This is a genomic window from Glutamicibacter soli (genome assembly GCF_003309065.1).
GTDB classification, from domain to species: domain Bacteria; phylum Actinomycetota; class Actinomycetes; order Actinomycetales; family Micrococcaceae; genus Glutamicibacter; species Glutamicibacter soli.
The window spans coordinates 57,672-113,690 of record NZ_POAF01000008.1 but is presented as its reverse complement, the minus strand read 5'-3'; the positions used below and the strand labels follow the sequence as shown (position 1 = coordinate 113,690).

Sequence of the window (56,019 nt, the reverse complement as noted above, 5' to 3'; positions counted from 1 at the left end):
ATGAGGCCGCCGGACTCGTCGCGCGCTTCCTCGGCCTGGGCCCAGGAGGCGGGGTTGCCGATGCGGATGGCGGTGGCGATGGTGTCCGGCTCGGTCACCGGGTGGCCCAGCACGATCGGTGCGGCGCCGGCGGCCTGGAAGCCCCACATGATCGGGGTCCTGGTGGATACCGGGGCGAGCACGGCGCCGGCCTGGTTGGTGAACTCGGAGGCGTACTCCTTGTAGCCCTTCCAGTAGGCGGTAATGTTGCCCGCGTTGCCCACCGGCAGCACGTGGTAGTCGGGGGCGTCGCCCAGGAAGTCGACGACCTCGAAGGCGCCGGTCTTCTGGCCCTGGATGCGGGCCGGGTTCACGGAGTTGACCAGGAACACCGGATAGTTCTCGCTCAGCTTGCGGGCGACCTCAAGGCAGTTGTCGAAGTTGCCGTCGATCTGGATGATGTCGGCGCCGTGCGCGATCGCCTGGGAGAGCTTGCCCATGGAGATCTTGCCGTCCGGCACCAGCACCGCGCACTTCAGCCCGGCCTGGGTGGCGTAGGCTGCGGCGGAGGCGGAGGTGTTGCCGGTGGAGGCGCACACCACTGCCTTGGCGCCGGCGGCGACCGCGGCGGTCATCGCCATGGTCATGCCGCGGTCCTTGAAGGAGCCGGTCGGGTTCATGCCCTCGACCTTCAGGTACACCTCGCTGCCGGTCAGCTGGGACAGGGCGGGGGCGAAGACGAGCGGGGTGCCGCCTTCGCCGAGCGTGATGACCTTGGTGTTCTCGTCTACTGGCAGACGGTCGGCATATTCGCGGATGACTCCGCGCCACTGGTGGGCCACGTTAGTTTCCTTCAACTCGCATAACGGATGTAACAGAGTGCACCGCGTCCAGCGCCGCGACGGCGTCGACGGTGGTGCGCAGGGCCGCTTCGGCGCCCCGGTGGGTCAGGATGCGCAGCGCGGAGCCCTCGCCGTCGGCATCGCTGTGCTGGCTCATGGACTCGATCGAGACGCCGTGCTCGCCGAAGACCGCGGCGATGCTCGCGAGCACGCCCGGCTGGTCCTTGACCGACAGCCCGATCCAGTAGCTGGTGGTGATCTGCTCGAAGTCCAGCAGGTTCACCGGCTGGTCGGCCGAGCCGTTAGGCAGCCCGGCCCCGGCGGCCAGCTGGCGGGCCACGGCAACCACGTCGCCCATGACTGCCGAGGCGGTCGGGTTGCCGCCCGCGCCGGCGCCGTAGAACATCAGGTCCCCGGCGTTTTCCGCCTCGACGAATACGGCGTTGAACGCGCCGCGGACACTGGCCAGCGGGTGGCTGCGCTTGATCAGCGAAGGGTAGACGCGCACCGAGACTCCGGCTTCGGCGTGCTCCGCGATCGCCAGCAGCTTGATGACGTAGCCGGCCTCGGCGGCGGCGGCCACGTCCTGCGCGCTCACCTCGGTGATGCCTTCGGTGTGCACCTGGTCCGAGGAGACGGTGGTGTGGAACGCCAGCGAGGCGAGGATCGCGGCCTTCGCGGCGGCGTCGTGCCCGCCCACGTCGGCGGTCGGATCGGCTTCCGCGTAGCCCAGCGCCTGGGCCTGGGCGAGCACGTCGTCGAACGCGGCGCCGGTGGAGTCCATGGCGTCCAGGATGAAGTTCGTGGTGCCGTTGACGATGCCCATCACCTTGGTGATGTGATCGCCTGCCAGCGAATCGGCGATCGGGCGCAGGATCGGGATGGCCCCGGCCACGGCCGCCTCGTAGCGCAGCTGGGCGCCGTGCTCGGCGGCCAGCTGGTTCAGCTGCGCGCCCTGGGCGGCGATCAGCGCCTTGTTGCCGGTGATGACGCTCGCCCCGCGCTTCAGCGCCCGGGCGATGTAGTCACCGGCCGGGTGCAGCCCGCCGAGCAGCTCGATGACCACGTCGGCCTGGTCGATCAGCGAATTCGCGTCGGTGGTGAACAGCTCCGCGGGCAGCTGCACGTCGCGCTCGGAGGCGGTGTTGCGCACGGCGATGCCGGTCAGCTCCAGCGCCGCGCCGCTGCGGTCGGCCAGCGCCGCCGCGTCCTCAAGCAGGATACGCGCGACCTGCGCGCCGACCGTGCCGCAGCCCAGCAGGGCGACCTTCAGGCTCTTTTCAGCGGTCAATTAAACTCCCATGTCGCGGGCCAACAAATCAGCTTCCGTTTCCCTGCGCACGATCAGACGGGCTTGGCCGTCGCGTACGGCTACCACCGCGGGGCGGGTGAGGTAGTTGTAGTTGCTCGACAGGGCCCAGCAGTAGGCTCCGGTGGCCGGCACGGCCAGCAGATCGCCGGCGGCAACATCCTCGGGCAGGTAAACGTCCTTCACGACTATGTCACCTGACTCGCAGTGTTTCCCAACTACGCGAGAAATAATTACGTCGCTGCGCGTCACACGGCTGGCCAGCACCGCGGTGTACTGGGCGTCGTAGAGCACCGGGCGCGGGTTGTCGCTCATGCCGCCGTCCACCGACAGGTAGCGGCGCGGATGCAGCGCGCCGGAGGCGTCCTCGACCTGGACGTCCTTGCGCACGCCCGCCTCGTAGAGGGTGAAGGTCGACGGGCCGGCGATGGCGCGGCCCGGCTCGATGGAGATGCGCGGGCAGGCCAAGTCCAGCTCGGCGCACGTCGCGGAGACGACCTGCGCCATCTGCGCGGCCAGCTTCACCGGGGTGGAGGGATGGTCCTGCAAAGTGTAGGCGATGCCGTAGCCGCCGCCGAGGTCCAGTTCGCCCAGTTCGACGCCGTGGAGCTGGCGGATCTGCGCCAGGATGCCGAGCATGGTGCGTGCGGCCATGGCGAAGCCCTCGGCCTCGAAGATCTGCGAGCCGATGTGCGCGTGCAGTCCCAGCAGGTTCACGTTGTCCGCATCCAGGGCGCGGGCCACGGCGTCCAGCGCCGGGGAGGTGCCCGAGTCGTTGGCCAGGATGGACAGGCCGAACTTCTGGTCCTCGTGGGCGGTGGCAATGGCCTCGTGGGTGGAGGCGTGCACGCCGGGGGTGATGCGCAGCATCACGTTCGCGCGCTGGCCCAGCGCATCGGCGATGCGGATGACGCGTTCCAACTCGTCCAGCGAGTCCACCACGATGCGGCCCACGCCGGTTTCGATGGCGCGGGTGATTTCCGCGGCCGACTTGTTGTTGCCGTGCAGCGAGAGGTTCTCCCCCGGTACGCCGGCCGCGGCGGCCACTGCCAGCTCGCCGCCGGAGCAGGTGTCAAGACGCAGCCCCTCGGCGGTGACCCAGCGGGCGACCTCGGTGCACAAGAACGCCTTGCCGGCGTAGTAGACGTCCACCCCGCCACACAGGTCCTTGAAGGCCGCGTCGAACGCGGACTTGAAGCTGGCGGCGCGGGCGCGGAAGTCGTTCTCGTCGAGCACGAACAGCGGGGTGCCGAATTCCTGCGCCAGCTGCGCGACGGGGATGCCCTGCACGGCCAGCTGGCCATCGGCGCCGCGGGCCACACCGGTGGCCCATTCGATCTCGCGCAGCGTGTTTACGTCGTTCGGGAAGTTCAGCCAAGCTGGAGCCAGCGGCGATGCGGCCATAGGGTATTACATCCTCTCCGGGGCGGAAACGCCCAGCAGTTCCAGGCCGTTGGCCAGGACGGTGGTGGTTGCGTCGTTCAGCCACAGGCGCGCGGAATGCACCGGCAGCACGTTGGTGTCCTCGCCGATCGGGGTGATGCGGGTGGCGGCGTACCACGAGTGGTAGGCGCCGGCGACCTGCTCCAGATAGCGGGCGATGCGGTGCGGTTCGCGGAACTCGGCGGCGCCGGCAACCACTGACGGGAACTGGCCGAGCACTGCCAGCAGCTCGTTCTCGGTGGGGTCGGTCAGCTCGCTGGCGTCGAAGGACTCGCGGGTCACGTTCTTCTCCGCGGCGTTGCGGGCCGCGGCGGCGGAGCGCGCGTGGGCGTACTGCACGTAGAACACCGGGTTGTCGTTGGTGTTCTTCTTCAGCTGCTCAGGGTCCAGCGCGATCGGCGAATCGGCAGGGAAACGGCCCAGCGAGTAGCGCAGCGCGTCGGCGCCCAGCCAGTCGATCAAGTCGCGCAGCTCGATGATGTTGCCCGCGCGCTTGGACAGCTTCGCGCCGTTGACGCTGATCAGCTGCCCGATCAGCACCTCGATGTTCTTTTCCTTGTCGTCGCCCGCGCAGGCGGCGATGGCCTTCAGGCGGTTGACGTAGCCGTGGTGGTCGGCGCCGAGCAGGTAGATCTTCTCGGTGAAGCCGCGGTCCTTCTTGGACAGGTAGTAGGCGGCGTCGGCCGCGAAGTAGGTCGGCTCGCCGTTCGCGCGGATCAGCACGCGGTTCTTGTCGTCGCCGAAGTCGGTGGTGCGCAGCCAGACGGCGCCCTCCTGATCGAAGATGTGGCCCTGTTCGCGCAGGCGCGCCACGGCGTCGGCCACGGCCCCGCCCTCGTGCAAGGAGGTCTCGGAGAAGAACACGTCGAAGCTGACGCCGAAGTCCGCCAGGGTCTTCTTGATGTCTGCCATCTGCGCCTTGTAGGCCAGCTCGCGGATCTGCGGCAGCGCGGTCTCCTCGTCCAGGCCCTTCAGCTCGGGGGCTTCGGCCTCGACGATGTCTGCCAGTTCCTTGATGTACTCGCCCGGGTAGCCGCCCTCGGGCACCGGCAGGCCGTGCATGCGGTTGTAGACCGAACGGGCGAACACGTTCATCTGGTTGCCGGCGTCGTTGATGTAGTACTCGCTGGTGACATCCGCGCCGGAGGCGCGCAGCACGCGGGCGATCGCATCGCCCAGCGCGGCCCAGCGGGTGTGGCCGATGTGCAGCGGGCCGGTCGGGTTCGCGGAGACGAACTCCATGTTGACCACATGGCCGGCCAGGGAGTCGTTGGTGCCGTAGGCCTTGCCGGCCTCGACGATGGTGCGGGCCAGCTCGCCGGCGGCGGCGGCGTCCAGGGTGATGTTCAGGAAGCCGGGGCCTGCGATGTCCACGGCGCCGACTCCCGGTACCTCGGCCAGGCGGTTGGCCAGCAGCTGCGCGAAGTCGCGCGGGGCCATGCCGGCCTTCTTGCCCAGCTGGAGCGCGATGTTGGTCGCCCAATCGCCGTGTTCACGGCTCTTGGGTCGCTCCACGCGCACGACGTCGGGGATGTCGACGGAGATTTCGCCGGCTGCTACGGCCTGGGTGAGGCATGCGGATATTGCTGCGGAGAGTTCTTCAAGAGTCACCCATCAAGACTACCGGTTTTTCGCGCTCCCCACGGGCATTCATGACGCCGCAGGCTGTGATCATGTAGGCATTCGCCGCGCAAACCGCCGTTGGCGCGGATTCCACGTTTGGCCTTGCGACCTGATAGTATTTTTTCGTTGCCCGGCAACACGCCTCTGTAGCTCAGTGGATAGAGCGTCTGCCTCCGGAGCAGAAGGCCGAAGGTTCGATTCCTTTCAGGGGCACCACCTCACCGCAGGTCCTGGTTTACGCCGGGACCTGCGGTTTTTCTGCGCCCACCCGGACGCCGCCCGGTGGCGGGGACGGCGACGGCCCCGCCGGCGAGGAGTATTCCCATCCGGCGGGGCCGTTGCCAGTTCAGCGACGCGGGCTGCTACTGCAGCATGGTGCGGTCATCGAGCTGGGCGCCCTTGATCTTCTCGAACTCGCCCAGCAGGTCCTTGACGGTCATCTGCTGCTTCTGCTCGGAATCCAGGTCCAGGATGATCTGCCCGTCGTGCATCATGATCAGTCGCGTGCCCAGTTGCAGCGCCTGCTCCATGTTGTGCGTGACCATCAACGTGGTCAGCTGGTGGCGTTCGACGATCTGGTTGGTCAGGCGCGACACCAGCGCGGCGCGCTGCGGGTCCAGCGCGGCGGTGTGCTCGTCGAGCAGCAGGATCTTGGGCTCGGAGAACGTGGCCATGAGCAGGCTCAGCGCCTGGCGCTGGCCGCCGGAGAGCAGGCCGACCTTGGTCTTCAGGCGGTTCTCGAGCCCGAGCTCCAGGGACTTCAGCTCTTCGACGAACAGCTCGCGGCGCTTGGCCCCGACCCCGGCGCCCAGTCCGCGGAAGCGTCCTCGGGCGTAGGCCAGGGCCATGTTCTCCTCGATCGACATGGTCGGCGCGGTGCCGGCCATCGGATCCTGGAACACGCGGCCGATGTATTTGGCGCGGCGGAAGTCGGCCAACTTGGTGACGTTCTTCCCGTCGATCGTCACCGTTCCGGCGTCCGGCTGCAGCTTGCCGGCCACCATGTTCAGCACCGTGGACTTGCCGGCGCCGTTGGAGCCGATCACGGTGACGAATTCGCCGTTCCCCAGAGTCAGGTTGATGTTGCGCAGCGCCTTGCGTTCATTCACCGTGCCGGGGAAGAACGTGCGAGACAGGTTCTTGATCTCAAGCATTGGTGCGAACCTCTTCCTTGGAGTCGGTGACGGGCGCCGGGGTGCGCTTGAAGGACTTCACGATCTTCTGGAAGCCCTTCCACTTCGGCAGCAGCAGGGCGATGACGACCAGCACGGCGGAAATCAGCTTCATGTCGTTGACCTCCAGGCCGGCGACCAGGGCCAGCTGGATGACCAGGCGGTAGAGCACCGCGCCGATGACGACGGCCAGGGCCGCCAGCCAGATGTAGCGCTGGGTGAGGATCGCCTGGCCGACGATGACCGAGGCCAGGCCGATCAGGATCACGCCGATGCCCATGCCGACGTCGGCGAAGCCCTGGTACTGGGCCACCACCGCGCCGGAGGCGCCGACCAGGCCGTTGGACAGCGCCAGGCCCAGGATCTTCTGGTTGTCGGTGCTCACGCCGAAGGAGCGGATCATTTCCTGGTTGTCGCCGGTGGCGCGCATGGCCATGCCCATCTCCGTGTGCAGGAACCAGACCACGGCCGCGACCAGCACGAGGCTGACCAGGAAGAAGATGCCGATGGAGGTCCAGGAGCCGAGGATGCCGGCGGCGCGCATCGGGCTGATGAGCGTTTCCTCGCCCAGCAGCGGCGTATTCGCCTTGCCCATGATGCGCAGGTTGATCGAGTACAGCGCGATCATCGTGAGAATACCGGCCAGCAGGCCGTCGATCTTGCCCTTGGTATGCAGCAGGCCGGTGACGGCGCCTGCGGCCATGCCGGCGAGGAATGCCAGCAGGGTGGCCAGCCAGGGATTGACCCCGTTGACGATGCTGACAGCCGCCACGGCGGCGCCGGTGGTGAAGCTGCCGTCGACGGTGAGGTCGGGAAAGTCCAGAATGCGGAAGGTCAGGTACACCCCGAGCGCCATGATGGCGTAAATCAGCCCGAGTTCAACTGCGGTGATCATGTTCGGATCCTTGAGTTGTCAAAATTTGTGGGTAGTCGCGACGAAGGCGGGGCGGCATGGTGCGCGCCCCGCCTTCGTGCCGCAGGTTTGGTCCGGCGAGCCTTAGTAGGTCTGCACGGCCTTCGACTTCATGTCGTCGGAGAACTCGATGCCGACCTTCTTGGCAGCTTCCTCGTTCAGGTACAGCTCGACCTGGGAGATGGTCTCAACCGGCATCTCGGCCGGCTTGGCCTCGCCCTTGAGGATCTTCACGGCCATGGCGGCGGTCTGCTCGCCCAGCTTCTCGTAGTTGATGCCGTAGGTGGCGGTCGCGCCGCGCTTGACGGACTCGCCGTCGGCGGAGATGACCGGAACCTTCTTGGACTGGGCGGTCTGCAGCAGGCCTTCCAGGGCGGAAACCACTGCATTGTCGGTCGGCACGTAGAACGCGTCGACGTCCAGCGAGCTGGCCGCCTGCTGGACCTCGCTCGGAGCGGAGATCGCGGATTCCTTGATGGTCAGGCCCAGCTCAGCGGCGGCGTCCTTGGCCCACTGGACCTGGACTGCAGAGTTCGCTTCGCCCGAGGAGTAGACGATGCCGACGTTCTTGGCTTCAGGCGCCAGTTCCTTGAGCAGCTCCAGCTGCTCCTTGACCGGGTTCTTGTCCGAGGTGCCGGTGACGTTGGCGCCCGGCGCCTCGTTGGAGGCGACCAGCTTGGCGTCCACCGGATCGGTGACGGCGGAGAAGACCACCGGGACGCTGGTGATCGCCTGGGCGGCGGCCTGGGCGGTCGGGGTGGCGATGGCCAGGACCAGGTCGATGTCGCTGTCCGAGGCGAGCTTGCCGACCATGGAGGTGTTGGTGGCCTGGTCGCCCTGCGCGTTGTTTTCGTCGTAGGAGATCTTGTCGCCGGTGTAGCCGGCGTTCTCCATGCCCTTCTTGAAGCCACTGGCCACGGCGTCCAGCGACGGGTGGGACACGTACTGGGCGATGCCGATCTTGACCGGCTCGTCGGTCTTGGCTGCGTCGTTGCTGCCGGAATCGTTGCTGCCGCAGGCGGTCAGGGCCAGGGCGCCGGTGGCGGCGATGGCCGCGAATTTCAAAGCCGTAAAGCGCTTCATGAAGGTTCCTTTCAAAGTTCCCTATGCGAGTGATAACCACCGAGACTTCACTGGTTCCGGAGAGCCGCCAGGCTCGCTGTCGGCTCGGGAACGATCCGGACCAGGTGACGGTGATTACCCCCGATCTTACATGTGAACGACCTCACCTTGACTACAATCAACGCCGTATTGAAGACATTTGCGTGTTGATCGGGCGCAAACGCCGCACAAAATCGAGCGCAAAACCGCGCAATGGACATCTTTTGTATTCCACAGCCTCAAGCTGGCGACGATTGTTTGGACGAAATGCGAACTTGACTTGCGTCGAACGCGATCCGGGTCACGTCGGTTCGCGAAGCGAAAAGCCGCTCCGGGGCGCGGCGGGCGACGCGGCGCGAACGCGCATAGAATGGGGGCATCATGGCGCTAACCATTTCCTATCCCGAAGCTCTGCCCGTCTCCGGTCGCCGCGAGGACATCCTCGACGCGGTATCCAAGAACCAGGTGGTCGTGATCGCCGGCGAAACCGGTTCCGGCAAGACCACCCAGCTGCCCAAGATGCTCATCGAGCTCGGGCTGGCCGAGAAGGGCATGATCGGCCACACCCAGCCGCGGCGCCTTGCGGCGCGCACCGTGGCCGAGCGCATCGCCGAGGAAATGGGCACGAGCATCGGCGAGGAAGTCGGCTTCCACGTGCGCTTCACCGGCGAGGTTTCCAAGCGCACCAAGCTGAAGGTGATGACCGACGGCATCCTGCTGGCGGAGATCCAGCGCGACAAGCTCCTGAAGAAGTACTCGGCGATCATCATCGACGAGGCGCACGAGCGCAGCCTGAACATCGATTTCCTGCTGGGCTACCTCAAGCAGATCATGCCCAGGCGCCCGGACTTGAAGATCATCATCACCTCCGCGACCATCGACCCCGAACGCTTCGCCGCGCACTTCGGCACGCTGGACGCGGAGGGCGAGCTGGTCCCGGCGCCGATCCTCGAGGTCTCCGGGCGCACCTTCCCCGTGGAGCTGCGCTACCGCCCGCTGGCCGCCGAGGTCGACCTGGACGAGGACGCGGACGCCGAGTCGCTGGAGGACGACCGCGACCCGCTGGATGCGGTGACCGACGCGGTCCGCGAGCTGGCCGGCGAGGCCCCGGGCGACATCCTCATCTTCTTCTCCGGCGAGCGCGAGATCCGCGACGCCGCCGATGCGCTGCGCGCGCTGGTCGCCTCCAACAAGCGCCTGCCGCGCTACGAGGTGCTGCCGCTGTTCGCCAGGCTCTCGCTGGCCGAGCAGCACCGGGTCTTCCACCCGGGCGCCGCCCCGCGCATCATCCTGGCCACCAACGTGGCGGAAACCTCCCTGACCGTGCCGGGCATCAAGTACGTGATCGACACCGGCACCGCGCGCATCTCGCGCTACTCGCACCGCACCAAGGTGCAGCGCCTGCCGATCGAGCGCGTCTCCCAGGCCAGCGCGAACCAGCGCTCTGGCCGCTGCGGCCGCGTGTCCGAGGGCATCGCGATCCGCCTCTACTCCGAGGACGACTACCAGAGCCGACCGGAGTTCACCGACCCGGAGATCCTGCGCACCAACCTGGCCAGCGTGATCCTGCAGATGATCTCCATGGGCGTGGTGGCCTCGGCCGCGGAGGTCTCCGAATTCCCGTTTGTGCAGCCGCCGGAATCGCGGGCGATCTCCGACGGCGTGAACCTGCTGCGCGAGCTGGGGGCGCTGGATGGCCAGAAGCGCGCGGGCATCACCCCGGTGGGCCGCCAGCTGGCGCAGCTGCCGCTGGATGTGCGGCTGGGCCGCATGATCGTGGAGGCCGCCGGGCGCGGCGTGGCCAAGGAGCTGATGGTGCTGGCCGCGGCGCTGAGCATCCAGGATCCGCGCGAACGCCCCTCCGAGGACACCGGCCAGCGCGAGCGCGCCGCCGAGCTGCACAAGCGCTTCGCCGACGACAAGTCGGACTTCACCGCGCTGCTGAACCTGTGGGCGTACGTGCGCGAGCAGCAGAACGAGCTGTCCTCCTCCGCGTTCCGCCGGCTGTGCAAGGCCGAGCACATCAACTACCTGCGGGTTCGCGAATGGCAGGACTTGTTCACGCAGCTGCGCCAGCTGGCCAAGCCCCTGGGCATCACCGTGGCCGCCGCGCCGATCGAGCCGGCCGCCAACGAGGACGCCGTGCACAAGTCGCTGCTCTCCGGGCTGCTGGGGCACATCGGGCTCTACGACGAGCGCAAGCGCGACTACGTCGGAGCGCGCGGCACCCGCTTCGCGATCTTCCCCGGCTCCGGGCTGTTCAAGAAGTCGCCGACCTGGGTGATGGCCGCCGAGCTGGTGGAGACCTCCCGGCTGTGGGCGCGCACCAATGCGGTGATCGATCCGGCCTGGGTGGAGGAGCTGGCCCCGCACCTGCTCAAGCGCACCTATTCGGAGCCGCACTGGTCCAAGCGCAACGGTTCGGTGATGGGCTACGAGAAGCTCACGCTCTTCGGGCTGCCGATCGTGCCGCGCCGCCAGTTCCACTACTGGCGCGTGGACAAGGCGCTGGCCCGCGAGCTGTTCATCCGCCACGCGCTGGTGGAGGGTGACTGGCGCACGCACCACAAGTTCTTCGCGAAGAACCGCGCGCTGCTGGAGGAAGTCGAGGAGCTGGAAACCCGCATGCGCCGGCACGATTTGCGCATCAGCGATGAGGACCTGTTCGCGTTCTACGATGCCCGGCTGCCGCAGGACATCCTCTCCGAGCGGCACTTCGACCGCTGGTGGAAAAAGGCGCGCGCCGCGGATCCGGCGCTGCTTGACTTCGATCCCGAGGCGCTGCTGGCCGCCGACGCGCAGGCGCTGGACGAGACCGCCTTCCCGAAAACCTGGGCGCTGGGCAGCATCCACCTGCCGCTGAGCTACGAGTACAACCCGGCCGCCGCCAGCGGCGAGGGCGACGGCGTTTCCCTGACCGTGCCGGTGGTGTTCCTGAACCAGCTGGATCCGGCGCGGTTCGCCTGGCTGATCCCGGGCCTGCGCCACGAGCTGCTCACCGCGCTGATCCGTTCCATGCCCAAGGCGATCCGCAAGAACTTCGTGCCCGCCCCGGACGTGGCGGGCAAGGCGCTGGCGATGCTGGAGGCCGATTTCGATCCCGCCACCGACGACCTGGCCCAGTCGCTGGCGCTGGTGCTGCGGCGGCTGCGCGGCATCGTCGTGGACCCGGCCGTTTTCGACTTCTCCACGCTGCCCGCGCACCTGCGTTTCGGCTTCACCGTCACCGACGCCTCCGGCAAGGTGCTGGGCCAGGGCGACGACCTGGGCAAGCTGCAGTACAAGCTGGCCGCGGCCAACCGCGCCGCGCTGGCCAGCGGGGTCAACTCCCCCGGCGCAGCTCTTCCGGGCAAACCAGGCAAGCCGGGGACCCCTGCCGCAGCCGCCAAGGGCGGGCAGGGCAAAACGGCCACGGGCCGGCAGGGCAACAAGGCCGGAAAGGGCACCCGGGGCGCGAAGAACGCCGCGGGGGCCTGGGACCAGCAAAAGCTCGATGCCTGGCCGCAGCTTGACGCCGCCGGGGACACGCTGGGCGACAGGCTGCCGGACAAGGTCACGACCACGGTGATGGGCCAGCAGATCACCGCGTACCCGGGCCTGATCGCCCAGGGCGAGCGCGTGGACCTGACGGTGTTCCGCTCGGCCGTGGAGCGCGACGCGGCGCACCGCACCGGCGTGATCCGGCTGCTGATGCTGCGCCTGCCGCCGGCGGCGAAGTTCGTGATCTCGCACCTGGACAACACCGAGAAGCTGGCGTTCACGCAGAACCCGCACGGCTCGATCGAGCACCTGATCAGCGACTGCACCATGGCGGCGGTGGACAAGCTGGTGCCCGAGCAGCTGCCGATGGACCGCGCGGCGTTCGAGGCGCTGTTCGAGGTGGTGCGCGCGGAGCAGATCGACACGGTCTTCTCCATCACCGCGGTGGTGGCCAAGGTCTTCGCCGCGGCCACGCGGATCTCCAAGGAGCTGAAGGCCACCCGCTCGCTGGCCATGTACGCCGCGATCACCGACATCCGCTCGCAGCTGGAGCAGCTGATCTACCCCGGGTTCATCGCCGCCACCGGTGCGGCGCACCTGCTGCGCCTGCCGCGCTATCTGGCGGGCATCGAGAAGCGGCTGGAGAAGCTCGCCGGCGGCGCGGTCACCCGCGACTCGCAGGCGCTGGTCGTGATCCAGAAGCTGGAGGACGAGTACGACGCCGCCCTGGACAAGGTCCCGGAGGGCGCGCGCCTGCCGGCGGGGCTGCGCGAGGTGAAGTGGATGCTGGAGGAGATGCGCATTTCGCTGTTCGCCCAGGAGCTGGGCACCGCGTATTCGGTCAGCGAGAAGCGCATCCGCAAGGCCATCAAGGACGGCCTGTCGGCGCTGTAGCCGACGGCCTGGAGCCGACGACGCTCCAGCCGCCGGCGCCCCGGCCCGCGCCGGGGCCGGAAAATGCCCGCCGGAGCCGACCTGCATGGCCGGTTCCGGCGGGCATTCGGCGTTCTTGAGCCGGGGGCCGGCGGCGCTAGTCGGCCGGGACGAATTCCGAGTGGCCGTCGGCGCGCAGCCCGTCGCGCAGCGTCTGCGCGTTCGCGTCCATCTGCGCCGGGTCCGGGTTGACCGCGGCATTGGCCAGATCGAAGTCGGCCAGCGAGTTGGTCGGCCAGACGTGCACATGCAGGTGCGGGACCTCGAAGCCGGCGATCATCAGCCCGGCGCGGGCGGAGTTGAACACGCGCTTCTGGGTGCGGCCGATCTTCGTGGCGACCAGGGTCAGGTGAGAGACCAGCTCGTCGGGCGCGTCGGTGAACTCGTTGATCTCCGCGCGCGGCACCACCAGGGTGTGCCCGTCGGACAGCGGGCCGATGGACAGGAAGCCGACGCACTGCGCATCGGACCAGACGAAGCGGCCGGGGATCTCGCCGTTGATGATTTTAGTGAACAGCGTACTCATGGGCTGCCTTTCTGCCCGCGTCGGCGGGCGGTTGCGGGCGCGCGGCGGCCCCTGGTGGAGCGCGCCGCGCGGACATCTAGTGGCGGTGCTGCTCGTCGCTGGTGGCGACCGGGGCCTCGGGGTGCGAGCAGTACTCGGACCAGCTGCCCGGGTACAGCGCCAGCTCGATCCCGGCGGTGTGCGCGGCGAGCACCTGGTGGGCCGCGGTGATCCCGGAGCCGCAGTAGGCCGCAGCGCCCCCGCTGTCAACGCCGAGCTTGGCGAAGTCGGCGCGCAGCACCGCGGCGGGCAGGAAGCGCGCCTGCGAGTCGAGGTTGTCGGTGGTCGGGCGGTTGCGGGCGCCCGGGATGTGGCCGGCGACCGGGTCGATCGGCTCCTCGATGCCCAGGTAGCGGGCGGTGGCGCGCGAGTCGATCAGCGTGCCGGAAAATCCGGCCAGCTGCTCGAACTCGATGACCGGCATGCGCCCCCAGGACAGGGTGACGTCGCCCGGGGCGTTCGACTGCTCCCCGGCGGCCAGCTGCGTGCCGGGCAGCGCCTTGTAGGCATCCAGTCCTCCGTCCAGCACGGCCGCGTTCTCGAAGCCTGCATGGCGCAGCAGCCACCAGGCGCGGGCGGCGGCCAGCGCGCCGGAGTCGTCGTACACCACCACCTGCGAGTCCTGGCTGATCCCCCAGCGCCGGGCGGCGGCCTCGAAGTCGGCCGGCAGCGGCAGCGGGTGGCGGCCGGTCTGGTGCCCGGGAGCGGAGGACAGCTCGCGTTCCAGGTCGACGAACACCGCGCCGGGGATGTGCCCGGCGGCGTAGAGCTCGCGCCCGTCGCTGCGGCCCAGCGACCAGCGCACATCCAGCAGCACCGGCGAGGGGCCCGGAGCGTCGAGCAGCGCGGCCAGCGCGGCGGCGGAAATCAGCGGGTTCATGCGTGCCCCTCCACGCTGCCCGCGTCGGTCTGCGAGGACTCGGCGGCGGCCAGCAGCTCGGCGGCGCGGTACTCCGTCAGGGGCTCCAAGCGCTGGTAGTTCGCCCCCTGGTGCGCGGCGATCGCGCCGAGCTGGCGGTCGAACAGCCCGGTGCCGCGGCCGTTGAGCAGCCCGTCGTGGATCGGCACCCAGACCGGGGCGCCGACTGCCGCCGCGAAGTCGGCGGCCTCGGCCATCTTGCCCCAGGGGCCCATGACCGGCAGCAGCAGCACGTCCGGGCGCACGCCGATCGGCACCTGGTAGCTGTCTCCCGGGTGGAAAACCTGCACCCGGCCCACGGCGCCGTCGCCCACCAGATAGCCCACGTTCGCGATCGGGTCGATCGAGTGGTGGATGGTGGCGTGGGTGCCGCCAAAGGTGCGCACCCGGATCCCGCCGACGATGAAGTCCATGCCTTCGTGCACGGTGTGCACCTGGGCGCGGCGCGCGGCGGGCAGCTCGGTGCGCAGCGCGTCGGCCAGCCCGGCCGGCGCGTACACCTGGAGCACCGGGTCGGCCTCCAGCGCGGCGGCCAGCGCCGGATGGTCGGCGTGGTCAGGGTGCTGGTGGGTGACCAGCACCGCGGCCTTGTTCTCGAACGCCCCGTCCAGATCGCTGAAGGATCCCGGGTCCAGCAGCAGCGACCCGTCGACGGTGCTCAGTTCCAGGCACGAATGCCCTCTGGATGTGATACGCATGTCCTTAGCGTAGGCTCCGGCGGCGTACCGTGCCACCACCAGACACGCCCTGCGGCCCAAAGTTGGCTAAAATTGGGTTAAACCGCCGGTGGCTGGGGTCGATTCGACACCCGCAGGCCGGCGCGGCAACCACGAACATCCCCTAGCAGGAGAGGAATGGTGCACGGCCATGGCACAGCCCGAAACCCGGATCACCAAGCAGCGGGTCGCGGTGGAGGAGGCGCTGGAACAGGTCGACGACTTCGCGACCGCCCAGGAGCTGCACCGCTGGCTGCAGGAGGCCGAGAAGAAGGTCTCGCTGGCCACGGTGTACCGTCTGCTGCAATCCATGTCCGACGACGGACTGGTCGATGTGCTGCGCAGCGCCGACGGCGAGGCCCGCTTCCGCCGCTGCATCACCGAGGCGCACCACCACCACCTGATCTGCCGCGTGTGCTCCAAGACCGTGGAGGTGCTCGCCCCCTCCGTCGAGCGCTGGGCCGCCCGGGTCGCGGCGGAGAACGACTTCACCGACCCGGAGCACACCGTGGAAATCTACGGCATCTGCGCCGCCTGCCGCGAAGCCGGCGACTAGGGCTCAGGGGCCCGGTGCCGGCTGGGGACCAGCCGGTCCGGGTCCCGGCCGGCGCACGGCAGGCGCTGCGTGAAGCCTGTCCGGCGCCCCGCGCGGTGCCGCGCAGGTGCGCCACCACCGGGTCGGGCCCTGGACGCGGCAAAGCCCCCGGGCGGTCCGTCGCGGCGCAGTGCGTCGCTGCGCGGAACCGCGCGGGGGCTGGGGCCAGAGGGCGGAACTAGCGCTCTTCGTTCCCCTCGGTTGCGGGGCCGTTGGGCGTGGCGCCGCCTTCGTCGGTCCAGTCGTGGCCGACCTCGTCGTTGCGGGCCGGATCGGACAGGTGGTCCCCCTGGGCAGCGGCCGCCTGCTCCTCAGCTGACTCGGGCTGCACGGCATCGCCGTGGTTCGGGAATTCCGCGTTGTTCTCCATGTCGGTGCTCCTTTCATCGGTTGCTGACACCGTAGCAATGAGTGCCGCTGCTGACACCGTAGCAATGAGTGCCGCGGCCGCTCCAACATCGTCAGCTGGTTCCCAGCAAATACCCATACTCCGGATGCGTGCCCGTCGCGGGCGTACCCGCGGTGCTTGCCAGGCACCGCCTTGGGCAATAGCTCGGATCCACGCCCTCGGAACCCCCTGCACCGGGGATCAGCCCTGGCAAGGAGAAGGCGGCATGGAGAACTATCTGCGGGTCGTGAAGGAATCGGAGCAGGAATTGATCCGGGAACTCGTGCCGGCTCGGCTTGAACCGCTGGACGAAGAAGAACTGCTGGCACTGCACCGCCGGGTGCGCCGGGCCAGGAAGAAGCACCCAAGAACTACCGCCGCAAGGCGGCAGCCTCCGTGGCCGAGGAAGCCGGGCGCGGGGCGGCGCACCCCAAGGGCGGCAAGTCGCGCCATCGCGCCGAAGCCTTCGAAGAGGCATTGTCCATCGTGTCGGCCAGGCTGGCCGCCGTCGCACGCCAGGAAGCCGAGCGGCTGAAGGCCGAGCGCCCGGCGATGGCGCAGGCCAACCGCAACACCGGGCCGGACGGCGCGGGCGACGCGGTCTCGGGCGCCGGGGTGGGTGCGGGCATCGCCCGCGAGCACTCCAAAATCACCGGAGGGATCAAGCGCGATGCCTCCAGCGCCTCGCAGGGCGCGCAGCGCCAGGCCAAGCGGGACCGCTAGCCTGCAGCGCGCTTAAACCAACCGCGGCCCCGTCACAAGACTGACGGGGCCGCGGTTGAATCATCACTCGCACCTTTTGAGGTACTTTCCACGTTACGACCCCCGGCTATGAGAACGCTGAGTCCGCGCCGTGCGCCAGCCCATAGTTCCGGCGCAGGGCGGGCGAAGCGCTAGACCTGGTGACGGCGCGGGGAGCGCACCGCCTCGATCGCCCGGCAAACCAGGTAGATCACGAAGGAGATGGTGGTGACGTAGGGGCTGATCGGCAGCGAGCCGGCCAGCGCCAGCAGGATGCCGCCGACCACTGCCAGCTCGGCGAACACCACCGAGAGGATCACGGTGAGCACCGGGGTGGAGCTCACGCGCATCGCCGCGGCGGCCGGGGTGATCAGCAGCGCGAGCACCAGCAGCGCGCCGACCACCTGGATGGTCACCGCCACGGCCAGCGCCAGCACCATCATGAAGATGATCGACAGCCCCGAGGTGCGCACGCCGCGCGCGTTGGCCACCACCGGGTCGGCGCTGGCGAAGGTCAGCGGCCGCCAGATCAGCGCCAGCGCGAGCACCACCACGGCGCTGAGCACCAGCATGCCGCCCAGCTGCACGTCGTCGACCGCGACGATCTGGCCGGTGAGCAGCCCGAACTTGTTGGCGCTGCGCCCCTCGTAGAGCGAGAGGAACAAGATGCCCAAGCCCAGGCCGAAGGGCATCAGCACGCCGGTGATCGAGTTGCGGTCGCGCGCCCGGGTGCCCAGCATCCCGAGGATCAGCGCCGCGATGAGCGAGCCGAAGACCGAGCCGGTGACCACGTCCGCGCCGATCAGCAGCGCGAAGGCGGCGCCGGCGAAGGACAGCTCCGCGATGCCGTGCACGGCGAAGGCCATGTCGCGCATCATGATGAAGATGCCGATCAGCCCGCCGACGACGCCCAGCGCAGCGCCGGCGATCAGCGAGTTGCTGACCAATGGCAGCAGCAGCGCGTAGTCCTGGAAGTTGAAGGCCTTCTCGATGAGGTCTGCGAAATCCATGCTCAGGCCCGCTTTCCGGTGGTGTTCGGCGTTCCGGCGGCCGGGCCGGCGTCCTCGGCGTGGTCGTGCCCGTCCGGCGGCAGGGCGCGGTTGCCGTCGCCGCTGACCACCACGATGCGCCCGTTCACGCGCAGCACCTGCACCGGGGCGCCGTAGAGCTCGCTGAGCACCTCGGTGCGCATGACCTCGTCCACGCTGCCCAGGTGGAAGCGGCCCTCGGCCAGGTAGAGCACCCGGTCCACGTAGGGCAGGATCGGGTTGATCTCGTGGGTGACGAAGATGACGGCGCTGCCGCGCTGCACCGCCTGGTGGTGGATGACCTCGCTGATGGCCTGCTGGTGGTGCAGATCAAGGGAGAGCAGCGGTTCGTCGCACAGCAGCACCTTGGGGTTCCCGGCCAGCGCCTGGGCCGCGCGCAGCCGCTGCTGCTCGCCGCCGGAGAGGTCACTGACCGCGCGGTTGGCGTAGCCGCTGGCGCCGACCAGCTCGAGCAGCTCGTCGACCTTGGCGCTCACCGCGCGGCGGGCCAGCCGGATGCCCGGCTTGGTGCCGTCGATGCCCAGCGCGACCAGGTCGCGGGCGCGCAGCGGCACGTTGTCCCCGAAGGGTCGCTGCTGCGGAATCAGGCCCACCGAATCCGAGCCGCGGCGCACCGGGGCCCCGTCGATGGACACGGTGCCGGCGTCCAGCGAGGTGGTGCCCAGCATGGTGTTGATGAAGCTGGTTTTGCCCGAGCCGTTGGGCCCGAGCACCGCCAGGAACTCCCCCGGCTGCACCTGCAGGTCCAGGCCCTCCCAGAGGACCCTGGATCCATAGGCCAGTCGCGCGTTGTCGAAGGTGACGATCGGGTTCGGGATCATCGGGGTAGGGCTCATGGGGGCGGCTTTCTAAGCAGGTGCTGCATGCGGTGTCTCCCGTCCGGGGTGCGCCCAGCGGGTGCGGATTCGGGCGGGAATGAAAAACTGCGGCACCGCCGAAGCAGTACCGCAGTTAATCCTACCAGTTGCGAGTCATTCGCAATACGCGATGGGCCGGAGGCTGAATTGAAACCCCCTCCGGCCCGGTTGGATCAGCCCTCCGGGTGGCTGCGCGGCGGGGCCACGCGCTTCCGGGTGGAGTCGCTGATCTCGCCGACCAGCACCTCGATGATGTCCTCCAGGAACACCACGCCCAGGGTGGAGCCGGCGTCGTCGACCACCGCGGAGAGATGGTTGCCCTCCTGGCGCATGGTCTCCAGCGCGTCCTCGATCTCGGTGTCCTGCTTCAGCTTGCCCAGCGGATGCAGGTCCAGGTCGAGCAGCGGGGCGGTTGAATGCGCATCGTCGATGAGCATCACGTCCTTAACGTGCCAGTAGCCCACCGGGACCTCGTCGCGGGTGATCAGCAGGCGGGAAAAGCCGGTCTTGCCGACCTTCTTCTCGAACTCGCGCGCGGTGGCGGCGCCCCATTCGAGGGTGAACAGGTCGTCCAGCGGCACCATGCAGGTCTTCGCGGTGACGCTGGAGAACTCCAGCGCCTTGGTCAGGCGCAGCGCGTCCTCCTTCTCCAGCGCCCCCTCCTCGGAGGAGGTGTGGATGATGGTGCGCACCTCGGCGGCCGTGTAGGAGCTGGCCACCTCATCCTTGGGTTCGATGCCGAAGGCGTGCAGCACCAGGTTCGCCGCCCCGTTGAGCAGCGCGGTGAACGGCTTGAGCACCTTGGACAGGCCCACCAGCGGCATGGCCAGCAGCAGCACCGCCTTGTCTGCCACGGAGACCGAGATGTTCTTCGGCACCATCTCGCCGAAGGTCACGTGCAGGAAGGTCACCAGGACCAGCGCGATCAGGAACGCGACGGTGTCCGCCGCAGCCTCCGCCAGGCCCAGGGCCATCAGCGGCTCGGCCAGCAGGTGGTGGATCGCAGGCTCGGAGATGTTCAGGATCAGCAGCGAGCAGACGGTGATGCCCAGCTGGCACACTGCCAGCATGATCGACACGTGCTCCATGGCGTACAGCGCGATCTTCGCGCGCTTGTTGCCGGCCTCGGCCAGCGGCTCGATCTGCGAGCGGCGCGCGGACATGACAGCGAATTCGCCGGCCACGAAGAAGGCGTTGAACGCCAGCAGGATGACCAGCCAGATCAGTCCCATGAAGTCGCTCATTCGTCCTCCTCCTGCGGCTGCGGCGCCGGTTCGAAGCGGATCTGCGCGATGCGCCGCCCGTCCAGCTCGGTGACGGTGAAGATGCCGGCCGCGGTGCAGACCTGGTCGTTCAGCTCCGCCAGGCGGCCCAGCTCGGCGAGCATGTAGCCGCCGATGGTTTCGTAGGAGGCGTCATCCGGGATGACCTCGCCGCCCACGTGCTCGTTGACCTCGTCCGGGCGGTACATGCCCGGGAAGAGCCACTTGCCGTCGGGCTGGGTGACTGCTTCTTCCTCGTCCTCGTCGTGCTCGTCGGACACCTGCCCGACGATCTCCTCGACCAGGTCCTCCAGGGTCACCAGCCCGGCGGTTCCGCCGTACTCGTCCATCACGATGGCCAGCTGGTACTCGGCCTCGCGCAGCTGCTCCAGCAGCACGTCGAGGTGGATGGTCTCCGGGACGTAGAGCGCGTCGTGGGCGAACTCCCCCACCTGCAGCGCGGCGCGGCGTTCGCGCGGCACCGAGACGACCGCCTTGATATGGCAGACGCCCTGGATCTCGTCGCTGGATCCCTCGGTGACCGGAAAACGCGAGAAGCCGGTTTCGGCGCTGACCGCGATCAGTTCCGACAGCGGCGCCTCGGAGTCGATCGTGGACATCGAGGTGCGCGGGGTCATCACGTCGGCGGCGGTGCGCTCGGAGAATTCGATGGTTGACTGCACGAAGCGGGCGGTCTGCAGGTCCAAGGTGCCCAGCTGCGCCGAACGGCGCACCAGCGAGGCCAGTTCCTGCGACGAACGGGCCGCAGAGATCTCCTCCTTGGCCTCGAGCCCGAAGAAGCGGTGCAGCACCGCGTTGGAGAATCCGTTCAGCACGACGATGGCCGGCTTGAAGACCGCGGTGAACACCAGGTGCGGGCGGGCCAGCGCCTTGCCCACGGCCATGGCCTGGGCGATGGCCATGTTCTTGGGGACCAGCTCGCCGATGAGCATCGACAGCAGCGTGGCGATCAGCATGGAGACGACCACGGAGATCGCGGTGGTGCTGGTCCCGGCGATGCCGACGGCTTCCAGCAGCGGGGCCAGCAGCTTGCTCAGCGAGGGCTCGAGCACGTAGCCGGTGAGCAGTGTGGTCAGCGTGATGCCCAGCTGGCAGCTGGACAGCTGCGTGGACAGCGAGGTCAGGCACTGCATCAGCGGCTTGGCACCGCGTTCTCCGGCGTCCACCGCCTGCTGCACGGTGCTCTTATCGAGTGCGACCAGCGCGAATTCCACTGCCACGAAAAAGCCGGTGCCGAGAATCAGCAGCAGGCCGAAAAGTATGTAAAGCCATTCCATGGGTGGTTAGCTCCACCCGCGCAACGGTTGAGGTGATATTTCTCCGATGCCCAGTTGGGGGCAACTAGAAGGCTCCAATGCGGCGCCGGAACTTAACGGAGATGGACTGACGTGGCCGGCGCTGCGCCTACGGGCGTCGGGCCGGCTAGGAGAGTGTGATTCCATAGTGCGACTCAGTCTAACTAATGGAGCCGAAATCCGCATTACCCCGCGCTGCTGGCGACCAGCGGTATCTGCCACCCGATGAATGGGATGTCATTCGCGCCACTTTCGTGAGTTTTGATACGTGCCGTGGCCAAGCGCGTAGAAAAGTTACTAGACTGGTCGGCAGGTCTAGAAATCAAAGTGAGTTCGGCGGTCATTATCACGTCCTCGTCAGACCACCGGCTCAAGCTAGAACAACGTAGAAATCAGGGAAGAGGCGTTGCACGTGCCAGAGCAAGCACACCACCGGCTGACTGAAGAGTTCGGTGGAAACGAATGGCTAGTAGATGAGCTGTTCGAACAGTATCTCGTTGACAAGAACTCGGTAGACAAGAAGTGGTGGGAGATTTTCGAGTCCCTCGCTGCGGAGAAGTCGGCCCCGGCCGCATCGGCATCGAAGCCGGCAGCCGCCGCTCCAGCCGCTCCAGCAGCTCCTGTCGTCAAGGGCGCTCCGCGCGCGGCCGCAGAAGCCCGCGCCTCGGAGCCGGCCCCGGCAGCCGCAGCACCAGTCAAGAAGGCCGAGCCGTCGCCGAAGACCGCTCCAATTCCAGCTCAGGCCCCGAAGCCGACCCCGTCGACCGGGCTGTTCGGCGAGGAAAAGCGCACCGCGCTGCGCGGCCCGATGAAGGCCATCGCGACCAACATGGACGCCAGCCTCACCGTGCCGACCGCCACGACCGTGCGCGCCGTGCCGGCCAAGGTGATGATCGACAACCGCATCGTCATCAACAACCACCTCAAGCGCGCCCGCGGCGGCAAGATCTCCTTCACCCACCTGATCGGCTTCGCCGTGATCCGTGCGCTGAAGCAGATCCCTTCGATGAACGTCACCTACGACGTGATCGACAAGAAGCCGACCGCCATCCAGCCGGCCCACGTCAACTTCGGCATCGCCATCGACATGCCCAAGCCCGACGGCACCCGCATGCTGGCGGTGCCGAACATCAAGGCCGCCGAGACCCTGAGCTTCAACGAGTTCTGGGCCACCTACGAGGACCTGATCAAGCGCGCCCGCGGCAACAAGCTGACCGCCGACGACTACGCCGGCACCACCGTGTCGCTGACCAACCCCGGCGGCATCGGCACCGTGCACTCGGTGCCCCGCCTGTCCAAGGGCCAGGCCGCCATCATCGGCGTCGGCGCACTGGAGTACCCGGCAGAGTTCCGCGGTTCGGCCGAGACCACCGTGGCCCGCATGGGCATCGGCAAGCACATCACCCTGACCTCCACCTACGACCACCGCGTCATCCAGGGTGCCGGTTCGGGCGAGTTCCTGAAGCTGGTCGAAAGCCTGCTGCTCGGCGAGCAGGGCTTCTACGACGAGATCTTCGAGCAGCTGCGCATCCCGTACGAGCCGGTGCGCTGGGCCGTGGACAACCAGGTCGACATCGACCTGCAGGTCAACAAGGTCGCCCGCATCCAGCACCTGATCAACTCCTACCGCGTGCGCGGCCACCTGATGGCCGACACCAACCCGCTGGAATACGTCCAGCGCAAGCACCCGGACCTGGACATCAAGTCCTACGGCCTGACCCTGTGGGATCTGGACCGCGAGTGGATCTCCGGCGGCCTGGGCGGCAAGGACCGCGCCCCGCTGCGCGACATCCTGGGCATCCTTCGCGACGCCTACTGCCGCACCATCGGCACCGAGTACATGCACCTGCAGAACCCGGTAGAGCGCGAGTGGTTCCAGTCCAAGCTGGAGCGCGGCTACGCCAAGCCGACCCGCGAAGAGCAGCTGCGCATCCTGTCCAAGCTGAACTCCGCCGAGGCTTTCGAGACCTTCCTGCAGACCAAGTTCGTCGGCCAGAAGCGCTTCTCGCTGGAAGGCGGCGAATCGCTGATTCCGCTGCTTGACGCCATCATCTCCGACGCCGCCGACGAGCAGCTGGACGAGGTGGCCATCGGCATGGCCCACCGCGGCCGCCTGAACGTGCTGACCAACATCGCCGGCAAGACCTACGCACAGGTCTTCCGCGAATTCGAAGGCACCGCCACCCCGGGCTCCGTCCAGGGCTCCGGCGACGTGAAGTACCACCTGGGCACCGAGGGTTCCTACACCTCGGACGCCGGCAACGAGACCAAGGTGTACCTGGCAGCCAACCCGTCGCACCTGGAAGCCGTGGATCCGGTGCTCGAGGGCATCACCCGCGCGAAGCTGGACCGCCTGGGCTCGGGCAACGCAGTGCTGCCGATCCTGGTGCACGGCGATGCCGCATTCGCCGGACAGGGTGTGGTCTCCGAGGTTTTGGCCATGAGCCAGCTGCCGGGCTACAAGACCGGCGGCACCGTGCACGTGATCGTGAACAACCAGATCGGCTTCACCACCGCGCCGTCCTCCTCGCGCTCCTCGGTCTACGCCTCCGACGTGGCCCGCACGGTGCAGGCCCCGATCTTCCACGTCAACGGGGACGACCCGGAGGCAGTGGTGCACGTGGGCCAGCTGGCCTTCGAGTACCGCCAGAAGTTCGGCAAGGACGTCGTCATCGACCTCATGTGCTACCGCCGCCGCGGGCACAACGAGGGCGACGATCCGTCGATGACCCAGCCGATCATGTACAACCTGATCGAGGCCAAGCGCTCGACCCGCAAGCTGTACACCGAGGCCCTCGTCGGCCGCGGCGACATCACGCAGGAAGAGGCCGACAACGCACTGGCCGAGTACAAGGCCAACCTGGAGCGCATCTTCGCCGAGACCCACGCGGCGCAGACCTCGCCGATCCCGATCATCACCCCGGGCTCGACCATCAACGACCTGGAGAAGCCATTCGCCCAGGCCGCAGACGAGAACACCATGGACGGCGCCCGTCCATCGGCGATCTCCGCGCAGACCCTGGCCCACATCGGCGACGCCCACTCGGCGATCCCGGAGGGCTTCGTGATGCACACCAAGCTGAAGTCGCTGCTTGAGCGCCGCACCAAGATGTCCCGCGAAGGCGGCATCGACTGGGGCTTCGCCGAGCTGGCAGCCCTGGGCTCGCTGTCCATGGAAGGCGTGCCGGTCCGCCTGGCAGGCCAGGACTCGCGCCGCGGCACCTTCGTGCAGCGCCACGCGGTCTTTCACGACCGCGAGAACGACAACGAGTGGTACCCGCTGAAGAACCTGTCCGAGGACCAGGCATCGATGTGGATCTACGACTCGCTGCTCTCCGAGTACGCCGCCCTGGGCTTCGAGTACGGCTACTCCGTGGAGCGCCCGGACGCGCTGGTCATGTGGGAGGCGCAGTTCGGCGACTTCGTCAACGGCGCCCAGACCGTGATCGACGAGTTCATCTCCTCGGCCGAGCAGAAGTGGTCGCAGTCCAGCTCGCTGGTCATGCTGCTGCCGCACGGCTACGAGGGACAGGGCCCGGACCACTCCTCGGCCCGCATCGAGCGCTTCCTGCAGCTGTGCGCGGAGAACAACATGGTAGTGGCCCAGCCGTCCACCGGCGCTAACCACTTCCACCTGCTGCGCCGCCAGGCCTACGCCCGTCCGCGCAAGCCGCTGATCGTGTTCACCCCGAAGCAGCTGCTGCGCCTGAAGGCGGCCGCCAGCGCGGTGGAGGACTTCACCAGCGGCGGCTTCCAGGAAGTCATCGGCGACGCCTCGATCACCGATGCGAACGCCGTGGACAAGGTGCTGCTGTGCTCGGGCCGCGTGTACTACGACCTGCTGGCCGCACGCACCAAGGCCGGGGACTCGAAGACCGCGATCGTCCGCGTCGAGCAGCTCTACCCGGCACCGGTCGAGCAGATCGCCGCCGAGCTGGCCAAGTACCCGAACGCGACCGCGAGCTGGGTCCAGGACGAGCCTGCGAACCAGGGCCCATGGCCGTTCTTCGGCCTGTACGTGGCACCGAACCTGGACCAGAAGATCAACCTGGTCTCGCGTCCGGCATCGGCCGCCACCTCGGCCGGCACCGCCAAGCGCCACGAGGCTGAGAACGCGGTGCTGATCCAGCAGGCCTTCGCCCGCTAGTCCGCCCCGCGTCTGCATCGCATACCCCGACCGGCGAACCGGCTCCCTTTCCAGGGGGCTTGGTTCGCCGGTCTAGGTGTTTAATGGGGTGCGACATCCCCGAGCACACGCTGCAACACTGATAATGTTGACAGCGATTCACCTTATTACCCAACGAAAGGCCGCCAAGTTGGAGTTACGCACCATCCGCATTACCGCAATCGGTGATGAACTTCTGGCAGGCCACGGCGACCCGCGGGGCCTGGGCTGGTTCGGTCGCGTCATGGCCCGCACCCAGGACCCGGCCCTGCGCCTGCAGTCCTTCGTGCTCGCCGCCCCCGCCGAGGGCTCCGAAGCCCTGGCCGAACGCTGGCTGGGCGAAGCCTCGCGCCGGTTCAGCGACCAGTTCGAGAACCGCCTGGTGATCGCGCTGTCGGACCGCGACGTCGACCTGGGCGTCAGCACCGCGCGCAGCCGCCTGAACCTGGCCAACATCCTCGATTCGGCCTCCCAGATGAACATCAAGGCACTGCTGGTCGGCCCCGCCCCCGGCTTGGACGACGCGCGCAACGACCGCGTGGCCGAGCTGAACCGCGTGTACGCCGACGTGGCCATGCGCCGCAACCACCACTACGTGGACACCTTCGCCCCGCTGCGCACCCACGCCCAGTGGCGCGCGGACCTGAACGCCTCCGGCGGCGTGCCGGGGCAGGCCGGCTACGGGCTGATGGCGTGGCTGGTGCTGCACCGCGGCTGGTACTCCTGGCTGCAGCTGCCCGAGCCCAGCGCAGGCTAGCGGCGGCGCCTCGGCGAGACCCGGCCCACGCGGGCCCCGTTAGGTTTTTGCCACCGGAATGTGAAAGACTATTAGTCGGCTCGATACCCATCGAGCAGTTTGAAATGATCCCTCTAAGGAGTCACCATGTCGAAGCGCGCTCGTAAGCGTCGCGATCGCAAGCGTGGCGGTGCCAACCACGGCAAGCGCCCAAACAGCTAAGCGATGCGAACAGACGAAGAACCCCGTACCACTCGAAATCTTTCGAGCGATACGGGGTTCTTTCCACGTTCCGGTGCGCGCCGCGCCGGATGCTAGTGGCCGGATTCGATCCTGATCTGCGAGATCCGGGTGATGATGTTGGCCTTGAGCTGTTCCGGGGCGTGCTCCTGGCAGCTGCGGCGCACCACCGAGCGGATGATGCACTCCAGATCGTACTGCTCGGTGCACTCCGGGCAGTGGTCCAGGTGGGCCTTGACCTCTTTCAGGTCGGCCAGCGTGAGGGCGCCGTCGAGGTACTCGTAGATGCGCACGATGCGCGCGTCGGAGCAGTCCCCCAAAGAATTGCAGTCCATCTTACTTCGTCCCTCCATCGACCTGGGCTGCGGGGTTGGCCGCCGCCTGGATTCCGCGTTCTGCGGCGTAGTCCGCCAGCAGTTCCCTCAGTTGCTTGCGCCCGCGGTGCAGCCGCGACATGACCGTGCCGATCGGCACCCCGAGGATCTCCGAGGCTTCCTTGTAGCTGAAGCCCTCGACATCGACGAAGTACACCGCCAGGCGGAAATCCTCGCCAATGGACTGCAGGGCCGCCTTCACATCCGAATCCGGGAGGTGGTCCAGCGCCTCGACCTCGGCCGAGCGCAGGCCCGTGGGCGAATGCTCCATCGCCTGGGCCATCTGCCAGTCCTCCACCGTGTCCGTGCTGGTGCGCAGCGGTTCGCGCTGGCGCTTGCGGTACAGGTTGATGTAGGTATTGGTCAGGATCCGGTACAGCCAGGCCTTCAGATTCGTGCCCGGCTTGTACTGGTGGAAGGCTGAATACGCCTTCGTGTAGGCCTCCTGGACCAGGTCCTCGGCATCCGACGGGTTGCGCGCCATGCGCAGCGCGGCAGAATACAACTGGTCCACGTAGACCAGCGCGTCCCGCTCAAAGCGCTCGCGGCGCTGCGCCTCGGACTCGGCGCCCGCATCGGGAAGGTTCGCGTCCACACTCTCGTTAGTCATCGCCCTCGAGTCTACGCGCTGTCCGGGGTTTCCGGACAGGGAACGCCCCGGACGCAGGCTCTCCTGCGCGGGGGCTCCGGCGCCTGCCAGGGTGCTGATGTCTTCAATCGTCGTCACACTCGGTTCAACGAACGGCGTCCAACCCTTATTCCCGCGCCGATCTCGGCTAGGATTTAAGCAGGCGGGACGGGGCGATGAACGCCCCGGCAGGCGCCAGAACATCCCATGCTCCGACGCCGCAGCAGCCAGGCCCCACAGTTAGGATCAGCCCCATCAACACCGCACCCAGCACTGGAACCACCCCTTCGCACCATGTCGAGCCGCAGTGGTGGCCCGCCCCCTTCGCCGCCGCGCCGCTGGACGCGACGGTGCTCGTGCCGGCTTCCAAGTCGCTGACCAACCGGTATCTGATCCTCGCCGCGCTGGCCTCCTCCCCCTCCACGATCCACAACACGCTGATCAGCCGCGACACCGAGCTGATGCTCAACGCCCTGGAAGCCTTCGGCGTGCAGCTGGAGCGCACCGCGCAAGCCGACGGCTCCACCACCGTGCGCGTGGTGCCTCCGGAGCGGCTGGCGGCCGGGCCGCTGACGGTGCAGTGCGGGCTGGCCGGCACCGTGATGCGTTTCGTCCCGGCGCTGGCCGCCGTGGCCGGCGCGCAGGCCGACTTCGACGGCGACGCGGCGGCCCGCGTGCGCCCGATGGCCCCGGTGCTCGACGCCCTGGCAGGGCTCGGGGTGCAGTTCAGCTTCCACGGGGCCCCCGGCATGCTGCCCTTCACCATGGACGCGCGGCGGCTTGAGGCCGGCGCCGACGTGCAGATCGACGGTTCGGCCAGCTCCCAGTTCATCTCCGCTATGCTGCTGGCCGCCCCGGCGCTGCCCGGCGGGCTGCGCCTGCGCGCCGCCGAAGGCCCGCTGGCCTCGCCGGACCACATCGCGATGACCGTGGCCACGCTGCGCGAACTCGGCGCCGTGGTGGACCTCGATGAGGACGGGCGCGGCTGGAGCGTGCAGCCGCAGCGGATTGCGGGCTTCACCGTCACCGTGGAGCCCGACCTGTCCAACGCCGGGCCGTTCCTGGCCGCCGCGCTGGCCACCCGCGGCGTGGTGCGCGTGCCGTTCTGGCCGGCCACGACCACCCAGGTGGGCGGCAAGTGGGTGCAGATCCTCCAGGCCATGGGCGCGCAGGTGTCCCTGGGCGCGGATTCGGTGCTCACCGTGCGCGGCACCGGGCCGATCCGCGGCATCGAGTACGCGGATGCCTCCGAGCTGGCCCCGACCCTGGCCGCGCTGTGCGCGCTGGCCGACTCCCCCAGCAAGCTGACCGGCATCGGGCACCTGCGCGGGCACGAAACCGACCGGCTGGCCGCGCTGCAGGCCGAACTGGGCAAGGTGGGGGTGCAGGTAACCGTCACCGACGACGGGCTGGAGATCACCCCGGGCCCGCCGAGGCCCGGCGACCTCGACAGCTATGAGGACCACCGCATGGCCACCGCCGGCGCCCTGCTGGGCCTGGCCATCGACGGGGTGCGGGTGGAAAACATCGCCACCACCTCCAAGACCATGCCGGACTTCCCGAAGCAGTGGGCGGCGATGGCGGCCACCGCCGCGAACCCGGCCGCGGAAGGCTCCCGCTGATGCGCTACTCCGACTACGACGAATCCTCGGTCCGCGTCCGCCCGAACAAGAAGGGCTCGCGCCCGCGCACCAAGGACCGCCCGGCCCATGAGAAGGCGGTGATCGGGCGCATCATCACCGTGGACCGCGGCCGCTACACGGCGATCCTCGACGAGGACACCGCCGCCGAGCGCATCGTGATCGCCGCGCGCGCCCGCGAGCTGCGCCGCCAGGCCATCGTGCCCGGGGACATGGTCGCACTGGTCGGGGACACCTCCGGCAAGCCCGACACACTGGCGCGGCTGGTGCGCATCGAGGAGCGCAGCACGCTGCTGCGCCGCAGCGCCGACGACACCGACGCCACCGAGCGGGTGGTCGTGGCGAACGTGGACAAGCTGGTCATCGTGGTCGCCGCCGCCAACCCGGAACCGCGCACCGGCTTCGTGGACCGCGCGCTGGTCGCCGCCTACGACGCCGGCATCCAGCCGGTGCTCTGCGTGACCAAGGCCGACGTGGCCGACCCTGCCGAGTTCCTGGCGCACTACGAGGGCCTGGAGCTGCCGGTGGTCATTTCCCGCACCACCGCCGCGGAGGCCTCCGGCATCGACGCGCGCAGCGCCGACGGGGCGAGCGCCCGGCTGGACTCCGCGGCGCTGGAGCAACTGCAGGGCATGCTCGCCGGCTGCGTCTCGGTGGTGCTGGGCCATTCGGGCGTGGGCAAGTCCACCCTGGTCAACGCCCTGACCGGCGCCGAGCGCGCCACCGGGCACGTCAATGCCGTCACCGGGCGCGGACGCCATACCTCCTCCAACGCGCTGGCGCTGCGCCTGGGCGACACCCCCGGCTCCTGGCTGATCGACACCCCTGGCATCCGCTCCTTCGGGCTGGGCCTGGTGGACCCGGAGAACATCCTGGCCGCCTTCGAGGACCTGGCCGACATCGCCACCGGCTGCCCGCGCGGCTGCACCCACGCCGCCGGCGAGGCAGGCTGCGCCCTGCAGGCCTGGGCCGACGACGAATCCACCGGCGCCCAGGCCGCCGCCCGGCTGGCGTCCTACCGCCGGCTGGTCACCACCGAGGAAACTACGCACGAAAAGGAGCTCGGCGCGCACTAGCGCCGCACCACCATGGCTGAATACACCCTGCAGCAGGATCTCGACTTCGCCCTCGCGCTGGCCGACAAGGTCGACGCGTTCACCCTGGCCCGCTACGGCGCCAACGACCTCAAGGTCGAGACCAAGCCTGACATGACCCCGGTCTCCGACGCCGACCGCGGCGCCGAGCAGCTGATCCTCGCGCAGCTGGCCGAGCACCGCCCGGAGGACTCCGTGCTCGGCGAGGAGTTCGGCGTGCACGGGGACTCCTCGCGCCGCTGGGTCATCGACCCGATCGACGGGACCAAGAACTTCGTGCGCCGCGTGCCGGTGTGGGCCACGCTGATCGCGCTGCTTATCGACGACGAGCCGGTGCTCGGGGTCATCTCCTCCCCGGCGCTGGCCCGCCGCTGGCACGCGGCCACCGGGCTGGGCGCGTTCGTCACCGAGCCGGGCGCCGAGGTCGGCTCCACCGCCACCCGCCAAATCAGCGTCTCCGGGGTGAGCGAGCTGTCCGACGCGTCGCTGTCCTACGCCTCCCTGAACGGCTGGAAGGATGCCGGCAAGCTCGACGGGCTGCTTGAGCTGCTGGAGACCGCCTGGCGCACCCGCGGCTACGGCGACTTCTACTCCTATGCGCTGCTGGCCGAGGGCGCGGTGGACGCCGCGTTCGAACCCGAACTGGAGCTCTACGACATGGCGGCCCTGGTGCCGGTGGTGCGCGAGGCAGGCGGGCGCTTCACCTCCGTCGCCGGCGAGGAAGGCTGCCATGGCGGCAACGCGCTGGCCACCAACGGCGCGCTGCACGAGATCATCCTGCCCTACCTGAACCGCTAGCCGCCCATGCCCCGCAACCGCGACCCGCGCGCGCTGACCACCAGCGAAGAGGACTACCTCAAGGCCCTGTACCTGCTCACCGAGTGGGAGGACACCGAGGTGAGCACCGGCGCACTGGCCGACCAGCTGGGCCTGACCCCCGCCTCGGCCACCCCGATGGTCCAGAAGCTGGCAGCGAAGTCGCTGGTGCACCACGTGCCGCGCGGGGCCATCACGCTCAGCGAGACCGGGCGGCGCGAGGCGCTGCGCATGGTGCGCCGCCACCGGCTGCTGGAGACCTTCCTGCGCGACGAGCTGGGCTACGGCTGGGACGAGGTGCACGACGAGGCCGAAGCGCTGGAGCACACCGTGACCGACCGCTTCATCGACGCGCTGGACCAGCGCCTGGGCCGGCCGCAGCGCGACCCGCACGGGGACGCGATCCCCGCCGCCGACGGCACGCTGCCTGCCAGCCGGGCGGTGCGCCTCGACCGCTTCACCGGCGGCGCCGCGATCGTGGACCGGATCAGCGACGAGGACCCCGACTTCCTGCGCCGGGCCAGGGACCGCGGGCTGGTGCCCGGCGCGACGATCACCCTGCCGCACGGCCTGGACTACGTGGACGCCTCGCTGGTCTGGGTGCGCCCGGCCTGAGCGCCCGGGCGTGTGCAAAAATGGTGGCAGGACCCCGCCGGCAGACAGGAGCACCCGATGACCGACAGCTCCGGCGTGCTGCTGCTCGGCGTCTGCCGGGAGCAGGATCCGTCCGCCCCGGCCCAGGCCGCCGCCCTTGCCGCGCAGCTGGGCGCCGAACTGCACTGCGCCTGGGTCGATCCCGCCCGCTACACCGTGCAGCGGCTTGCCGACGGCACCGTGCGCTCGGCGCCCATCGACCCCGAAGTGCAGGATGTAGTCGTCCAGCCGTTCCCGCCGCAGCTGAACGCGCAGCTGGCAGCGCTACTGGACCCGCTGGCGGTGCGCTGGCGGACCCATGCGCTGGCCGGGAGCCCCAGCGCAGAGCTGTCAGCCCTGGCCGAACGGATCGAGGCCCGGATGATCGTGATCGGCGCGAGACGGCCCTCGCTGCGCGCCTCCCTGCACGAACTGCTCAACGGCTCCGTGGCGGCGCAGCTCGCCCGGAACCAGCTGCGCCCGGTGCTCGTGGTTCCCGCCGCGCAGCGCTCCTGAGCCCGGGTCGTGACCGTGCCCACCGCCTCGTGCCCCCATCCGCTACCGACGAACGCTGAGCAATGACCGAAGACCTCCCCCAGCCGCTGCCCCCGGGCCCCGAGCCGGCCGACGCCCTGCGCGCGCAGCGGCGCCGGAAGCGCCGGGCGCACCTGCGACCGGGCCAGCTGCTGCTGGTGTTCCTCGGCGGCGCGGCGGGAACCGCGGGCCGCGAGGCCGTGACTCTGCTGCTCCCTGCGCTGCACGGCTTTCCGAGCGCCACCTTCGCCGTGAACATCCTCGGTGCGCTGCTGCTCGGACTGCTGCTTGAATCGCTGGACCGCGCCGGCTCCAGCCCCAAGAGCGCCCGGCGGATGCGGCTGCTGCTGGGCACCGGGTTCATGGGAGGCTTCACCACCTACAGCACCTTCGCGGTGGACGCTGCGTTGCTGCTGGGCGCAGGCTCCGTCGGCCTCGGCGTGCTGTACGCGCTGGGCTGCGTCGTGCTCGGCGCGACGGCCAGCTGGTGCGGCATCCTGCTCGGGGCCACGCGCCGCCGCCGCGGAGCCTGCGCGGAGGATGCCCGATGACCGCCACGTTATTCATCGTTTTGTGCCTGTGCGGCGGCCTCGGGGCCTGCGCCCGCTACGCGCTGGACGGATTGGTCGCCTCCCGCCTAGCAGGGTCCCTGCCGTGGGGCACGATCCTCATCAATCTCAGCGGATCGTTCCTGCTGGGCCTGCTCGCGGGCTTGGCCGCCGGCAACCTGCTTCCCGCGGCGTGGCAGCTCGCAGTCGGAACGGGGTTCCTGGGCGGCTACACGACCTTCTCCACCGCCAGCGTCGAGACTGTGCGATTGCTGCAGGCTCGCAAGCCGGTAGCCAGCGCGGCTAATGCCGTCGGCACCATGCTCGGCGCCCTCTCTGCGGCCGGGCTCGGACTGTGGGCCGCCGCATGGCTGTGCTCGTGACCGGACGGACGATTAATAAGCACGATTAAAAGACATGAGCCAGGCCTGTCGGCCTGGCTCTACTGATTGAAAACTTGGGTGGTGCGACTCAGCGTGCGGCGCGGCGGCCGCGGGCTGGTGCTGGCGACTGCGCGGACTGGGCAGTTCGGGCGCCCACCGGCTGCGGTTGTGGCCGGGGGCTGGGCTGGGGCTTGGTCCGGTCGTGCGGTACTACGTAGCCGCCGGTGGCGAGGATCAGGATCGCGCTCACGCCGGTGAGCACGAGCATGGCGATGGCCCAGATCTGCGACTGCTCGGTGAACGACCGGTCGATGCTCAACCAGAGCACATAGGAGCCGACCAGGTAGATCAGGTGGATGAGCGTGAGCCTGGTGCGCAGGCGAAGCTTGACGACGGCCTTCGGCGAGAAGAACACCGACCAGAGCGCCAGCAACGGCACCACCACCACGAGGATCGCGGGGATCGTCGGCCAGGGCACATAGGCGATGGCGGCAAGTGCCGCGGCGAACAGCAAACCGACCTCCAGCAGGAAGGCGACGGCCGCGTAGAGCGAAGAGAGGATGGGTGAAACTTTCTGGGTATTGCTCTTGCCCATGGCTGACTGCCTCACTCTAATTCCGCATGTTTTCGCCCAAGGATGCTCTCGGTATCTACTCAATTCTATGTGGTAAACAGAACGCCCGCGAGCAGGCTCGCGCGAGAGGTACAGCACCTCCAACCCGATTCCGGGCAGCAAAAGGCCCCGGAACCGAAGTTCCGGGGCCGTTGGTGGAGATGGGGAGAATTGAACTCCCGTCCGATGTAGTGTTGCCAGGTCTTCTCCGGGCGCAGTTTGCTGCGGAATTTCTCTGCCCCAGCCATCACGCAAACAAGTGGCTGGTCCGGGCACAGTTGCCTAGATATGTACCCAACAGCGGCAACAACTGCCGGATACAGTGGCTATCTAAATGACGTTAGGAACAGGGGCGATAGCATCCCCTGGCTAACGGACTGTCTGGCTGCTTAGGCAGCGAGAGCGAAGTCAGTGCGCTTAGATTCGGCACTTATTGTTTTGCAAAGAGCGTTTACGAGATAACTTTGCGTCCTCGGCCCGCTTCATCTGTCGCGACTTACACCGTCGAAACCGATCATCCCCGTATTTTGTTGTCAGTTCCGGGTTTCCCCGGATGCAACCGCACCGAAGTGCGTTAATCAATCATAGCGCACCTCCCGCTGGAACCCCAACGAGAGATGCGCCACCGATTCAGCGCGTAGCTACAGCCCGATCAGGCATGACCGCGGTTGCGCTCGCGCATGGCACGCAGTGCTTCACGGTTGTCCTGCTTCTCGCGCAGCGTCTGACGCTTGTCGAATTCGCGCTTGCCTCGCGCTATGCCGATCTCGATCTTCGCGCGCCCCGACTTGAAGTACAGGCTCAGCGGCACGATGGTCAGGCCGGCTTCGGAGATCTTGCGCTCGATCTTGGTGAGCTCCTGGCGGTGCAGCAGGAGCTTGCGACGGCGACGAGCCGCGTGGTTGGTCCAGGAGCCGTTGAGGTACTCCGGGATGTAGCAGTTCTCGATATACAGTTCGCCGCGATAGAACTGGCCGAAGCCGTCCACCAGCGATGCCTTGCCTTCGCGCAAGGACTTCACTTCGGTGCCGGTCAGCACCATACCGGCTTCGAATGTGTCGAGAATTTCATAATCGTGGCGAGCTTTGCGGTTGCTCGCGATGACACGATCTTCCTGGTTCTTCTTGGCCATGACACTCCTTGCATGTCGCGGGCGGTTTCCCGCGCACAAATATCAAGTCTAGCGTTAGAGAAGTCCCAATGGGTTCACGGCTTGGCCGTTGACAATCGTTTCGAAGTGCAGGTGGCATCCGGTGGAGTTGCCGGTTGTGCCGACGTATCCGATGACCTGGCCCTGGGAGACCTTCTGCCCGACGCTGACGGCGATCTTGGACATGTGGTGGTAGTTCGTTGCCAGCGCCTTGCCGTTGACGACGCCGTGCGAAATTGTCACCTTGTTGCCCGAGGAGCCTCCCCAGCCTGCCATCCAGACTTCGCCGTCGGCGGCTGCAGTGATCGGCGAACCGCACTGGCCTCCGAAGCCCCAATCGAGACCGGCGTGCACGTAGCCGCCGCGTCCGCCGTAGTCGATGGTGCCGGCAGGCGTCGGGCGCCAGCCGAAGCTGGACGTGATCCGGTTGCCGGTAGTCGGCTTGACCAGTCCCCAGGCGCTGGAGCCTGACGACTGCGGCGCGGCCGGAGCGGAGGTTTCCTTGGGAACGTACTTCTTTTTGGTATAGGTCTGCTTCTTGGCCTTGGCTTCCGCGGCCAGCTTGGCCTGCTGGGCCTCGTAGGCCGCTTTGCGCTTGGCTTCGGCTTCGGCCGCCTTGCGCTTGCGTTCCTGCTCTTCGCGCAGCAGGCGCTCCTGGCGCTCCTTGATATCGGCCTGCACCTGCGCGTACTCGGCCTGTTGGGCCTTCAGCTTGGCCTGGATCTGTGGCTTCTTCGCTTCCAGCTGCGCGCTGAGGGACTCGGTGCTGACAACAAGCGCATCCAGCTCGTCCTTGGCGGACTGCGCCGCATTGCGGGCGGATTCCTCCTGGGCCAGCGCTTCTTCAGCCTGTGACTTCAGCGAGGAAATTTCCTTCTCCACCGCAGCCAGTCGGACCTTGTTGTTCTCGTTGTTCGCTTCCTCCTGCGCCAGATCGTTGTAGGCGGAGTTCTGCGATTCCATGGCGCGGTTGGCCATGTCGAGGCCGTCGGCCATGGCCGTCGCCGATTCCATGTTCAGGATCATGTCCAAGCCGCCGGATACGCCGCCACGCTTGTACGCTTCGGAAGCGATCTTGGCCATGGCGTCTTCCGCCTTGGCCATTTCCGCGTTGTTCGCTTCGATCTCCGCTGCGACCTTGTCACGGGTTCCCTGGGCGCTGATCAACCGGTCATTCAGGTCCGCCACGGTTGCCTGGGCGTTGGCGACGCGGTTCTGCGCATCGGCCAATGCCGCCTGCAGGACCGGGACCTGGGACTGCTGGTCACGCAGCTTCTGGTCGGTTTCCTGGATGTCTGCATCCAGGAACTCCATGTCCTGTTCCAGGTTGTCGATGTTCTCCTGAACCTCGACCTTCTTGTCATCGAGTTCATCGGCGACAACGAGACCAGCTGGCAGTGTCAGGGCGAGAGCCATTGCTCCACCGAGAGTGGCGCGCAGGAACTTGCGCCGAACTGCGTTGGACAGCATAGGTCTCCTTAGAGAAGTGCGAAAAGCAGGTTGAACACGACACAAAGGTCGAAGTGAAGCTAAACCTTCAGGTAACGCTTCAACGTTACCACTGATGAAATTGTTGCCAAAACGATACCAATTATCAAGAGCACCGGAGCTATGAGCCAGACCTCACCGGTGGAAATGAAAGCCACTCCGACGTTCTCACTTGCGAGTTTGTCCTCAACGAGGAACTTCATCAGCAGCCAGAGCGTCCCGGAAGCCAGCACGCCGCCAATGATGGAAGCAATAACGCCCTCGATGATGAACGGAAGCTGGATTGTTGCCTTGGAAGCGCCCACCAGACGCATGATCGTGGTTTCCAGCCGTCGATGCATGGCCGACAGCTGGATCGTCGTGCCAGTGAGGAGCACGGCGCAGGCGATCATGACGATCGCCACGATGGCGGCTGCGGCAGAGGCGACGCGAACGAGCTGGAAGACCTTTTCCAGCAGTTCGCGCTGGTCGACCACCGAATCCACGCCTGCAACGGTTGAGAATGCCTCGTTGATGACCTGGTATTTCTCAGGATCGACCAGGGCGACGCGGAAGGACTCGGGCAGCTGGTCGGCCTTGACCTGGTCGACGAGCGAGGAGTTCTTGTACTGGTCAAGGAAGTTCTTGTAGGCGTCTTCCTTGGACTCGTAGGCGATTTCCTTGACGTACGGCGCGAGCTGCTCGGATTCAAGCATGGCCTTGATGGAGTTGCGCTGATCGTCGGTGACCGGCTTGCCTGCGCAATTCGGCGAAGCGCTGGTGTCGTCGCAGAGGTACACGGCGACCTCCATGCGGTCGTACCAGTAGCCCTTCATCTGGTTGATCTGCAGCTGCAGGAGCGCCGAAGCGCCGACGAAGGTCAGCGACACGAAGGTCACCAGCACCACCGAAACGACCATGACGACGTTCTGGCGCAGGCCCTTGACGGCTTCGCGCAGGATAAATCCTAGTCTCACTGGTCTTCGTCCTTCTTTTCATTCATGGCTTCAAGCGGTTCGCGCTCTTCGTTCGGCTCGGCAGAGGCATCGCCGAAGAGCAGCGCGCGGGATCCGTCCTGGTTCACCACGGTCGTCATCGGCGTGTACTGGCCCTGCGCTTCATCTCGCACAACGCGTCCGGAGCTCAGCTCGATGACGCGGTGGCGGTACTCGCTGACCAGCTCATGGGCGTGCGTCGCCATCAGCACGGTGGTGCCGTTCTGGTTGATGCGGTCCAGCACGTTCATGACTTCAATGCTGTTCTTGCGGTCGAGGTTGCCGGTGGGCTCATCGGCCAGCAGGATGGCGGGCTTGTTCACAATCGCGCGGGCGATGCCTACGCGCTGCTGCTCGCCGCCGGAAAGTTCGGTTGGCTTGCGCCGGGCTTTGTCCTCGAGGCCTACGAGCTTCAATGCGTCGGGGACCCGGTCGCGGATCTGCGCGCGGGAGGCGCCGATGACTTCCATCGCGAAGGCGACATTGTCGAAAACTGTGCGTTCGCGCAGCAGGCGGAAGTCCTGGAAGACGAAGCCGATGTTGCGGCGCAGTTTCGGCACGCGGCGGCTCGGGATGCGATTCAGGTTCTGGCCGGCCACGTAGACCGCACCGTCGGTGGCGCGCTTCTCACGCAGGACAAGGCTGAGGAAGGTGGATTTACCGGAGCCGGATTCGCCGACAAGGAATGCGAACTCGCCGCGGTTGATCTCGATGCTCACGTCGTCCAGGGCAGCGTTTTTCTGCTTGGGCTCGTAAACCATCGAGACGTTTTCGAATTTAATCATGTCTTCAATCGCCAGTTTTCGTCGGGGCGCGACCCACGAAAACCAATCTCGAGAGCAAACGTCTTCTGATGCGCCAATCAACCAAACCTTATCGGGGCGCGGCGGCCATCATGAAAGCATTCGCGGGTGTGTTGCCAGATTCATCAGCTACTAACAGCTGACCCAAATTTTGTTCCGGCCGCCCAATCCTGCACTGGCAACCAGTTTTTACCGGTCGCTGTCGCAGGATCAGCAGGCGGCCTCGGGGACGTGAGTTTTCTCAAGCATCCGGTCCCCCGGACCTGCGGAAGCGACCCGCGCCGGAGCGGGTCGCGAGGGATCGTGCGGGCTACTTGCCCGGGCGGCGCTGCGTGGCGCGCCAGCGGATGCCGGCGTCGATGAAGTCGTCGATTTCCCCGTCGAGCACTGCAGCGGTGTTTCCGACTTCATGCTCGGTGCGCAGGTCCTTGACCATCTGGTACGGGTTGAGCACGTAGGAGCGCATCTGGTCGCCCCAGGACGCCTTGACGTCGCCGGCCAGTTCCTTCTTTTGCGCGTCCTGCTCGGCCTTCTTCTGCAGCAGGATTCGGGATTGCAGCACACGCAGCGCGGCGGCGCGGTTCTGGATCTGCGACTTCTCGTTCTGCATGGACACCACGATGCCGGTCGGGATGTGGGTCATGCGCACCGCGGAGTCGGTGGTGTTCACGCTCTGCCCGCCGGGACCCGAGGAGCGGAAGACGTCGACCTTGATTTCGCTTTCCGGGATCTCGATGGAGTCGGTCTGCTCGATCAGCGGGATGACTTCCACCGCGGCGAAGGAGGTCTGGCGGCGGCCCTGGTTGTCGAACGGCGAGATGCGCACCAGACGGTGGGTGCCGGCTTCGACCGAAAGGATGCCGAACGCGTAGGGCGCGTCGATTTCGAAGGTGGCGGACTTCAGCCCGGCTTCTTCGGCGTAGGAGGTGTCCATGACGGTCGCGCTGTAGCCGCGCTTCTCCGCCCAGCGCAGGTACATGCGCAGCAGCATTTCAGCGAAGTCCGCGGCGTCGACGCCCCCGGCACCTGAACGGATGGTGACCACGGCGCCGCGGGCGTCGAACTCGCCATTGAGCAGGGTGACGATTTCCAGGTCGTCCAGCGACTTGCGGATGGCGAGCAGTTCCTTGTCGGCTTCCGCCAGGGTGTCCGCGTCGTCTTCCAGCTCCGCGAGTTCGACCAGGACTTCCAGGTCGTCGATGCGGGTGTGCAGCTTGGTCAAGCGCTCCAGTTCCGACTGGCGGTAGGAGAGCTTGCTGGTGACGATCTGCGCGCTGGCAGGATCGTCCCACAGGTCTGGGGCACCGGCTTCCTCGGAAAGTACGGCGATGTCAGCCTTGATTTGATCGACGTCGCTCACCTCCTCGATGGCGGCGAAGGTCGCGCGGAGTGAGCGGATTTCAGCGGGGAAGTCAGTATTTGCCATGGTGTTCTAAGCCTACGCCATGTGCGGTTCGGTTCAGGATTTTGCGTCGCTAGCGGCTGAGTACGGTTCGCGCGGTGGAATGCACGGTAATGGGGATCCCGGCGGGCACGATCCAGCCGATGATGGGCGGGCTGACGGTGCCGGTAAGCACGATTTCGGCGCCCTGTCCCCCGGGCAGCACGTGGACCGAGGCGATGCCCAGGTTGTCGACGCGCCCCGAAGCGCCGACGTCCGCCAGGTAGCGCCGGGCTCCTTGCTGGACCTGGTCTGCGCTGAGCTGGATGCGCGGGGCGCCGCCGTCGGCGACGAATTCGAATTCGTCCACCGCCGCCACGATGGCCCCGTCGGCCAGGGAGAGCAGCTGCCGCGCTTTGAGGTTCACCGCGCTGGCGGCAAGGACCACGGAGATGGTCAGCAGCGTGATTGCGCACAAGCCGATGGCCAGCACCAGCGACTGGCCCTCTTCGCGCCGCGCGGCCAGGCGCAGCCGGCGCAGGCTGCGGCTAGCCAAAACGGTCAACCCTTTGGGCCGCGGTGGCGTCCACGGTGAAGGCCGAGGCGGAGATGTAGTCGGAGACGAAGGGCAGCGGGACGTCCAAGCTGACGGTGACGGTCACTACCGAGCCCGGGCTGAGGCATTCGCCGCTGCAGGCGATGGCGGTCTTCGATCCGCTGAATCCGAAGTTCGCCATGGCCCGGTCGGCCGCCGCCTGCGCGTTGGACCTGGCCTGTGCCGGGTTCTCGGACACGGCGAACACTTTGGCGGCCTGGTCAGCGGCGGAGACCACCGCGTAGCTGCCGCCTTCCAGCGCCGCGGCGGCCAGCACCAGGTAGATCATCGGGATCAGCAGGATCGTGGCGGCGAAGATGAACTCCACGATCGCACTGCCCCGCTCCGCGGCGGCCGCCGTGCGACACCGGCGCAGCAGCTGGCGGCTGGCCCTAGCCATAACGCACCGCATCCGAGCTGACGCTCAGCTCCCACCCGTTGGGCAGGAAACCGATCAGCGGCACCCTGGTGTTGACGGTGACTGTCACCAGCTGGGTGCCGCCGATGGCCGTGGTTGACACGGACACGTCCCTGGCAAAGCCGGCGTACAGCGATTCGGTGATGAGCGTGCGGGTGCGGCCTGCCGCGTCGGCGGGCGAACGGTTTGCCAGCGCGCCGTAATGGGCGCCGTTGGCGGCGGCGTCGGTGAGCGTATTGCGCACGTGCAGCGCCAAGGCCAGCTGCATGATCGAGAAGGCCAGCACGATCAGCAACGTGGTGATCATGACGAATTCGGCCACGGCCGAGCCGCGTTCCCCGTCCTGCCCGAGCCTGCCGGCGCTGCCGGTACGCCGGCCCGTACGGTTGCGCATGCCGGTCCTAGCCCAACCCGGACACCCTGTCGATGGCCTGGTTGAACAAGTCCTGCAGCCGGGGTCCGGCGATCGCCAGCAGGGCGGCCACCAGCAGGGCGCTCATCAACGTGATCATGACCCATCCGGGCACGTCGCCGCGCTGGTCGCGGGCCCGGGCGGCCGCCCGGTCCCAGAGGTCCCGGCCCGCGTCGGCGACGTGCAGGCTGAGGGTGAACATCATCATGTGGAGCCGTGACATGGTGGCCCCTCCTTCGTGTAGGTGGTGCGGTGTGATGGTTTCAATGTCGGACCCGTCAATAGCTCATCTCCAAAAGCGCTAGTCCCGGGAAGATCGCGAAGACGATGGTCAGCGGCAGCACGCCGAAGATGATGGGTACGGAAATTTAGATAAGACTTTCCTCGTACACAAAAAATGCCCCGGCGGTGCGCTAACACCCCGGAGCATGGCTCAAACCTACGTGGAAGGTCTGAACATGATTCAGCATACCCAATCCCAGCTTGTCGCGTCTCTCTCCCAATACACTGATTCTCAGATTGCCCGTGAGCTGCTGCGCCGGGCGGAAGAACGCGAGCATCTGGAAGCCACCGCTAAGGCCGTCGAGATCCTGCGAGAGATCCCGGAAGCGCTTAGCCCTAAGTGGACTGTGAACAAGCTCTGTAATCTGGCCATCGCTCATGGCCTGCCGGCTAGTGCAGCGTTCGCCGCGTGGGAAGAACTCACCGCTTCGACGTCGGATGCTCGCATTTCAAATGCGACCCTTCCCGGTGGTTTCACCGTTGGCCAGCGTGTCCGCAATATCAAGTCCGGTGCAGAGTACACCGTTACCGGTGCCGGCATCCTCACCAATCATGTTTCGGTGCAGCTCGATGCGCCCGATGCAGACGGTTGCATGAAAGATGAGTTCTACGCGTCGTTTCTTGAGCCGGTGAACGCCGATGCGTAACGCTCTGAAATTCTCTGTTCGCACCGTGTTCTATGGTGCCGTCTCACTGGCGCTTATCACCGTTCCACAAGTCATCTGCGCCGCCGTGGGCGCGCCTGTGACGCTCTAACACCCCTTCCAAGCATCACGCGGTGGTAATTGCCTATCGCGTGGGCTGGGATGCGCTCACAGCAAGTTCTGTGAGCGTTTCCGAGCCTTGCTGCTCACGTCGCTGTTCTAGATTCTCAGACGCTAACCGATTGAATCCCGGTGATACCCATATTTGCTAGCCAACCGGGGCTAGACCGTCGCACGATGGCCAGGTGCATATGACGGGTTGCACTAGCTCGCACCGTAAAACGGTGTGGGCTATTCGTGCTGGAAGGATTCAGACAATGGGCGGTGGAATCGGGAATTTTGGGGCAGGGGATAAAGACAAGCTCACCCTTGGGTGTCCGCTAGCGCGTAGCGCCTGATATGAATTTGCGAACTACAGTCTGTGGCTCTATAGTTTTAACTACTTACTTGAACCGCTTCGGTGGTCAAGCGGAGGTTGGATTTACGGATCCAACCTCCTTTTGAGTTTGCGCCCATGCATCCGGCCTATGAACACTTGTGCCGTCTGCCAGCGTGACTTCATCGGGAAATTGGCAAGCGCGCATTGCCGACTCTCTGACTGTGATTCTCCGGTCACCTCTTAGCGCGTTCTGTCCTCCCGGGTCAGCAATAATGACTTCGATTCCCTGCTCTTTTGCAATTCGCGCAGCCATTGACAGGTCAGCATCACCCGAAACGATTAGGATGCTATCAATCTCCGAAGTAAAAGAATCCTTGACGATGGATAACGCAAGATTCACGTCAGACCCTTTTTCTTCTGTCTTTTCGACTTCTACGGTAACTTTGCGGCAGCACTTGCACTCTGGAACCTGAGTGTCATCATGAGTTGCACAGCAGTCGCACCTGTCATTCTCAACACGCTTTAGGCGCTTTCGGCGTACTTTGAATTTACCGAAGGTTAGCTCCAACCCCGATAGAGTTCTCAACGCTTTGAAATAGTGATCTTGACGCGTCGGTGCATCTGGATCTTCCGCACGGCCGACAACTTTCGCCGTAAAATATCCGATCTTAGCTACCTCATAACCGGGCATGATGATCTCACACCAACGACGGATATTTAGCCATTTCAGATCCGGGTTGTCTCTGAGTGCCCCATAGTACAGATTGAAACCGTCGATATACACGTTTATGCGTTTCTTAGTCATTAGAGAATGATACGCAGTTATCTCTGTATCCCATGCATTTGTTTAGATACTCCCAGTACCTGTGTAGGGCTATCATGGACTCTCGTTCCAACCGCGAAAGGGTAGGCGGTGAGCACCCAACCAGGGGTACGCAAAAACGCGTACCCCAGGTACTCGCTCAGTGAGTACCCCAAGGTACCCACTCAATGGGTACCCCTCTAGAGATCAAATCCTGCAATGTAATTTTTGACCTTTTGAGGGGTGCGCGTTCTCGATATGCCCACCACAACAGATGCGCAGGACTTATCAAATCGCGGCGAGCTAACGCTACATAGTTATCCGCCAATTGCCGTTATCCATGCGCACCGCTTTGCGTCCAGGTTCGGGATAATAGCTGCCAGCTTCCTGCAATTCCCTTATGTCGGGGTCGCCATTTGGTTGCCAGTCGTTTGAAACCGTATGGCCCTCCAGCTGGCCGCATTTCTGACAGAAATACTTAACTACTGGATCTATCCACCTACGCCTCGACACCGTACCTTGGGCAGTCCTAATCGATTGATCTTCAGATCGCCCCGGTTCGTATTCGAGAACCTTCAAGAACTTATTCGTTCCGCAACGCTTACAGGTAGGTTCCATGACCTTGCCTTTCACTCAACCTATGGAACGTACATGCTATGTCGTTTGACGGTGGCTCGCACCATATTGCACCCATTGGGCAGGATCACGGCTGGATCATCTGCGGAAAATACCATCTGTGGAAATCGGCTGAAAATAGATCGCAGTGCCCGAGGTGCGAGACGCTAGAGCGGTCGTTTACCCCCTCCCCCCTGGGCTTTGCGGGGCTGTCAGCAGCTCGGGGGGATATTTATCGCTATGCGTGTTGTGCGAACGGCTGAGGTGCTCTAACCCCCTCCCCCGTGGGTTGAATGGTGCTAGAGAGATCTCTATGCCGGGGGTGGGAACGCCGGCTGAATGGTCGAACCCCATCCCCCTGCCTCATGCGTGGGGTGTGGTGCGGTTAGGCTGTGGGGATGGTTGCTGTGCTGTCTTTGGTTGTCTCTGGTGTTGCTGCGTTGGTGGCTGTGGTTGTGTATCTGGTGGAGAGGACGCGCAGTAGGGTCACGCCTAGTTGGTTGCCTCAGCGTGATAAGCGTTCGCTGGATGATCCTGATGAGCGTTACCGTGAGGTGCGGGATCAGGGGCAGATACATGCTGTGGGTGAGGGGACGATGGAAGGCGCGTTCCTTGATGTGTTGCATGGGTCGTTAGTGTCTGGTGAGTTCCCGCGCTGCTACACGTTTAGGGATGCTGAGGTGTCCTATAGGTTCATCGCTGATAGGGCTGCTGTGCTTGCTGGTGCTGAGCCTGTGGTGGCGATGTACTGGTTTGAGCCTGGGGTGTTTGGTCGTAGGTTCCGTGGGTACCGGCTGCATACTGTGACGTTGAGGTATGAGGAATTACGACGTGCTCGGTTGCGTCCGTGGGTGCGGGGTTGGGTGCAGGCTGGGAAGCCTCCGATTGATCCTGCACCGATGACTGCTGGCCGGTCGTTGTGGCGTGGGGTGTGGTGATATTGGTTAGTCCCCCGACCCGCGTGTATTGGGTCGAGGGACTGTAGGGCGACACTAGCGGCGTCTTATAAAGGATTCCTCTCTTGGTCAACCGCTATCTTTTGTGTGTCGCCTAGGCGCTGGCCGATCTGTGCGACGGTCGTCATTGTCGCTCCTGGCCATCGTTCCGGCTCTTGCCGTGTTGCAGATCGCTGGTGACGTTCACGCCGTGTCTTTTGGTAGGTAGCCCACACCTGTTGAGGTGCGGGCTACCTGTGGTTTAGCGGGACATCATGCGGCCATCGTGCATGAGGGTCTGCACAACCTGCGCTTCGGGCTGGTCGGCGGCTAGGGCTTCCGCGTCTGCCTTGCGCACCTCGGCGTGTTCCTTGCTGTTATGCAGGTCTTCCCATTCGGTGGCGGTGGGCAGATGCGCGGTGTGTCCGTTGCCGATGGTCATTGCCCACCACTGCAGGCTCGCGGTGTTGGTGCTGCCCTTGTAGCCGGCGGTGGTTACGACGGCGGCGGGGTTAGTGAAGGCGTTGCTGTTGTAGAACATGGCGCGCAGCATGTAGGCCTGATCGAGCTGTTCGGCAATGTCTTGGTTCTTGTCGATGAGCTGGGCGTGGGCGTAGTCCTTGTTCTGGACTGCTGCTTCAAGATCCCAGTTCTTGCCGGGGTGCTTCTCGATGAGGGTCTTGAGCCGGCGTAGCGCTGGTTCGAAGATGGTTCGGCGCACCTGTTCGGTGAGGTCGTCGGCGTGCTCGTTCAGTACGTCGATGAACTGTGCTCGTGCGGTGGTTACGACCTGTTCGGTGAGGGCATGGATGCCGTACCATGCCGCGTAATTTTCCATGTGTTCGCTGGGGTCTTCGCCGGCGATGACGGCTCGGGCTGCGGCTTCGAGGTTTGGGATGTTGGCGGCGGGTGCAAGGTCACGGACTCGTGCTGCTGCTTGCTGCTGGTTGGTGATGAGATCTTCGGTGAGGATCTTTGGTGCTTTGAGGTTGTGCTTTCGGATTGCTCGGGTGATGCCGCGCAGTCGTGGGGTGATGGTGTGGGTCTGGTCGAGGCGGTCTTCGATGTTGTAGTTCATATGCAGTTCGTCGCTTTCGTTCTGGTTGTTGTTGGTGTTGCCGGCGAAGTTGATCATGTTGTTTTCCATGGTTTTGTTGCCTTTCAGAATTGGATAGTGATGTGTGAGATTGCGTAGATCCAGTTGCGTTCGCTCGGGGTTGCTGAGCGGTGCGTTTTGCATCTGATGCGCACTTTGCTGCCGGGGGTCGGTGGCCATGTATTGAATTCGTGTCGCCCGTAGGCGTGGATGTAGTCACATGCTGGGCATTGCACTGTTACGGCAATGTCGCTGATGTTGTCTGGGGTGATGTTCACGGCTCGTTTCCTCAGTCCGCACTGGTGGCCGGTAGTAGTGGTTCGGGGTGTCCGTCTGCGGCGGTGAGGGTGCTACGGCTGGTGTAGGCCGGCTGTAGGACTCGGGGTGGTTCCCGGTGCTCTGGTGTCTCTGTGGCCTGCTCTAGTTGGTCTGCGAGGTCGTGGAGGGTGTCTGCCAGGGTTCGGGCTTCACCGGGGGTCAGGTGGGCGGCTAGTCCCCATGCGCCGCGTAGTTGGATGCCGTTGATGCGCTGTTTGTCTTTGGTGATCCACTCTTGGATTCTGACTGAGCCGATGTAGGGCGGGCGGTTGCAGGTCATTTAGTTGTCTCCTTCGCAGTGGTGTTCGAGCATTCGGCGTTCGGCTGATTCGGCGCGGTGTTTCCAGTAGTTCGCGTTCTGTTCCCAGTGGGCGGCGCGTTCCCATAGGACGGCGGCTTGGGCGTGTTCTGAGTAGGTCTGGATCTGTCGGTCTGAGTAGTAGTAGCCGCTCATGCGTTGATTCCTCCGATTTCGGCCATCTTTGCGCGGGGGTCTGCGCCTGTGGCGGTTTGCATCACGTCGAATGAGGGGGCGAGAATATCGTCAACCAATAGCGGGATGGCGTTCATGAGGATGTACCCGATGCTTTCGTGCCCGTGCTGTTGGATTGCTTCGCGTAGTGTCGCCCTGGTCTGGGCTTCGTCTCCAGCGTGCGCTGCCAGTTTGAACGCGAGGTTAGCGCCGTCGTTCTGTAGCTGGTCAAGTTTGAGGCTTCCGACGGGTAGGCCGTTGCTTCCCGTGATGATGAAGTCGTTCACGCCTTCGAGTTGCTTGATGAGTTCTTCGGGGAGTTCGTTAGTCATGGTTCTAGTCCTCTAGTTCGTCGTAGTAGCTTTGGCATAGCTGGTGGAGTCCTGCTGTGCGTTTTCTGCGGGGTAGGTATCCGCCGCATACGAGGCAGTCTGTGGTGAGGTTTTCGAGGGGGTCGGGGCACTTAGGGTCACTTAGGGCAGATGTTCCCAGTGATTCCCTAGAATCATTTCCCGCGAGAATCGCTGGGAAGAAGTGCCCCAAGTGACCCTGCTTTGCCCTAGAATCACCGTTTGCACTAGTCAAGTGGTAATTCATCGGTTTTGAGTCCTGCCCCCTTCCAGACCCTGATTCCGTTGGTTTTGCCTTCGGTGATCCCCTGTAGTGCTGCGATACGTGGCGCAAATGCCCTGGCGGTGAGTTGTTCTGCCCCGTTGTCTCGTGCCCATGCAAGGTAGGCGTGGTGCAGTTCGGAACGGCTCACTTTGGCGTTCTCGGTCAGCACGCATTCATCGGCGATGAACTGTTTCACCGTGTCGTTTTCAGCCCGGTAATCAGTGGTTGCGGCCATGACCTTTGCTGGTGCGTCGAGGCCGATTTGCTGATACTCGAATAGGCCGGCTACAGCCCAGCCAAGGATGCCGTCTGCTGCCAGTTGCAGGTCTTCAGATAGCGCGTGGTCTTCGCGGCCTTCGAATGACACCTCGAACGGCACTACGCGGATTCGTGCCCAAACTGCCTGGGCGGTGGGATCCACTTTCGGCAGGTCGTTGGTGAGCATGAAAAATGAGTGCGACGGGTCGAACTGGATCCGGTCTTGCCCCATGTGCTTCGCGGTGATTCGGTCGCCGCCGGTGAGCTGTTTCATGGTGGACTCTGCCAGCTCTGCGCCCTTTTCCAGCTCGCTCATGACTGCCCAGCGTGCCCCGCGTAGATCCATCTGTGCAGATAACTCTGAGGCTGATTTGTGGCCGTGTCTGCCGGTCACAAGCATGTCGTTTGAGGCCGTGATGCCGTAGTCTCCCATAGCGTGAGATACAGCGTCCGCTAGTACCGATTTGCCGTTGCGGCCGCTGCCGGTGGCGACGACTAGAACGTGATCGCGTACTCGTCCGATGAGGGCTGAGCCGATGTAGCGTTGCAGGAAGTGGCGCACCTCGGGATCTGGTAGCGAGGATTCGAGGAATCGTAGCCACCGTTCACTAGCCTGGGTGGTGTCGTAGCCGGCTCGCGTGATCTTGGTGAGGTTGTCCGCTGGATTGTGTGGGCGTAGTTCGAGGGTGCGCAGATCCAAGGTGCCGTTGGAAACATTCAGCAGATAAGGATCTGCGTCCATTTCGTCGGCGCTGGCGGTGAGCCATTTGGAAGCTAGTTCTAGCACGCCGTTGGATCCGCTGGCGGTCATGCAAGATCGAACGTCTGCCGCTAGATCCTTGTCGGCCATGGCTTCACCCCAGCACACTGCCAGTAGCTCCTGTAGTAGCCTGTGGGCGTGCTTGGCGTGCTTGTCCTCTGCCCAGCGTGCGCCGTCGTAGTAGTGCCAGCCCATGCCGGTTACGTGCTTGCAGTGGCCGGCGTAGCGCTGATTGAATCGGGCGGCGATGCGCTGGTGCGAGCGCAAACCATTGTCATCCCATGCGATGGGTTCCGAGTCGAAAGCCTCGGCTAGGAAATAGTCTGGGGTGGTCATCGGATTTCACCGCGTTTCATTTTTTCTCGTGCTGCTACCACGTCGATTGCGTCGTGTGCTGATCGGGCGGCTTTGCGTTGCCATTCTTCGCCGGCTTCCATCGTGTAGAAGATGCGTGCGGCGCGTTCTGCGTGCGTCTCGGCGGTTTCTTCGGCGTCTGCCCAGCCCTGCTTGTATCCGTGCTGTTTGCCCAGCATGTAGGCCTCTAGCAGCTGTGGATCCTGGCCGATGCGGTGGGCTAGGTCAGTTGCTTGGGTGAAGGTCATTTCGCTAGTCATCGTTCGCCCCGCTAACCGGGGTGAGCTGGCATAGAACGATGGACGCTTCGAGGCCGGCCATGGTGGCGCGGTCGATGGCTCGTTGTGCCGATGGCAAGGAGAAATACACCCTCTTGCGGAAGCGCTTCGGGGTGTGGTCGCCTCTGATTTGAACTACGGCAACATAGATTCCAGATACCAAACCGTCGTGTGCCGGTGATAGAATAGGAGTACCGTCTGAGAGATTTTCTGAATGACCCTGGTTGCCCGCCGGGGTCATTTTCTTTGTCTCGTTCATGCTCGGCGCTCACCCCCGGTTGCGCGTGCCTTGGCCTGTTCGCCGGCTACCGTTCGCATTACGTGCTGGTGGCGGGTTAGGGCTAGTTCATCGTGCTGTTCGGTGGTGTAGAGCGCTCCGGGCGTTGCGCCGTGCCGGACGTAGCCTTGTGCCTCGTGGACGATTGCGAACCATCCTGGGGGAAGGATTTTTTCGGCTAGGTCGCGGTGCTGTGGTTGCATGACCATCTTTCGCAGATGGGTTGCCATGCGCCGGGACATGCGGCGTTTGCCGTTGTATCCGGTCAAGAAATAGTCATCGAGTTCAGCACGGGTCACGGCTAGTTCGATGTAGGTTTCTTGGGGTTCCTTTGGCGATTGAGGCGTAATCGCAGGACTAGTCAGGTTCGCGGCTTTCAAGCAGCATCACCGCCGTATGGGCGTAGTAGCGATGCGATGCGATGGGCTTGCTCGTCCGTTAGCGGCGGCGCTTGGGCAACTACGCGGGCTACGTATTCTTCGAGCTTGGCGGCGCATAGGTTACGACGGGCATTGATAAGGTCGGGGTCGTTTGGCTTACGCGAGCGAGATAAAGACGCGACGCGGGCGCGTTCTGAAGTCCAAGACAATGAAAAAGCCTCCGAGCATGGCAATTACGCCCTCTGCTTGGAGGCTTTCTGCTGCGATCCCGTAAATCCGGTGATCCAACGTTACTACTTAGTCTAGCACCTAGTTAGGTATAGGTGCTACTTCCCTTTCAATCTGTCGTTCATAGACCTAAGTCCGTCGATGCTAATTTCCATAACACCGGCACTGAAGAGCGCGAATAGGGCTGACTGGAAGGAATCAGATTTCATGGTGAGGCTGTTTCCACACGATTTGCAACCCAAGTTCCAGCGCCCGTAGCCCTGCTGCCATTTCTCACCCGTAAATAAACGTCCGTTTGCATCCTGAGGCGCCGGCTCCAGGTCATCGGAAATAAGTTGCTGTTGGACGTAGCTAAGGTGCAGTAAATCGCCGGTACCTGTCCGATATTTATCGGAAACCGTCCAGCGCTTATCGCCTGACTGCTCTAGGTGCGCATAATTTGGAACAAAGGAACAGATGAGCCATGGCGCACCTGCATGCGACTCATCTTCGCAATACAAACCTATTCGCGGCAGTTGCATATCTTCCGAGTATCGAGATTTACCTCGCAAAGCTTCCGGGGCATCCATGAGACGCGGAATTTTATAGATCCAATGAGTCACGCTTAGACCTTCCATTCAATCTTGATTTGCTCGGGGTCAAACCGGCCGCCGGAACCTGCCGGCATGATGGTTACTGTCATGAGTTCCTGGATAGCCTGCCGCTGGATCTCCAACGGGGCTTTGTGCCACCGTTCGGCGGCGTTCGCACCAATGAACTGTGTTACCGGGTTCGTGCCCTGCAAGTGGCCTACACGGCGTTTAGCGTCGTCCAGTTCGGGCATGATCTTGCCATTGATTCGGCGCAACTGTTCGCCGGTAATCAGGCCGTCTGCGAAATTGTCTGCGGCAACGTCCAGTCTTGCCGTGAGTTCATCGACGCGCTCACGTAGGCGCGGTAACTCTCCGGTGGTGTCCTTAGCCAGCGCTGCTAGGATCTTGGGATCTTGCAACCGTGCCACAAGAACGGCAGTAACTAGTTCGTCTACCGGTTCGCGCTTACGGCGCACCTTGAAACACACTTTGCAGTTGTACTGGTCAGGGTATCGCTTCCCATTGAATACACGTTCCCGCGTCATTCTCATTTTGCCCCCGCATAGGCCGCAAACGGCGATAGCGGTTAGCAGATAGTTCGGGGTTCGTCCGTAGGAGTTCTTGATGCGCTCTGGGTCGTTCAGGCGTGCCATGACCTGATTGTAGAGTGCTTCGGTCATGATGGGGTCGGCGTTCGCTTTGCCCACGATTTCGCCCTTGTGCTGGCGTAGCCCGATGTTCGCCGGGCGTTGCATGATTTGGCGTAGGGTCGTGGTCGTCCAGTTGTCGGTGCGAGGTCCATGGATGCCACGGCTCATGAAGTCCTGGCAGATGCTGCGCAGCGATTCGCCGGCAACATAGCGGCGTGCGGCCTCGTTGACGATAGCGGCGTTTTCCGGGTGCGGTATGTCCCATACGTCGCCGTCGCGTTCTACGCGCTGGAATCCGAAGCCGGGGAAGCTGTGAGGCTTGCCGGCTATTGCACGTTGCTGGTAGGCGCGTTTGAGGCGACGTGAAAGCTGGTCGGACTCATGACGTGCAACGCTGCCTTTGATGCGTGCAGTCATTTTGCCCTGGGGCGTGGATAAGTCGATCTCTCCGCCGATGTTGGCCATGCTGAGATTCATGGTGTCTGCGAGGTCGATGATGTCTTCGAGTTCGCGGGGTGTGCGGGTGAGGCGGTCAATATCCCAGACAATGAGCGCGTCTATGTGTCGATCCTTGACGGCTTGCATCATGCGTTCGTATTCGGGGCGCACTTTGGAGCGGGTGGCGCTCACGTCGTTGTCAACGAACTGGTCTACGACTTCCCAGCCGCGCCGTTTGGCTTCGCGGGTGCAGTCTTCGATCTGACGTTGCACGCCTAACGTTGTCTCGTATGGATCATGTGAGATCCGCGCATAGATTCCTGCTCGCATAGGAATAGTCCAATTGAAAGTTGACAGGCACCAGCATGGAGATTTCGCGTTTGCCGGCGATCTCCATCAGCTCGCGCTTGGAGGCATCGCGCACGTCCTGCGCCTGATCGCGCAGCACCTGCCCCAGGGGTGTGCCCCGTTCGGTGGCCACGACGATGGCGTCCACGAAGCGGGTCATCGCGCCGATCTGCACCCGGTCGGACATGTTGGACATGGCCTGCACCATGGTGGTGCCGGAGTGGATGTCGTTGAGCGTGTGGGTGAACTCGGCGCCGATGTCGCCGTGGCAGATGCGCGAGATGCGCTCGACCGCGCCGGTGGTCGATTCCCCGGCGCCCACGGTCAGCGCGAGCACCTCGGCGACGGTGGGGAACTGCGTCAAAATCCGGCGGGCGCGGCGCTTGACCTGCTCGCCGAGCCACCAGCCGCGCAGGAAGTAGCCCATGACCGCGCAGCCCAGCACCACCGTCACCGCCAGCGGCAGCGACACCGGCTGGCGGAAGGCCAGCAGCGCCATCAGCGCCGAACCGATGACCAGCCCGGTCAGCGCGCACAGCAGCTCTTGGGAGCGGTAGTCGACCAGGCTCAGGCGCAGCCCTGCGGCTTGCAGCCGCTTGCGCACGGTGGCCGAGGAGGGGCTGTGTACGTTGGCCAGTTTCCTGGCCTGCTGCAGCAGCGGGCGGGCCAGCTGCCACAGCGCCGGGGTGGCCGCATCCTGCTGCCAGGAATCCTGCAGCATGCGCGAGGAGCGCACGCCGACGCGGATGTGCGGGGCGACCCGGTCGGCGAAGGCCATGGGACGCCAGGCCGGAAGCCGCAGGAGCATCAGCCACAGCCCGGCCCCGAATCCCAGCCCGCACAGCGCCGCCCACGCGGTGTAGTTGTTCATGACAGCACCCGTTCCTCGATCGGCAGCGCGCCCAGCCGCAGCATCACCCGGTAGCAGAGGAAGGAGACGACCAGCCCTGCCAGCAGCACGAAGACCCCGGCCGGGGTGAGATAGGCGTCCTTCGCCGCCGGCTGGGTGCCGAGCACCAGCAGCAGGATCCACGGGGCCGCGACGGCCAGCCGGGCGGCGGAGACGATCCAGGACTGGCGGGCGGCCAGCTCGCCTCGGGTGCGCACGTCGTCGCGCAGGAACGCGGCTAGCGTGGCCAGCGTCTGGCCCAGGTCGGTGCCGCCGACCTCGCGGGTGATGCGCAGCGTGGTCAGGATCTTGTCCGCCACGGGGTCCGCAAGACGTTCGCCCAGCTGGTCCAGCGCCGTGCTGAAGTTCGCGGTGGCCCGGTAGTCCAGGGCGAAGTCGCGGAACACCGGGCGCAGCGTCTCGGGTCCGACCTGCGCCAGCTGGCTGAGCGATTCGGGCAGCGACAGGCCGGCGCGGATGGCGCTGCGCAGGTGGTCGACGACCTCGGGCCACTGCTCGTGCAACGCGCTCTGGCGCTTGGCCGCCTGGTGGCGCAGGTACACCCACGGGGCCAGCACCCCGAAGATCGCGAAGACGCAGGCGAACAGCCAGGAGGCGGTCAGACCCAAGGTCAGCAGCGCGAACACCACCCCGCTGGCCAGGCAGATCAGCATGAACTTGGCCGGGCTTACCGCGGTGACCCCGGCGCGCAGCAGCGCCTGCCCGATCTTCGAGTGCCGGCTGCGGGTGCGTTCCCAGGGCGCGAACAGCAGCCAGTCGGCCAGCAATGCCAGTCCCAGCCCGCCCAGCAGCCCCAGGAAAATGCTCATGATTCCTGCCCCAGCCGCTCGGCGACGTTCAGCCCGGCCAGGCTGAACTTCTCATGCGACCAGTCAGCGCCGGAAGCCGGCACCAGCTCCCCGGCCCGGCGTTCGAACAGCGTGGAGGTTTCGATCGCCCCGCCCTCCACCCGGTTGCGCACCGCGAGGATCTCATTGACATAGCGGTTGCCGGAGGCATCGCGCACGCAGTGCACCACCAGGTCCAGGCAGGCGGCGACGGTCTTGATCGTGAAGTCGCTGGTGATGTTCGGCCCGGCCAGCAGCGGCAGCGTGCAGATCTTGATGATCGCGTCGCGGGCCGAGTTCGCGTGCAGCGTGCACAGGCCGGCCACACCAGAGTTCAGCGCAACCAGCAGGTCCAGGGATTCGGCCTCGCGCACCTCGCCGACGATGATGCGGTCAGGGCGCATGCGCAGCGCCTCCTTGACCAGCCGGCGCATCGTGATTTCGCCGGTGCCCTCCAGATTCGCCAGCCGCGTCTGCATCGCCACGACATCGCGCAGCACCAGGTTCAGTTCGAAGATCTCCTCGATGGTGATGACCCGTTCGCGCGACCCGATGGAGGAGGACAGCGCGTTGAGCATGGTGGTTTTGCCGGCCTGGGTCGGCCCGGTGACGATGACGTTCAACCCGGCGGAGATCGCCCAGCCCAGGTAGGTGGCCGCCGCGGGGCTGAGCGACTTGAGATCCACCAGGTCTTCGAGCCGGGCGGCCCGGGCGATGAACTTGCGGATGTTCACCGCCCAGTGCTCGTGGGTGATGTCCGGGATGACCACGTGCAGCCGGGAGCCGTCGGGCAGCTGGCAGTCCACGAACGGCTGGGACAAATCCAGCCGCCGCCCGGAGGACTTGAGCATGCGTTCGACCAGTCCGGCGACCTCCGCGGCGTCCAGCCTGATGTGGGTCAGCTCGCTTTGCCCGCCGCGGGCGCAGAACACCTGGTGCGGGGAGTTGATCCAGATTTCCTCCACGCTCGGATCGTCGAGCAGCTGCTGCAGGGCGCCGAATCCGGCGACGTTGTCGTAGACCGTGCGCCGGGCCTGCTCCAGAGATCCCAGGGCAGGGACCGCGCCGAGCAGCGCGCGTTCGTCGTAGTCCCGCACGACGTCCTCGATCAGCGACTTCATCAATGCGGGCTGCTTGGCAGGGTCCAGGCCGCGGCGTCGGACCAGCTCTCGCACTTCATCTTCCACGATGGACAGGGCATCCACGTCAAGATCCTTCGGGCCTTGTGGGAGTTCGGCGTTCCCGGAATTCTCGGGGTCCATCGGCGAGCGCGCGGCCGGTGCAGCGGTGGGCCTCGGGACCGGCCCGAGCCCTATTTCTGGATATGTCTGTGGAGCCTAGCCCCGACGCCAAGTCCTTTCAAGACGTTTCGCGAATTTGTGGATAAAGCTACTGGCGGTTATCCCCAGTCCGGCTTTCGCCGGCCCGGTAAAAGCGGTGGTCGTGATGGGCTGGTCAAACTGCTGGACGCGGCCGGGCTGGGAGGGAAGATGCTGCATTATGAACTGCTGCTGTCCGCGCGCACGCTGCTCAATCCCCGGCAGCTGCTGCTGCGGGTCTCCTCGGCCCTGGACGGCCCGCAGCTGGCGTCGGTGCTCGACGAGCAGGTGCCGGGCACCCGCTGGTACGTGGGATCGACGCCGCTGGCGGATCTGGGAGCGCTGGTTCCGGGAAGGCCGCTGCTGCTGGCCGATGTCCCGGGCCCCGGTTTCGCGGCGTCGGCCGGCAGCACGCGGTTGAAGTTGTTCGTCCCCGAGGGGCCGGATGCCGGGGCCTGGATCGAGTTGGAGCGAGGCGCCTACGACATCGGCCGCGGCGCGCCGCTGCGCCTGGGCGATCCGCAGGTTTCGCGGGTGCACGCCCACCTGCTGGTCGACGAGCGTTCCCTGCGTGTGCGGGCGGCTGGCGGACAGCGGCTGCTGGTGCTCTCCGACCGGGGTGCGGTGCCGGTTCGCGGGGAGGTGGAGCTGCATGCGGGCAGCCGGATCCAGCTTGGCGGCACGGTGTTGGAGGTCGGCGATCCCGCGCGCACCGAGGCGGGTTTGGCGGTGGAGGACGGCCAGCCCCAGTTCAGCCTCCCGCCGCGTCCCGAGCTGGGCCGGTTGGTGACGCTGTGCGTGGCCGCGCTGGTCCCGGTGCTCTCCGGGGTGCTGCTGGCGGCGCTGACCGGGTCCATGCTGTTCCTTGCGGTCACCGGGCTCTCCGCGCTGCTGGGTGTGGTCCCTGCGGCGCAGCTGCTCGGCGAGCGCCGCCGGTGGAAACGCACGGTGCGTGACCAGCAGCGCAGTATGGTGCAGGCGCGCGGCCGTTTCGCCTGCCCGCTGGGGGTCGCAGTGGTCGCTGGCATCGACCGGGCGCAGCTGGGGGTGCTTCCCGCGGGGCTGCCTCCCCTGGTGTTCGGCCGCGGCAGCTGGCAGCTTCCGGGAGGGAAGCCTCCCCGGGAGGGCGGCGCCCGGAGGATGCGCAGGGTGCCCGGCGGTAGGCGCTCTGCTCGCAGGATCGCCGGCGTCCCGGTCTTCGCGCCGGCCGCCGCGCAGGTGTGGCAGTTGCGCGGCGGCGACGACCCGGCGGTGGACCGCCTGCTGGCTGCGCTGCTGGCCAGGTTCCTGCCGCACGTGGCCGCCGGCCGCATCGAGCTGGTCGTCGATCCGTCGGTCACCCGGCTTCCGGCAGAGCTGATGCTGTTGCCGCAT

54 protein-coding genes, 1 tRNA gene and 1 other RNA gene (2 of these 56 running past the window's edge) are annotated in these 56,019 nt (G+C 65.8%); 16 read left to right on the top strand and 40 right to left on the bottom strand.

The features are described 5' to 3' along the window. The 4 genes in view from thrC to argS are tightly spaced (at most 6 nt apart) and all read right to left on the bottom strand, a layout consistent with a single transcriptional unit that may run on beyond the window. Positions 1-821, bottom strand: partial view of a threonine synthase gene (gene thrC, locus C1H84_RS15775; RefSeq protein WP_047118739.1) — the 5' portion only. 280 nt of this gene lie to the left of the window's left edge; the window shows 821 of its 1,101 coding nt (coding positions 1-821); it begins with the start codon at positions 819-821; its stop codon lies beyond the left edge, outside the window. A gap of 1 nt (position 822) precedes the next feature. Beyond that, positions 823-2,112, bottom strand: coding sequence for a homoserine dehydrogenase (locus tag C1H84_RS15770; protein WP_047118738.1), 1,290 nt, complete (start codon positions 2,110-2,112; stop codon positions 823-825). Beyond that, positions 2,113-3,534: a diaminopimelate decarboxylase gene (lysA, locus tag C1H84_RS15765; RefSeq protein ID WP_113607939.1), complete on the bottom strand. Its 1,422-nt coding sequence runs from the start codon at positions 3,532-3,534 to the stop codon at positions 2,113-2,115. A 6-nt stretch (positions 3,535-3,540) separates the two neighbouring features. Then, positions 3,541-5,184, bottom strand: coding sequence for an arginine--tRNA ligase (argS, locus tag C1H84_RS15760; protein WP_113607938.1), 1,644 nt, complete (start codon positions 5,182-5,184; stop codon positions 3,541-3,543). Between the two features lie 152 nt (positions 5,185-5,336). On the opposite strand from argS, the gene C1H84_RS15755 reads away from it, so the two are divergent. Further along, positions 5,337-5,412 (top strand) — tRNA-Arg (locus tag C1H84_RS15755). Positions 5,413-5,558: 146 nt separating this feature from the next. Here C1H84_RS15755 and C1H84_RS15750 read toward each other — a convergent pair. From C1H84_RS15750 to C1H84_RS15740, 3 genes are all read right to left on the bottom strand, one after another. Continuing rightward, complete coding sequence (locus tag C1H84_RS15750; protein ID WP_047118735.1) at positions 5,559-6,350, bottom strand: ABC transporter ATP-binding protein; 792 nt, start codon at positions 6,348-6,350, stop codon at positions 5,559-5,561. Further along, the gene (locus tag C1H84_RS15745; protein ID WP_053797784.1) at positions 6,343-7,263 is read right to left on the bottom strand and encodes an ABC transporter permease; all 921 of its coding nucleotides are present in this window, start codon (positions 7,261-7,263) and stop codon (positions 6,343-6,345) included. The genes C1H84_RS15750 and C1H84_RS15745 overlap by 8 nt, the downstream gene beginning before the upstream one ends. A 102-nt stretch (positions 7,264-7,365) precedes the next feature. After that, positions 7,366-8,364: an ABC transporter substrate-binding protein gene (locus C1H84_RS15740; RefSeq protein ID WP_053797783.1), complete on the bottom strand. Its 999-nt coding sequence runs from the start codon at positions 8,362-8,364 to the stop codon at positions 7,366-7,368. Positions 8,365-8,763: 399 nt separating this feature from the next. Here C1H84_RS15740 and hrpA point away from each other — a divergent pair, with 399 nt between their 5' ends. After that, positions 8,764-12,756, top strand: coding sequence for an ATP-dependent RNA helicase HrpA (gene hrpA, locus C1H84_RS15735; protein WP_113607937.1), 3,993 nt, complete (start codon positions 8,764-8,766; stop codon positions 12,754-12,756). Positions 12,757-12,892: 136 nt separating this feature from the next. On the opposite strand, the gene C1H84_RS15730 is transcribed toward hrpA, so the two are convergent. The 3 genes from C1H84_RS15730 to C1H84_RS15720 form a co-directional block, all read right to left on the bottom strand. Next, positions 12,893-13,321 carry an HIT family protein gene (locus C1H84_RS15730; RefSeq protein ID WP_047118731.1) on the bottom strand — a complete coding sequence of 143 codons (429 nt, stop codon included), beginning with the start codon at positions 13,319-13,321 and terminating at the stop codon, positions 12,893-12,895. Positions 13,322-13,397: 76 nt separating this feature from the next. Next, on the bottom strand, positions 13,398-14,240 hold the full coding sequence (locus C1H84_RS15725) for a sulfurtransferase (protein ID WP_113607936.1): 843 nt from the start codon (positions 14,238-14,240) through the stop codon (positions 13,398-13,400). Then, positions 14,237-14,977: an MBL fold metallo-hydrolase gene (locus C1H84_RS15720; protein WP_053797780.1), complete on the bottom strand. Its 741-nt coding sequence runs from the start codon at positions 14,975-14,977 to the stop codon at positions 14,237-14,239. The genes C1H84_RS15725 and C1H84_RS15720 overlap by 4 nt, the downstream gene beginning before the upstream one ends. A gap of 169 nt (positions 14,978-15,146) precedes the next feature. Between C1H84_RS15720 and C1H84_RS15715 the strand changes: the two genes are divergently transcribed. Continuing rightward, positions 15,147-15,551, top strand: a complete 405-nt coding sequence (locus C1H84_RS15715; protein WP_047118729.1) for a Fur family transcriptional regulator — start codon at positions 15,147-15,149, stop codon at positions 15,549-15,551. Between the two features lie 217 nt (positions 15,552-15,768). Here the strand turns inward: C1H84_RS15715 and C1H84_RS15710 are convergent, their stop codons facing one another. Beyond that, positions 15,769-15,960 (bottom strand): hypothetical protein, encoded by a 192-nt coding sequence (locus C1H84_RS15710; RefSeq protein ID WP_113607935.1) that lies wholly within the window; start codon positions 15,958-15,960, stop codon positions 15,769-15,771. Between the two features lie 504 nt (positions 15,961-16,464). Here C1H84_RS15710 and C1H84_RS18575 point away from each other — a divergent pair. Next, a complete protein-coding gene (locus C1H84_RS18575) occupies positions 16,465-16,701 on the top strand; it encodes a hypothetical protein (RefSeq protein WP_244910929.1) in 237 nt (78 codons plus the stop codon). 170 nt (positions 16,702-16,871) lie between these two features. Here the strand turns inward: C1H84_RS18575 and C1H84_RS15700 are convergent, their stop codons facing one another. From C1H84_RS15700 to C1H84_RS15685, 4 genes are all read right to left on the bottom strand, one after another. Next, positions 16,872-17,729 (bottom strand): metal ABC transporter permease, encoded by an 858-nt coding sequence (locus C1H84_RS15700; RefSeq protein WP_047118727.1) that lies wholly within the window; start codon positions 17,727-17,729, stop codon positions 16,872-16,874. A gap of 2 nt (positions 17,730-17,731) precedes the next feature. Then, positions 17,732-18,604, bottom strand: coding sequence for a metal ABC transporter ATP-binding protein (locus C1H84_RS15695; RefSeq protein WP_244910928.1), 873 nt, complete (start codon positions 18,602-18,604; stop codon positions 17,732-17,734). A gap of 194 nt (positions 18,605-18,798) precedes the next feature. Then, positions 18,799-19,869, bottom strand: a complete 1,071-nt coding sequence (locus C1H84_RS15690) for a hemolysin family protein (protein ID WP_181728174.1) — start codon at positions 19,867-19,869, stop codon at positions 18,799-18,801. Beyond that, entirely contained in the window at positions 19,866-21,185 is a 1,320-nt protein-coding gene (locus tag C1H84_RS15685) for a hemolysin family protein (RefSeq protein WP_113607933.1), read from the bottom strand. The genes C1H84_RS15690 and C1H84_RS15685 overlap by 4 nt, the downstream gene beginning before the upstream one ends. Before the next feature lie 430 nt (positions 21,186-21,615). Between C1H84_RS15685 and C1H84_RS15680 the strand changes: the two genes are divergently transcribed. From C1H84_RS15680 to C1H84_RS18720, 3 genes are all read left to right on the top strand, one after another. Further along, positions 21,616-25,350: a multifunctional oxoglutarate decarboxylase/oxoglutarate dehydrogenase thiamine pyrophosphate-binding subunit/dihydrolipoyllysine-residue succinyltransferase subunit gene (locus tag C1H84_RS15680; RefSeq protein ID WP_113607948.1), complete on the top strand. Its 3,735-nt coding sequence runs from the start codon at positions 21,616-21,618 to the stop codon at positions 25,348-25,350. Positions 25,351-25,519: 169 nt separating this feature from the next. Beyond that, a complete protein-coding gene (locus tag C1H84_RS15675; RefSeq protein WP_181728173.1) occupies positions 25,520-26,125 on the top strand; it encodes a GDSL-type esterase/lipase family protein in 606 nt (201 codons plus the stop codon). 126 nt (positions 26,126-26,251) lie between these two features. Beyond that, on the top strand, positions 26,252-26,326 hold the full coding sequence (locus tag C1H84_RS18720; protein ID WP_369299107.1) for a 50S ribosomal protein bL37: 75 nt from the start codon (positions 26,252-26,254) through the stop codon (positions 26,324-26,326). 92 nt (positions 26,327-26,418) lie between these two features. On the opposite strand, the gene rsrA is transcribed toward C1H84_RS18720, so the two are convergent. Together rsrA and C1H84_RS15665 are read right to left on the bottom strand one after the other, a co-directional pair. Continuing rightward, positions 26,419-26,679, bottom strand: coding sequence for a mycothiol system anti-sigma-R factor (gene rsrA / locus C1H84_RS15670; RefSeq protein WP_113607932.1), 261 nt, complete (start codon positions 26,677-26,679; stop codon positions 26,419-26,421). A 1-nt stretch (position 26,680) separates the two neighbouring features. Continuing rightward, positions 26,681-27,328: a sigma-70 family RNA polymerase sigma factor gene (locus C1H84_RS15665; protein WP_047118721.1), complete on the bottom strand. Its 648-nt coding sequence runs from the start codon at positions 27,326-27,328 to the stop codon at positions 26,681-26,683. 194 nt (positions 27,329-27,522) lie between these two features. On the opposite strand from C1H84_RS15665, the gene aroA reads away from it, so the two are divergent. The 7 genes from aroA (at position 27,523) to crcB (ending at position 32,994) form a co-directional block, all read left to right on the top strand. Continuing rightward, positions 27,523-28,968, top strand: coding sequence for a 3-phosphoshikimate 1-carboxyvinyltransferase (gene aroA / locus C1H84_RS15660; RefSeq protein ID WP_113607931.1), 1,446 nt, complete (start codon positions 27,523-27,525; stop codon positions 28,966-28,968). Beyond that, on the top strand, positions 28,968-30,062 hold the full coding sequence (gene rsgA, locus C1H84_RS15655) for a ribosome small subunit-dependent GTPase A (RefSeq protein WP_181728172.1): 1,095 nt from the start codon (positions 28,968-28,970) through the stop codon (positions 30,060-30,062). Before aroA ends, rsgA begins: the two co-directional genes overlap by 1 nt. Positions 30,063-30,074: 12 nt before the next feature. Continuing rightward, positions 30,075-30,878: an inositol monophosphatase family protein gene (locus C1H84_RS15650; RefSeq protein ID WP_053797778.1), complete on the top strand. Its 804-nt coding sequence runs from the start codon at positions 30,075-30,077 to the stop codon at positions 30,876-30,878. A gap of 6 nt (positions 30,879-30,884) precedes the next feature. After that, complete coding sequence (locus C1H84_RS15645; RefSeq protein WP_113607930.1) at positions 30,885-31,511, top strand: metal-dependent transcriptional regulator; 627 nt, start codon at positions 30,885-30,887, stop codon at positions 31,509-31,511. 57 nt (positions 31,512-31,568) lie between these two features. Continuing rightward, positions 31,569-32,045, top strand: coding sequence for a universal stress protein (locus tag C1H84_RS15640; protein WP_113607929.1), 477 nt, complete (start codon positions 31,569-31,571; stop codon positions 32,043-32,045). Positions 32,046-32,107: 62 nt separating this feature from the next. After that, on the top strand, positions 32,108-32,614 hold the full coding sequence (locus C1H84_RS15635) for a fluoride efflux transporter FluC (protein ID WP_113607928.1): 507 nt from the start codon (positions 32,108-32,110) through the stop codon (positions 32,612-32,614). Beyond that, a complete protein-coding gene (gene crcB, locus C1H84_RS15630; protein ID WP_113607927.1) occupies positions 32,611-32,994 on the top strand; it encodes a fluoride efflux transporter CrcB in 384 nt (127 codons plus the stop codon). Before C1H84_RS15635 ends, crcB begins: the two co-directional genes overlap by 4 nt. An 88-nt stretch (positions 32,995-33,082) precedes the next feature. On the opposite strand, the gene C1H84_RS15625 is transcribed toward crcB, so the two are convergent. The 11 genes from C1H84_RS15625 to C1H84_RS15575 all read right to left on the bottom strand — a co-directional run bounded on the left by C1H84_RS15625 (position 33,083) and on the right by C1H84_RS15575 (position 41,051). Beyond that, positions 33,083-33,589 carry a DUF2568 domain-containing protein gene (locus C1H84_RS15625; RefSeq protein WP_047118717.1) on the bottom strand — a complete coding sequence of 169 codons (507 nt, stop codon included), beginning with the start codon at positions 33,587-33,589 and terminating at the stop codon, positions 33,083-33,085. Positions 33,590-33,760: 171 nt separating this feature from the next. Further along, positions 33,761-34,129, bottom strand: a transfer-messenger RNA (tmRNA) gene (gene ssrA / locus C1H84_RS15620). A gap of 130 nt (positions 34,130-34,259) precedes the next feature. Further along, positions 34,260-34,739, bottom strand: coding sequence for an SsrA-binding protein SmpB (gene smpB, locus C1H84_RS15615; protein ID WP_047118716.1), 480 nt, complete (start codon positions 34,737-34,739; stop codon positions 34,260-34,262). A 54-nt stretch (positions 34,740-34,793) separates the two neighbouring features. Beyond that, entirely contained in the window at positions 34,794-36,227 is a 1,434-nt protein-coding gene (locus C1H84_RS15610; RefSeq protein WP_113607926.1) for a M23 family metallopeptidase, read from the bottom strand. A gap of 59 nt (positions 36,228-36,286) precedes the next feature. Continuing rightward, complete coding sequence (gene ftsX / locus C1H84_RS15605) at positions 36,287-37,201, bottom strand: permease-like cell division protein FtsX (protein WP_047118714.1); 915 nt, start codon at positions 37,199-37,201, stop codon at positions 36,287-36,289. Then, positions 37,198-38,004, bottom strand: coding sequence for a cell division ATP-binding protein FtsE (gene ftsE / locus C1H84_RS15600; RefSeq protein WP_113607925.1), 807 nt, complete (start codon positions 38,002-38,004; stop codon positions 37,198-37,200). Before ftsE ends, ftsX begins: the two co-directional genes overlap by 4 nt. A gap of 328 nt (positions 38,005-38,332) precedes the next feature. Next, a complete protein-coding gene (gene prfB / locus C1H84_RS15595) occupies positions 38,333-39,448 on the bottom strand; it encodes a peptide chain release factor 2 (RefSeq protein ID WP_047118712.1) in 1,116 nt (371 codons plus the stop codon). A 49-nt stretch (positions 39,449-39,497) separates the two neighbouring features. Further along, positions 39,498-39,959, bottom strand: coding sequence for a hypothetical protein (locus C1H84_RS15590; RefSeq protein ID WP_113607924.1), 462 nt, complete (start codon positions 39,957-39,959; stop codon positions 39,498-39,500). Continuing rightward, entirely contained in the window at positions 39,952-40,398 is a 447-nt protein-coding gene (locus tag C1H84_RS15585; protein WP_113607923.1) for a hypothetical protein, read from the bottom strand. The genes C1H84_RS15590 and C1H84_RS15585 overlap by 8 nt, the downstream gene beginning before the upstream one ends. Further along, positions 40,391-40,810 carry a TadE family protein gene (locus C1H84_RS15580; protein WP_113607922.1) on the bottom strand — a complete coding sequence of 140 codons (420 nt, stop codon included), beginning with the start codon at positions 40,808-40,810 and terminating at the stop codon, positions 40,391-40,393. The genes C1H84_RS15585 and C1H84_RS15580 overlap by 8 nt, the downstream gene beginning before the upstream one ends. A gap of 7 nt (positions 40,811-40,817) precedes the next feature. Next, the gene (locus C1H84_RS15575) at positions 40,818-41,051 is read right to left on the bottom strand and encodes a hypothetical protein (RefSeq protein ID WP_231735973.1); all 234 of its coding nucleotides are present in this window, start codon (positions 41,049-41,051) and stop codon (positions 40,818-40,820) included. A 205-nt stretch (positions 41,052-41,256) separates the two neighbouring features. On the opposite strand from C1H84_RS15575, the gene C1H84_RS15570 reads away from it, so the two are divergent. After that, on the top strand, positions 41,257-41,757 hold the full coding sequence (locus C1H84_RS15570) for a hypothetical protein (protein WP_146956143.1): 501 nt from the start codon (positions 41,257-41,259) through the stop codon (positions 41,755-41,757). Positions 41,758-42,278: 521 nt separating this feature from the next. On the opposite strand, the gene C1H84_RS15565 is transcribed toward C1H84_RS15570, so the two are convergent. The 12 genes from C1H84_RS15565 to C1H84_RS15510 form a co-directional block, all read right to left on the bottom strand. After that, complete coding sequence (locus tag C1H84_RS15565) at positions 42,279-42,998, bottom strand: NYN domain-containing protein (protein WP_113607920.1); 720 nt, start codon at positions 42,996-42,998, stop codon at positions 42,279-42,281. Between the two features lie 1,809 nt (positions 42,999-44,807). After that, entirely contained in the window at positions 44,808-45,821 is a 1,014-nt protein-coding gene (locus tag C1H84_RS15560) for a hypothetical protein (RefSeq protein ID WP_146956141.1), read from the bottom strand. Between the two features lie 418 nt (positions 45,822-46,239). Beyond that, entirely contained in the window at positions 46,240-46,413 is a 174-nt protein-coding gene (locus C1H84_RS18340) for a hypothetical protein (protein WP_181728171.1), read from the bottom strand. Further along, positions 46,410-46,763 carry a hypothetical protein gene (locus C1H84_RS15550; protein ID WP_113607917.1) on the bottom strand — a complete coding sequence of 118 codons (354 nt, stop codon included), beginning with the start codon at positions 46,761-46,763 and terminating at the stop codon, positions 46,410-46,412. The genes C1H84_RS18340 and C1H84_RS15550 overlap by 4 nt, the downstream gene beginning before the upstream one ends. Before the next feature lie 245 nt (positions 46,764-47,008). Next, positions 47,009-48,400, bottom strand: a complete 1,392-nt coding sequence (locus C1H84_RS15545) for a DNA primase family protein (RefSeq protein WP_113607916.1) — start codon at positions 48,398-48,400, stop codon at positions 47,009-47,011. Further along, positions 48,397-48,666: a hypothetical protein gene (locus C1H84_RS15540; protein WP_113607915.1), complete on the bottom strand. Its 270-nt coding sequence runs from the start codon at positions 48,664-48,666 to the stop codon at positions 48,397-48,399. The genes C1H84_RS15545 and C1H84_RS15540 overlap by 4 nt, the downstream gene beginning before the upstream one ends. Before the next feature lie 4 nt (positions 48,667-48,670). After that, the gene (locus C1H84_RS18090) at positions 48,671-48,955 is read right to left on the bottom strand and encodes a hypothetical protein (RefSeq protein WP_146956139.1); all 285 of its coding nucleotides are present in this window, start codon (positions 48,953-48,955) and stop codon (positions 48,671-48,673) included. 724 nt (positions 48,956-49,679) lie between these two features. Further along, positions 49,680-50,183 carry a hypothetical protein gene (locus C1H84_RS18085; protein WP_146956137.1) on the bottom strand — a complete coding sequence of 168 codons (504 nt, stop codon included), beginning with the start codon at positions 50,181-50,183 and terminating at the stop codon, positions 49,680-49,682. A gap of 2 nt (positions 50,184-50,185) precedes the next feature. Continuing rightward, positions 50,186-51,514 (bottom strand): recombinase family protein, encoded by a 1,329-nt coding sequence (locus C1H84_RS15525; protein WP_244910927.1) that lies wholly within the window; start codon positions 51,512-51,514, stop codon positions 50,186-50,188. A gap of 22 nt (positions 51,515-51,536) precedes the next feature. Continuing rightward, positions 51,537-52,460, bottom strand: coding sequence for a type II secretion system F family protein (locus C1H84_RS15520; protein WP_113607911.1), 924 nt, complete (start codon positions 52,458-52,460; stop codon positions 51,537-51,539). Continuing rightward, a complete protein-coding gene (locus tag C1H84_RS15515) occupies positions 52,457-53,308 on the bottom strand; it encodes a type II secretion system F family protein (RefSeq protein ID WP_113607910.1) in 852 nt (283 codons plus the stop codon). The genes C1H84_RS15520 and C1H84_RS15515 overlap by 4 nt, the downstream gene beginning before the upstream one ends. After that, positions 53,305-54,531, bottom strand: a complete 1,227-nt coding sequence (locus tag C1H84_RS15510) for a TadA family conjugal transfer-associated ATPase (protein ID WP_113607909.1) — start codon at positions 54,529-54,531, stop codon at positions 53,305-53,307. The genes C1H84_RS15515 and C1H84_RS15510 overlap by 4 nt, the downstream gene beginning before the upstream one ends. A 285-nt stretch (positions 54,532-54,816) precedes the next feature. Between C1H84_RS15510 and C1H84_RS15505 the strand changes: the two genes are divergently transcribed. Further along, positions 54,817-56,019, top strand: the beginning of a protein-coding gene (locus tag C1H84_RS15505) for an FHA domain-containing protein (protein WP_113607908.1). 2,520 nt of this gene lie beyond the right edge of the window; the window shows 1,203 of its 3,723 coding nt (coding positions 1-1,203); its start codon is at positions 54,817-54,819; the stop codon falls past the right edge of the window.

Excerpts from the sequence above, each read along its gene's own strand:
- C1H84_RS15745 (WP_053797784.1), bottom strand. The coding sequence starts at position 7,263 with ATGATCACCGCAGTTGAACTCGGGCTGATTTACGCCATCATGGCGCTC.
- C1H84_RS15650 (WP_053797778.1), top strand. The coding sequence starts at position 30,075 with ATGGCTGAATACACCCTGCAGCAGGATCTCGACTTCGCCCTCGCGCTG.
- C1H84_RS15550 (WP_113607917.1), bottom strand. The coding sequence starts at position 46,763 with ATGACTAACGAACTCCCCGAAGAACTCATCAAGCAACTCGAAGGCGTG.
- lysA (WP_113607939.1), bottom strand. The coding sequence starts at position 3,534 with ATGGCCGCATCGCCGCTGGCTCCAGCTTGGCTGAACTTCCCGAACGAC.
- C1H84_RS15750 (WP_047118735.1), bottom strand. The coding sequence starts at position 6,350 with ATGCTTGAGATCAAGAACCTGTCTCGCACGTTCTTCCCCGGCACGGTG.
- C1H84_RS15685 (WP_113607933.1), bottom strand. The coding sequence starts at position 21,185 with ATGGAATGGCTTTACATACTTTTCGGCCTGCTGCTGATTCTCGGCACC.
- C1H84_RS15715 (WP_047118729.1), top strand. The coding sequence starts at position 15,147 with ATGGCACAGCCCGAAACCCGGATCACCAAGCAGCGGGTCGCGGTGGAG.
- C1H84_RS15575 (WP_231735973.1), bottom strand. The coding sequence starts at position 41,051 with ATGTCACGGCTCCACATGATGATGTTCACCCTCAGCCTGCACGTCGCC.
- smpB (WP_047118716.1), bottom strand. The coding sequence starts at position 34,739 with ATGGCCAAGAAGAACCAGGAAGATCGTGTCATCGCGAGCAACCGCAAA.
- C1H84_RS18340 (WP_181728171.1), bottom strand. The coding sequence starts at position 46,413 with ATGAGCGGCTACTACTACTCAGACCGACAGATCCAGACCTACTCAGAA.
- C1H84_RS15690 (WP_181728174.1), bottom strand. The coding sequence starts at position 19,869 with ATGAGCGACTTCATGGGACTGATCTGGCTGGTCATCCTGCTGGCGTTC.
- C1H84_RS18090 (WP_146956139.1), bottom strand. The coding sequence starts at position 48,955 with ATGAACGAGACAAAGAAAATGACCCCGGCGGGCAACCAGGGTCATTCA.
- C1H84_RS15640 (WP_113607929.1), top strand. The coding sequence starts at position 31,569 with ATGACCGACAGCTCCGGCGTGCTGCTGCTCGGCGTCTGCCGGGAGCAG.
- C1H84_RS15740 (WP_053797783.1), bottom strand. The coding sequence starts at position 8,364 with ATGAAGCGCTTTACGGCTTTGAAATTCGCGGCCATCGCCGCCACCGGC.
- C1H84_RS15710 (WP_113607935.1), bottom strand. The coding sequence starts at position 15,960 with ATGGAGAACAACGCGGAATTCCCGAACCACGGCGATGCCGTGCAGCCC.
- C1H84_RS15725 (WP_113607936.1), bottom strand. The coding sequence starts at position 14,240 with ATGAACCCGCTGATTTCCGCCGCCGCGCTGGCCGCGCTGCTCGACGCT.
- C1H84_RS15570 (WP_146956143.1), top strand. The coding sequence starts at position 41,257 with ATGGCTCAAACCTACGTGGAAGGTCTGAACATGATTCAGCATACCCAA.
- C1H84_RS15695 (WP_244910928.1), bottom strand. The coding sequence starts at position 18,604 with ATGAGCCCTACCCCGATGATCCCGAACCCGATCGTCACCTTCGACAAC.
- C1H84_RS15625 (WP_047118717.1), bottom strand. The coding sequence starts at position 33,589 with ATGGGCAAGAGCAATACCCAGAAAGTTTCACCCATCCTCTCTTCGCTC.
- C1H84_RS15580 (WP_113607922.1), bottom strand. The coding sequence starts at position 40,810 with ATGCGCAACCGTACGGGCCGGCGTACCGGCAGCGCCGGCAGGCTCGGG.
- C1H84_RS15700 (WP_047118727.1), bottom strand. The coding sequence starts at position 17,729 with ATGGATTTCGCAGACCTCATCGAGAAGGCCTTCAACTTCCAGGACTAC.
- C1H84_RS15515 (WP_113607910.1), bottom strand. The coding sequence starts at position 53,308 with ATGAGCATTTTCCTGGGGCTGCTGGGCGGGCTGGGACTGGCATTGCTG.
- crcB (WP_113607927.1), top strand. The coding sequence starts at position 32,611 with ATGACCGCCACGTTATTCATCGTTTTGTGCCTGTGCGGCGGCCTCGGG.
- aroA (WP_113607931.1), top strand. The coding sequence starts at position 27,523 with ATGAACGCCCCGGCAGGCGCCAGAACATCCCATGCTCCGACGCCGCAG.
- rsrA (WP_113607932.1), bottom strand. The coding sequence starts at position 26,679 with ATGGACTGCAATTCTTTGGGGGACTGCTCCGACGCGCGCATCGTGCGC.
- C1H84_RS15730 (WP_047118731.1), bottom strand. The coding sequence starts at position 13,321 with ATGAGTACGCTGTTCACTAAAATCATCAACGGCGAGATCCCCGGCCGC.
- C1H84_RS15665 (WP_047118721.1), bottom strand. The coding sequence starts at position 27,328 with ATGACTAACGAGAGTGTGGACGCGAACCTTCCCGATGCGGGCGCCGAG.
- C1H84_RS15520 (WP_113607911.1), bottom strand. The coding sequence starts at position 52,460 with ATGAACAACTACACCGCGTGGGCGGCGCTGTGCGGGCTGGGATTCGGG.
- hrpA (WP_113607937.1), top strand. The coding sequence starts at position 8,764 with ATGGCGCTAACCATTTCCTATCCCGAAGCTCTGCCCGTCTCCGGTCGC.
- prfB (WP_047118712.1), bottom strand. The coding sequence starts at position 39,448 with ATGGCAAATACTGACTTCCCCGCTGAAATCCGCTCACTCCGCGCGACC.
- rsgA (WP_181728172.1), top strand. The coding sequence starts at position 28,968 with ATGCGCTACTCCGACTACGACGAATCCTCGGTCCGCGTCCGCCCGAAC.
- C1H84_RS15585 (WP_113607923.1), bottom strand. The coding sequence starts at position 40,398 with ATGGCTAGGGCCAGCCGCCAGCTGCTGCGCCGGTGTCGCACGGCGGCC.
- C1H84_RS15540 (WP_113607915.1), bottom strand. The coding sequence starts at position 48,666 with ATGACCTTCACCCAAGCAACTGACCTAGCCCACCGCATCGGCCAGGAT.
- C1H84_RS15635 (WP_113607928.1), top strand. The coding sequence starts at position 32,108 with ATGACCGAAGACCTCCCCCAGCCGCTGCCCCCGGGCCCCGAGCCGGCC.
- ftsE (WP_113607925.1), bottom strand. The coding sequence starts at position 38,004 with ATGATTAAATTCGAAAACGTCTCGATGGTTTACGAGCCCAAGCAGAAA.
- C1H84_RS15610 (WP_113607926.1), bottom strand. The coding sequence starts at position 36,227 with ATGCTGTCCAACGCAGTTCGGCGCAAGTTCCTGCGCGCCACTCTCGGT.
- C1H84_RS15545 (WP_113607916.1), bottom strand. The coding sequence starts at position 48,400 with ATGACCACCCCAGACTATTTCCTAGCCGAGGCTTTCGACTCGGAACCC.
- C1H84_RS15565 (WP_113607920.1), bottom strand. The coding sequence starts at position 42,998 with ATGACTAAGAAACGCATAAACGTGTATATCGACGGTTTCAATCTGTAC.
- C1H84_RS15560 (WP_146956141.1), bottom strand. The coding sequence starts at position 45,821 with ATGGCCACCGACCCCCGGCAGCAAAGTGCGCATCAGATGCAAAACGCA.
- C1H84_RS15645 (WP_113607930.1), top strand. The coding sequence starts at position 30,885 with ATGCCCCGCAACCGCGACCCGCGCGCGCTGACCACCAGCGAAGAGGAC.
- C1H84_RS15720 (WP_053797780.1), bottom strand. The coding sequence starts at position 14,977 with ATGCGTATCACATCCAGAGGGCATTCGTGCCTGGAACTGAGCACCGTC.